Below are 53978 nucleotides of genomic sequence, written 5' to 3'. Positions count from 1 at the left end.
ATGGGGACGCCGCGGGCTTTGAAGTCCTTGACCATGTTGTAGACGCCGCGGGTCTTGTTGGCGTTGGCGTCGTCGATGTTGTAGTCGTTGTAGCAGAGTTTGGCGCTGGGGTCGGCGGCGCGTGCGGCGCGGAAGGCCTCCTCGATGAATCCGTTGCCGAGTTTCTGGGTCCACACTGAGCTGCGCAGCGCCCCGACCGAGCCGCCGTCGGCGAAGGCCTCGTTGACCACGTCCCAGTAGGCGATTTTGCCTTTGTAGTGGCCCATGACGCCGTTGATGTGGTTGGTGAGTGCGGTGCGAAGGTCGGAGGCGGACAGGCCGCCGACCCAGTCGGGGAGTTGGGCGTGCCAGACCAGTGTGTGGCCGCGGATCTTCATGCCCTTGCTCTGGGCGTGGCTGACGATCTGGTCGGCGCCGGTGAAGCGGAAGGAGTTGCGCGAGGGCTCGGTGGCGTCCCACTTCATCTCGTTTTCGGGGGTGACGCCGGAGAACTCGCGGTCCCAGGTGGCCACGTAGGTGGAGTCGTTGAGGTGCGAGGCGGAGATCGCCGCGCCGAAGTAGCGGCCGCTTTGCGCCGCCGCGGCGCCCAGCGTGCTCGCCGCCGCGCCCGCCGGAGTGCTCGCCGCCAACGCCGAGACCACCCCGAGCACACCCACGACACCGGCCACCGCCAATCGGCGGGAACCGCCGAGACGTCGCCGCGCTCCCGCGGCGGATGACAGCTTCTCGCCCATGCCTGAGCCTCCAGTACTGAAAATGGATGAAATCAACACGGGAACGTCCCGAAACGAACGCCCGAGCCTGATCGGTCTTCGCGCGAGAACAGTGGCGCCGGCGCTCGGCGATCGATCGCGTCAGCGCGTCAAGCCACCATCGGACCGCACCATGAACCGCGACCTCTGCCGCTCACCACCGAACCGGCAGGAGGCCATATCGGGACTCAGTTTGGAAATCTCCACGAAACGTGTCAAGGCCATGCGCCGATCGTTTCGGTCGTTCGGGCGCGCCCGCACCCGGCTTCGCCTGGGAGAACCGCCGATGCCGGCCGTCGAAGTTTCCGCCGTTCCGCGTCGAGCCGCCTTCGCCGTCGAAACCTCCTTGTCAGAGGGCAGATCACCTTCGGCGGGGACCTGAAAGTTTCATCTCGCCAACCTCGGAGGGAATCGGCTCCGCGCCTGGTAGACGCGGTCGGGGAACGCCGGGCGATGGGAGGCCGGCGCGCGGTGGAGTCCTCACCTTGACGGGACTCCGCCGCGTCGTATTTGCTCCGCCGCACCACCACCAATCGGAAACAAGCCCGGCGAGCCCCGCATGTTGCCGACAACCAGTACGCGCCTACCGGCGGCCGGTCGACCCGCCGCCATCCCACCTGGCGAAAGGGCCGACCCGACGCGATGTTAGCGCTAACAAGACCCTTGGACGGGGAGTGCGATGTCAAGACATAGATCGTTCTTAGGGGCCATCGCGGTCGCGGCGCTTCTCGTGCTGGCCACCGGTCGCGCGGCGCTGAGCGAAGGCCTCGACGGAGCGACGAAGGCGGCGGGCGCGAGCGTCGCCGCGGCGACCGCCGGATGCGGCAAGGCCCCGACGCTGACCAGCGGTACGAGGTCGATCACGACCAGTGGCAAGAACCGCAGCTACATTCTGCGGATTCCCGACAACTACGACAGGAACCACCCCTACCGGCTGATCTTCGGCCTGCACTGGCTGGGTGGCACCGCCACCGACGTCGCCACGGGCCAGACCGTGCAGAGGGACGTCTGGTCCTACTACGGCCTGCAGCGCCTGTCGAACAACAGCACCATCTTCGTCGCGCCCCAGGGCTTCAACAACGGCTGGGCCAACTCCGGCGGCGAGGACGTCACCTTCATCGACGACATCGTCCGGCAGATCGAGACAGACCTCTGCGTCGACACCACACAGCTCTTCGCCACGGGGTGGAGCTATGGCGGCGCCATGTCGTTCTCGCTCGCGTGCAGCCGTCCGACGGTCTTCCGTGCGGTGGCGGTCCTGTCCGGCGCCCAGCTCAGCGGATGCAGCGGAGGCACGCAGCCCGTCGCCTACTACGGCATCCACGGCATCAGGGACAGCGTCCTCAACATCTCCAACGGACGGACGCTGCGCGACAAGTTCGTCAAGAACAACGGCTGCACCGCGCAGAACCCGCCCGAGCCGACGCAGGGCAGCCTGACCCACCGGATCACCGCCTACTCCGGATGCCGGGCCGGATATCCGGTCGTGTGGGCGGCGTTCGACGACGACCACAACCCCGCTCCGCATGACGGTGGCACCGGCACCAGCGGATCCAGTTGGGTGCCGGGAGAGGTGTAGAAGTTCTTCACCCAGTTCGCGGGCACCGACCCGAACCCCACCCCGACCCCCACCCCGACCCCCACCCCGACGCCGACGCCGACGCCGACGCCGACCGTGACGCCGACCCCCACCCCGACCCCCACCCCGGGCACCGGAGCCTGCCGGGTCACCGACACCCTCAACGCGTGGAACTCCGGTCTGACCTCGGACATCTCCATCACCAACACCGGCACCGCCGCGATCGACGGCTGGTCGCTGGTCTTCACCCTGCCCGGCGGCCAGACCATCACCTCCGGCTGGAACGCCACCTACAGCCCCACCAGCGGCCAGGTGACCGCGAAGAACGTCTCCTACAACGGCGCCATCGCGCCCAACGCCTCGGTCAGCATCGGCTTCCAGGCCACCCACACCGGCAACACCGGTAAACCCACGTCGTTCACCCTCAACGGCGCGGCGTGCACCATCGCCTGACCCAGGACCAACCGTCAGGGGTGGAGCCCGGCCGGGCTCCACCCCTGAGTTCTGACGGGCCCCTCACGGGAGCGGTCGAGTCGATGCCGCCCGCGCCGTTCGCCCCGCGCCGGTGCGCGAGGGCCCTCTTTCCGTAAGTGCTCTTCGTAGGTCCGCAGGAGGAACAGTGCGCAAAGTGAGAACTCGGCTCGGCTCGGCGGCGCTCGCCACCGGGGTGCTCCTGGGCGGCCTGGTCGCCGTCCAAGGGGAGGCCGGCGCCCTGGAGAACGGCGTGGCGCGCACGCCGCCCATGGGATGGAACAGCTGGAACACCTTCGGGTGCAACATCAGCGAGTCGCTGATCAAGCAGATGGCCGACGCGATCGTCAACTCCGGGCTGCGCGACCTCGGCTACCAGTACGTGGTGGTCGACGACTGCTGGTTCAACTCCAACCGCGACTCCTCGGGAAACCTGCAGGGCAATCCGTCGCGGTTCCCCAGCGGGATGAAGGCGCTCGGGGACTACCTGCACGGCAAGGGGCTGAAGTTCGGCATCTACCAGGTCCCGGTGGACAAGACCTGCGCGCAGTACTTCGGCAGCTACCCTGGGGCGACCGGAAGCCAGGGACACGAGGCCCAGGACGCTCGGCAGTTCGCCGCCTGGGGGGTGGACTACCTGAAGTACGACTGGTGCTCGCCCAACGGCACCATCAACGACCAGATCACCACGTTCGCCAAGATGCGTGACGCGCTCGCCGCGACGGGGCGGCCGATCCTCTACAGCATCAACTCCAACAGCATCCACGACAAGACCGGGCCACGCCGCAACTGGGGCGACATCGCCAACATCTGGCGGACCACCGAGGACATCACCAACAAGTGGGACACCGGCCAGACCAACGGGTACCCCATGGGCATCCAGAACATCGTCAACGTCACCATCCCGCTCGCCTCCTACGCCAAGCCCGGGCAGTTCAACGACCCCGACATGATGGAGGTCGGCCGGGGCGGCATGACCGACACCGAGATGCGCAGCCACTTCGCCCTCTGGGCGATGATGGCCTCGCCGCTCATCGCCGGGAACGACCTGCGCAGCATGGACTCGGCGACCTCGACGATCCTGAAGAACCCCCGCCTCATCGCGATCAACCAGGACACCCTCGGCCTGCAGGCGACCCAGATCAGCAACGACGGCACCCGCCGCGTGCTGGCCAAGAAGCTCAGCAACGGCGACGTCGCGGTCGCCCTGTTCAACCAGGGCGGCAGCACCACCACGATCAGCACCACCGCCTCGGCGATCGGCAAGTCGGGCAGCTCGTTCACCCTGCGCGACGCCTGGACCAACGCCACCACCACCAGCACCGGGACGATCTCGGCCAGCGTGCCCTCGCACGGCACCGTCGTCTACCGGGTCAGCGGCGACACCTCGCCGACGCCCACCCCGACCCCGACGCCCACTCCCACTCCCACTCCGACCCCGACGCCCAGTCCCACCCCGACGCCCAGCCCGACGCCGACGCCCACTCCCGTTCCGGGCGGTTGCACGGCGACCTACCGGCTGGTCAACGACTGGGGCGGCGGCTTCCAGGGTGAGGTGACCGTCGGCAACGGCGGAACCTCCGCGCTCAACGGCTGGACCGTCAGCATGACGCTGGCCGGCGGGCAGACCGTTTCGAGCATGTGGAACGGCGTGAACACCGGCACCTCCGGCGCGATCACCGTCAAGAACGCCGCCTACAACGGCACCGTTCCCGGCAACGGGTCGACGACGTTCGGATTCACCGCCAACGGAAACGGTTCGACGGCGCCCACCGGGCTGAGCTGCACCAGCCCATGACGACCCGGTAGCACCGTCTCCTGACCGCGCCCTCCCGCCGCCGGCCCTGACGGCGGCGGCGGGAGGGCACGTCCGGTCGATGCGACAGGGCCGCCGGTCTACGGTTCCCGGCAGGGAAAGGCCGGGTGAGAGTCCTTTCCTGCCCGGCCGGCGGACGGACGACGGCGAGCCGCCCCTGGATGTCCCAGGGGCGGCTCGGCGGTCCGGTGCGGCCCGCGGTCGCTCGCCTACCGGTAGCCGGCGGCGGTGATGTTGGCCTGGACGGCGTTCTCGGTGGCGTCGGAGGGATAGCCGGAGGTCATCACGCCCTCGTAGAAGGTGCCCACGGCGCCGTGGCTGTTGTCGCCGCCGATGCCGAGGATGATGGCCCCTTCCTTCTTCATCGGGTTGTAGCCCGACACGTTGGGCCGCTTGCCGTCGTAGAAGGTGCCAAGACCGCCGGACTGGGCGTTGCCGCCGCGGATGGCCCAGTGGTTGGGCTCGCCCTTGATGATGGCGGTCAGGTACCGGTGGGTGATGGTCGGGTCGCCAGCGTTGTTCTTCTGGTTGACGCCGGAGAACAGGCCGTTCTCCAGGTCGGCCATGATCCAGGGGCCGTTGCCCGCGCCGGTGCCCCACACCTTGATGTTGCCGAAGTAGATGGCCTCCATCGTGCCGTTGCCGTTGTCGCGGCTGTTGGTCTCGGCGTTGCCGTAGTCGAAGCAGCAACCACCGTTGTAGTGCGTCCCGTCGAAGATGGCGTACATGCCCTCGGGCTGGTCGCCCTTGGCGATGCCGTTGGTGGCGTTGTTGCGGTAGCCGACACCGGCGTCCACGTAGACCCCGTAGGCCTTGTGGCCGCCCACCGTGGTCGGCGCCTTGGTCGCGGTCGCGAGGTTGTCGTACCCGCCCGCCGCCGGGCCGGAGAACCCGCCGGGAGGCGCCTGGGTCAGCCGGTTGTTCCGACCCGACTGGTCGTAGATGACACTGATCAGACAGGTCGTGTTCGCGCAGAAGGAGTCCTGGGTCGCGGCATTGGCCACCCCGCCCGGGCTCAGCACGCCGACGTCCCGCGTGGTGTTGTCCGAGGCGCGCCGCACCTGGTACAGCGGGCCGTTGTAGGAGGCGTACAGCGCGCGCGTGGTGCTGTGCGCCGCCACGCACGGCGTGCCGCCGTCGGCGTAGATGTCACACGGCTGCTTGCCCGACGGCGTGGGCGTGATCGTCGGCGTCGGGGTCGGCGTAGGCGTGGGCGTCGGCGTGACGGTCGGGGTGACGGTGGGAGTGGGCGAGGGGGAAGAGACGCCGCCGGTGCAGGTCGTGCCGTTGAGGGCGAAGCTCGACGGCACCGGGTTGGAGCCGCTCCAGCTTCCGTTGAACCCGAAACTGGTGCTTCCCCCCGTGGGGATGGCGCCGTTGTAGGAGGCGTTGGTCACCGTCACCGACGACCCCGACTGGGTGTAGGACCCGTTCCACAACTGCGTGATGGACTGCCCGGCCGGGAACGACCAGGTCAGCCTCCAGCCGTCGACCGGGTCGCCGAGGTTGTCGACGATGACGTTGGCGCCGAAGCCGTCCTGCCACTGGGCGCTGACGGTGTAGGTGACCCGGCATCCCGCCGCGGCCGCCGAGGCGAGATGGGTCCCAGCCACGCCGACCATGGCCGTCAGGAGGGCCAGGACGCCGGCGATCAGCGTCCACCTCCCACGATGTGCGGTGCTCTGTCGCATGGGTGCTCTTCCGTTCTCTGTAACCGGTGTTCCACTGTCACGACCCGAATTGTTAGCGCTAACAACGACGCGCGCGGGTATGTCGACGTGTCAGCGACAGCAGAACCGGGTTGCGTCACCGGGGTCGGTGACGTCGGACTTCGTGGCGGACGCCACGGTGGAGCGGCCTCTCTCCGGCGGGCTCCACGGTGACGAGTTCCGCCGCACACCACCTGACGTCCGAGGAGAGCAGGCCGCTCGGGGAGTCAGTGTGGAAACCGGTACGGAACCTGTCAAGACCATGAGCCGGCCGCGCGGATCCCTCCCACCGGAGCGCGGCGGCCCGGCACGGAGGCCAGGACCTGGCACGGCGAGCGGTTACGGCGATTCCCCGGCGCTCGCGCGACCGCCTTCCACGAGGGGCGCACACCACTGAAACTTTCAGTCGGCGCGGCCGAACGATGTCACCGCGGCCGGGGCGGGATCGCGGAGCCCCATACGGCGGCCGGACGCGGGCGAGCGGGCTCGGCGACGGCTCGGCGCGTCGTCTTCACCCCGCCGCGCCACTCTCGCGTCAGAACAGTGTCACCCCGCTGAGCAGGCATTATCGCGAACGCTGTCGGCGCGGCACGTGCCTCGCGGTGTCCGGCGAGCCCACCGCCGGCGCCGCCGAGCCGTCATCCGGCCCGGCGCTGGCGTCGCCTGACGCCGTCGCCGAAAGCAGGCTCGCCACCGTCCGCAGCGTTGACTTCGGCGTACCGATCGCTCACGATCGGCCGTAACTTAACCCCCCGAGGGCGGAAACTTAACCCCTGATGGAGCGCCGCCCGTCCGCACGAGGATGACCCGGCCGCGCGCCGACCGGCCGCCGCCGGATCGGCGCCGGACGGGGCCACGCCGCGGGCGGTCGGCGCCGATCACCACCCAAGCGGAGGCGAGCTGAGATGTTATCGCTAACAACACGTCCTGGCCCTTCGGCGCTCCGACCGTGCGAATAGGGCTCACCCCGGCGACGACGAAGCGGGTCAGACCCGACGCCGTTCGTGGTCGCCGGCGAGGATGAGGTAGGCGCCGGCCGTCCAGGTGTAGGCACGGTCGCGCAGCCCCTCACCGGTCCGTGCGTCGAAGTTCTCCGCGAAGCCGGATTTCTCGCACAACGTACGGAACCGTGCGCTGATCTCGTCGGCCAGCTCGACGTGGCCGGCCCGCCGCAGGCCGTCCTCGATGAGGACGGTCGAGGGCGCCCAGATGGGTCCGCGCCAGTAGCCGTCGTCCCGGTAGTGCGGCGATGTGGGCAGCTCGGTCGCCGGGCCGAAGGCGGTGAGGTGGTCCTCGATGCGGGCGGCGAGCGCGTCACGCACCGGTTCGGGCAGTTCTTCCCCGAGGACGATCGGCATGAGGTCGAGCAGGCTGGAGCTGGACCAAGTCCGGCCGGAGTGCGCGCCGCGCGCGAGGAACCTCGACCCGTCCCACAGCTCGGTGAGCAGTGCCTCGCGCGTCCGGTCCGCGGCGCTGGACCAGCGCTCGGCCGCGTCCGGTTCGCCGAGTCCCGTGGCCAGACGGGCGAGTTCGCGCATCTGGAGCACCAGGAAGGCGGCCAGGTCGGCGCTCTCGATGACGCGTTCGGGGTCGAAGGTGGTGGCGTTGTCCCAGCCGCTGTCGTTGCCGTGCTGGTAGTGCGGCAGTTCCCTGCCGGGAGCGCGCCGGGCGTCCAGCCAGAAGCGGGTCCAGCGTTCCAGCAGCCGGTAGGTCTCGGACGGCTCGAGGTCGCAGGACGGGCGCAGCCGCCGCAGGGCCCAGCCGTGGATGGGCGGTTTGACGAAGTTGTAGAGGATCTCCGAGTGGGTGACGGAGTCGGGCAGCGCACCCGAGGCGTCCTGGTGGTCGAAGGGCAGCCGGAACTGGTCCTCCGCGAGATCGGGCAGCCCGCCCGCCAGGGCGATGGCGTTGAAGCAGTGGTCCCAGCTCCAGACCTTGTCCATCCAGTGCTTGGACATCAGCACCGCGGGGCGGGTGACGAACCCCGCGGGGCGCACGGTGGCCGACCACAGCACGTAGGCGGCCAGCTCGGCGGCGGGCGTCCGGTCGCTGCGCCAGGGCGCGACGGCCGCGGTGAAGGCGTCGAACTCGGCGCGCGCCGTCTTGGCCACCTGCTCGAAGGAGGTGTCACTGGCGAACGGGGCGCGGGCGGTCTCGTACTCCTCCAGGGCGATCTCCCATGGCTCGTCCGCCGGGAGCAGGACGCCGCGTTCGGCCGTGCCGAGCGCCTGGGCGCCGACGGACTCGGCCCGCCCGTCCAGCAGGGTGACGCGGTAGCGGCGCCCGGTCTGGTAGACGGTGAAGACGTAGGAGCCGTCCGCGGGGTCCTGGTAGAAGTACGGGCCGCTGAACGGGGTCAGGACGGGGTCGGCGGCCAGCAGGCGGAGCCCGAGGCCGCGGCCGCGCACCCGGACGGTGTCGGTGGTCTCGTAGGCCAGCTCGATCCGGCCGTCGTCGCCCCTCCAGGTGAGCTGGTGCGGAGCGGCGTCGATCGCGGTCTCGGCCGTGGGCACCAGCCGCAGGATCGGGTGCATGCCGGTCTGGTGCGAGACCAGGTGCACGTCCTCGGCGTAGACCTTCTCGGCCACCACCGGTGAGAAGGCGAACCACGATCCGCTGAAGCTGAACGGGATTTCCCGCAGGGAGAACACCGGGCCCGAGGCGGCGGTCATGAAATGAGAATCCCTTCTCCGAAGGTCAGTCTTTGACGGCGCCGGCGGTGACGCCGGCGGCGACGTAACGCTGGGCGATGATGAGCAGCACCGTGGCGGGGATGGAGGCGATCACGGCGGTGGCCATGATGGCGTTCCATTCCTGGTTGTTGTTGCCGATGTAGTGGTAGATGCCGAGGGTGATGGGCTGGTGGTCGCCGCCCTGGTCCAGGGTGCTGGCGAAGATGAAGTCCGACCACGCCCACAGGAAGGTGAACAGCGACACCGTGATGAGGGAGTTGCGGCTGACGGGCAGCACGATGGACCAGAACGTGCGCATCACCCCGGCCCCGTCGACGCGGGCGGCCTGCAGCAGCTCCTCGGGGATGCCCGACATGAACGCGGTCAGGATCAGGGCCGCGAACGGCACCGCGAGGGTGGAGTCGGCCACGATCAGCCCTGAGACGGTGTTGAGCATGCCGGTGTTGAGGAAGATGGCGTAGAAGCCCATCGCCATGATGATGCCCGGGATCATCTGGGCGACCAGCAGCACGAAACTCAGCGCTCCGCCGCCGCGGGGCCGCAGCTTGGCCAGCGAGTAGCCCGCCGGGGCCGCGACGAGCAGGGTCAGGGCGACGGTGCCGAGCCCGACGACCAGGCTGATGCCGAGGTAAGGGAGCTGCTGGTCCAGCACCGCGCGGTACCCGTCCAGCGTGCCGTTGATGGGCAGCCAGTTCGGCGGGCTCTTGCGCATGTCCTGTTCCCTGGTGAAGGACACATTGATCATCCAGTAGACGGGGAACAGCATCACCGCGGTGAGCAGGAGACCGGCACCGGTCCTCCAGTGCCTCATGTGAGGTCCTGCTTGCGTTGCGCGCGGATGTAGACCAGCCCGAAGACGAGGGCCATCACGATCAGCAGGTTGCCCACGGCCGCCCCGGGGCCGAAGGAGGGCACCAGGTTGCCGAACCCGAGCCGGTAGGACCAGGTGGCGAAGGTGGTGGAGGAGCCGCTGGGCCCGCCCTTGGTCATGATCCAGATGATGTCGAACACCTTCAGCGTGTACACCAGTCCGAGGAGCAGCGTGACCGCCGACACCGGGCGCAGCAGGGGGAAGGTGACCCTCCAGAACCGCTGCCGGCCGTTCGCCCCGTCCAGCGCGGCGGCCTCGTACACGGTGGGGTTGATGGCCTGCAGGCCGGAGTACAGCACCACGAGGTTGAACGGGACGCCGATCCAGATGTTGGCGATGGTCACCGACCACAGGGACCAGTCGGGGGAGGTCAGCCAGTTCACCGGTCCGAGGCCGACCGTCCTCAGCACGGCGTTGACGACGCCGGAGTCGCTGTTGAGCATCCACGACCAGGTGGAGGCCGACACGATCAGCGGGAGCAGCCACGGGACCAGGAACAGCGCCCGCAAGGTGGCCGACAGGCGGAAGTGCCTGGCGAAGAACACCGCCAGGGCCAGCCCGATCGCGAACTGGAAGGCCAGCGACACCACGGTGAACACCGCCGTGTGCCACAGCGTCGGCCCGAAGGCCGGGTCGCCGACGACCTTGGCGTAGTTGGTCAGGCCGGTGAAGGGGGCATCGCCCTGCACGAAGGAGCGCACGGTGTAGTTGCGCAGGCTCAACTCGACGTTGCGGAACAGCGGGTAGGCGTAGAAGACCGTCAGGTAGACCACGATCGGGGCGAGGAACGCCCACGCCGCCCACTGCCCTGACGCCAGGCGTGCCGCCCGGCGCCCCCTCCTCGCCGAGGGAAGGGGGTCACGGGCGGCACGCGCCGGCTTCTCTATGACTCGGCTCATGTCTTACTGGGTGGCGCTCGCCGCGGCCGTCTGCGCGTCCGCCATCGCCTGCTGGGGGTTCTTCGACCCGCTCAGCGCCGCCTGCACCGCGCCCCACATCGGCTCGGAGATCTTCGGATACTTGGTGCCCAGGTCGTCGCTGGTGCGGCCCTTCGCGGCCTTGACGGCCTCCACCCAGACCTCGAGCTTCGGGTTCTGCTCGACCTGCTTGGCCTGCACCGCTTCGGTGGGGGCGACGTAGGACAGGGTGGTGGTCGTGGTGAGGGAGTTGGCGGTGTCGGTCAGGCACGCCACGAGCTTCTGGGAGGTGGCGTAGCGGGCGGTGTCCTTCTGCACGGGAATGCTCACGAACTCGCCGCCGGTCGGCGCCGGCGCGGTCCCGCCGGCCTTGGCCGGGATCGGGATGATGCCGTAGTCGAAGCCGGCCTTCTCGGCGTTGGCGAGCTGCCAGGTGCCGTTCTCGGCGAAGGCGTAGTCGCCGGTGGCGAACTCCTGCCAGCTGGTGGTCTGGGTGTTGTTGATGACGGAGTTCGGGGCGTACCCCTTCTTCAGCCAGTCGGTCCACAGCGCCGCCGCCGAGACCCCCTCGGGGGAGTCGAGCTTGGTCAGCTGGGCCCCGGACCCCCAGTACCAGGGCAGGAACTGGAAGCTGCCCTCCTCGGTGCCGATGGCGGAGAAGGTGATGCCCTTCTTGCCCGCCGCCTTCACCTTCGCGAGCGCCGCGGTGAGCGAGGCCCAGTCCTTGACCGAGGCGACGTCCACCCCGGCCTTCTTGAGCACCGCCTTGTTGTAGTACAGGGCGAGGGTGTTGGCGCCGATCGGGACGCCGTAGGTCTTGCCGCCGCTCTGCCCGGCGGCCAGCAGGTTCGGCGCGATGGCGGAGGTGTCGAGCTTGTTCTCCTCCGTGGTCGTCAGGACCCCGGCCTCGGCCATCGTGGAGACCACCGGGTTGTCCACGATCAGCACGTCCGGCGCGTTGCCCTGCTGGGCGGCCAGCAGCGCCTTGTTGGTCAGGTCACTGGTGTCGTAGCCGGTGCGCTCGATCTTCACCCCGGCCTGGGTGCCGCACGTCTCGAGCAGCTTCACCCACTCGGAGCTCTTGTCGTACTGGGGGTAGGGATCCCAGATGGTGTAGGTGCCGCCGCCGGCGGCCGGGCTCGCGCTGGCCGCGTCGCCGCCACCGGACGACGACGAGCACGCGACCGTACCGCCGGCGACCAGCAGGACCGTGAGACCCAGGCCGGCCGCGTGGCGGCTCGTTGCTGCTGACCCCATGATTATGACCTCCGCTGACAGGCGTTGAGCGGCTATTTTCGATGGCCGGTCGAACCGGTTCGCCGAACCGGTTCGATGAACATAAGCGCGCCCACAAGAGGAGTCAATGGGAGAGACCCAATGTATGCCGTCCTGTTGCACGGCGCCGCGCCCGTGCCTCGCCGCCGGATGGCCGCCGCGTCACCGGCGGATGTCGCGGGTGTTCCGCCGGCGATCGACCCGAGACGTCTGCCGTGCCGCACATCGAATCGATTCGAGCGACGGCCGGACACGGCCCCCTGAGACGCGGCCCTCGTGGCCGCGTCCCTGGGCGGGCGACGCGGCCACGAGGCCGTCCATGCGTCCGGTCAGCGGGCGGACGGCACGACGGTGGTCGTCAACCCGTCCACGGTGAGCCTCAGCGCCGGAGCGATGGTGCCGCCGAAAGCGGCCCGTGCCCGCTCGGCCTCCGCGAACCGGAGGTCCATGCCCGGCTCGGACCCGTAGTTGGCGAAGCCGACCACCTGGAGGTCGGGCAGCACCAGCCAGGCGTAGGTCTGGTCGGGCCGGGCGGAGGGATTGCCGAGCACGAGCCCGGACCCGTTGAGCGGCTCGTACGGTCCGGTCAGGCTGGGCGCGGCGAAGCCGTACAACCCGGTGGGCGCGCTGCCGGCCGGGTGGAAGCCGTGGCGCTGGGTGGAGAAGAACAGGTAGTAGCGCGACTCGTGCACGATGACGTGCGGTCGTTCGAGCTCGTGGTTGACGCCTTCGGCGACGAGCAGGGGCGGCTGCAGGACCCAGGCGCCGGCCCGCCGCCCGGCCAGGGCGATCGCGCCGGTGAAGCCGTCCTCCCAGGCGGTGGACGCGGCGACGAGCAGGTGGTCGCGCCCGTCGGCCGGGTCGCGGAACCAGCCGGGATCGCGGAAGGCCCTGATGCGGCCCGGCGCTCCCTCGGACTCGTCGGCCGGCAGGTACATCCGGCCGTCGGAGCGCAGCACCTCGCGGTGGTCGGCGTCCCGTCCGAGCGCGATCCGGCCGCCGTCGGCGATGAGGGCGGGACGGGTCTCGATGACGCTCTGCGCGAAGGTCGGGCGTGCCTCGCCTCGCCGTCCGGCGGCCGTGTAGAACACCGAGACGGTGCCGTCGGGCCGGCGGACCGCCGACCCCGACCATTCGCGGCTGCCGGGCGAGGCGCCGTCGGCGAAGGCGTTCCCGAGGTCGGTCCACTCCTCGCCGTACCTGGCGAGCAGGCGGATGCGCGCCTGGTCGTGGCGCTCCTCCGGATGGCCGAGGGCGGGAGCCGACAGGGCCATCCACAGCTCACGCCCGCCGATCACGCTCGTCGAGCCGTCCTCCTCCTGGATCGGCCACAGGTCCCACAGATAGTGGCCGGGCAGGATGCGCGGCAGGGACGGCGGATCGATGACGGGCACGGTGACCGCGCCGGTCTCGGCGAGCAGGTCGAGATGCCGGCGGGTCCAGCGCGCCGGCCGGCCGTCGCTCACGCGGCGCCCTGCCGGCGGCGGTGACCACCGATGCGTCCGTGGAGCGCGCCGGGTCCGTCCGCCGTTCCCCGTGCGGCCCGTGACCGTCCTTGGCGGAGCATGGTGAACCTCTTCTCTGAGAGTGATGGATGTGATCTCGCCTGACCGGCGGGCCCGCCGGTCAGGCCAGGGCGCTCATGGCGAGCTCGACGGCGCCGGCGATTCCGGAGTGGTCGCCGAGCGAAGGGCCGGCCACGTACTCCTCCATGGCGGACCGGTCGGTCAGCGCCGGTATCGCCGGATAGCCGGCGGCCAGGTCGAACGCGCGCGCCCGGATCCGGGACAGCAGCCCCGGACGCTTCGCGACGCCGCCGCCGATGACGATCCGCTCGGGAGACAGCGCGTAGGTGAGGGTGGTGACGGCGTAAGCGAGGTACTCGGCCTCGAGCTCCCACGCCGCCGGGTCGTCCAGGTCCTCCGCACGCCGTCCCCAGCGCCGGCGCATCGCCTCCCCGGAGGCGAGCCCTTCCAGGCAGTCGCCGTGAAAGGGGCAACTGCCCGCGAACGGGTCTCGGGCGCGGTCGTGCGGGATGCGGATGTGGCCGAACTCCGGGTGCAGGAGACCGTGCGCCGGGCGGCCGTTCAGCACGGCTCCCACGCCGATGCCCGTGCCCACGGTCATGTAGGCGAGCGTCTCCAGCCCTCGCCCGGCGCCGCGCCGCCACTCCCCCAGCGCGGCGGCGTTCACGTCGGTGTCCAGGCCGACGGGAACGCGCAGCGCGGCGCGCAACGGGGAGACGACGTCGGTGTGGGTCCAGCCGGGCTTGGGCGTGACCGTGATGTGGCCGTACGTCGGTGAGCCCGGCCGCAGGTCGACCGGGCCGAAGGTGCCCACGCCGATCGCGGCGAGCGTCCGGTGCTCCTGGAAGAACCGCACGGCGCCGGTGATGGTCTCCTCCGGCGTGGTGGTCGCCAGCACGTGCGTCGCGAGGATCTCCCCGCCGGCGTCGGCGACCGCGCACACCCACTTCGTGCCGCCCGCCTCGATCCCGCCGAAGAGCGGCGGCGGTGCGCTCATCGCCGTCATCCCTTCAGCGAGCCCTGGAGCAGGGCCTTGACGAAGTGACGCTGGAAGATCAGGAAGATCGCGAGCGTGGGGGCCAGGATCAGCAGCGACCCGGCGCACAGCAGCGGGATGTCAGTGCCCCACTGGCCCTGGAAGGCGCCCAGCGCGCCGGACATCGTGCGCTTGGCGGGGTCGTCGACCAGGACGATGGCCAGCAGGAACTGGTTCCAGGTCCACAGGAACAGCAGGATGCCCAGCGAGGAGATCGCCGGCATGGCCAGGGGGAGGTGGATGCGGCGGAACAGCTGCCATAGGTTGGCGCCGTCCATCCGCGCGCTCTCGGACAGCTCCCCGGGCATGTTGACGAAGTGGGCGCGCATCCAGAAGACGCTGAACGGCATGAACAGGCCGATGAGCGGCAGGATGATCGCCCACCGGGTGTTCAGGAGCCCCATGTCGCGGATCTGGTAGTACAGCGGCGTGATGATGCCCTCGAACGGCAGGGTCAGGCCGAGCACGAACAGCAGGAAGACCACCCGTCCGCCGATCACCCGCAGGTGGCCGATGGCGAAGCCGGCCATCGTGCCCAGCAGGATCGACAGCGGGACCACGCCCAGCACGATGAGGACGCTCGACTTCAGCAGCTCCAGCATGTTCGCGGCCTGGAAGGCCCGCGGGAAGTTGCCCCACTGCGGGTGCTCCGGCCAGGCCAGCCCGGCCGGGTAGGTGCCCGAGGGGTGCAGGGCGGTGACGAACAGGCTGATGAACGGCAGGAGCGTGACCGCCATCATCAGGAAGAGCAGCAGCCGGCCGGTCCAGGCCTCCCCCCGTGCGGTGATCATCGGTTGCCGTCCTTCGCGAACCACTGGATGGGAAGGGCGCAGGCCATCACCAGGACCATGAGCACCACGGCGAGGGCCGAGGCCATGCCCACCTCGCGTTCGGAGAAGGCCAGGTAGAAGATCTGCAGGCCGGGCACCATGGTCGTGTTGCCGGGGCCGCCCTGGGTGGAGATGTAAATGATGTCGAAGCTCGCCAGCGCCGCGATCACGGTCACGGTGACGCAGACCGCGATCTCCTGGCGCAGGCTGGGGACGGTGATCGAGATGAACTCCCGCCACGGCCCGGCGCCGTCGAGCCGGGCGGCCTCGTACAGCGCCGGGTCGATCTTGCTCATGCCCGCCAGGAGCAGCAGCGTGCACAGGCCGAGCAGCACCCACGCGCCGATCATGCCGACCGCCGGCAGGGCGGTGCCGAAGTCGCCCAGCCAGGCCCGGGTCACCCCGCCCAGGCCGACCAGCGTGAGCAACTGGTTGACCACTCCGGTGGAGGCCAGCAGCCAGCTCCACGCGATGCCGGCGGCCACCAGCGGGATGACCTGCGGCAGGAAGATCACGGTGCGCGCCACCAGGGCGAGCCTGGTCGCGGCGATGCGCCTGATCGTCGCGGCGATCGCCAGCCCCAGCACGACCGGGATCGCGCTGAAGAACACGATCAGCTTGACGGCGTTGACCAGCGACTCGAACAGGTCGGGGTCGGTGAAGACCTTGCCGTAGTTGGCCGGCCCCACCCAGGTGGAGGCGCCGATGCCGTCCCAGTCGTACAGCGAGTACTGGAACGTCACGGCGATCGGGCGCAGGACGAACACCGCGTAGAAGGCGAGCGCCGGGGCGACGAACAGCCAGCCGGCCAAGCCGCGCGAGCCGCGCAGCTTGGCCGTGACCGGCCGCCGGGACGCCGATCGGGCGCCGGCGGGGCGGGGCACCACCTGTCTCAGTTCCCTTCGAGCTGGCCGGTGTAGTCGGCCTGGACGCTCTTCAGCAGCTCCTGCGGCGTCTGCTGCCCGGCCACCAGCTTCTGCAACTGAGGCGTCCAGCTCTTGGCGTAGATGGCGCCGGTGGCGTTGGCGATGAAGTCCATCGCGCCGTTGTCCTTGGCGATGTCGGCGCCGGCGGACAGCGTGCTCGCGGTGACCTTGTCGGCGGGCACCTCGGGCATGTACGCGTCGGCCGGTCCCATCGGGTGCGACCCGCCGACCTCGACGCCGATCTCGCGGGCCCGCTTGTCGGTGGCCACCCAGTTGAGGAAGAAGGCGGCGCAGTCGGCGTTCTTGGCGCGGGCGGCGATGCCGAAGGTCAGGGGGGCCGACATCGCGGCGCGCTTGCCGCCCTGCTGCGCGGGCGGCATCAGGGTGAAGCCGGCGTTGCCCGGCATCTGCTTGTCGAGGTTGCCCGACTCCCAGTCTCCGTTGAACATGAACAGGCCCTTGCCGCCGATGAAGCGGCTCATCATCGTGGCGTAGTCGACCGCGTTGACGTCCTTCTGGAAGTATCCTGCCTTGACCCATCGCTCCAGGTGCTGGGCGGCCTGCAGGTTCGACGGGGTGTCGATGGTCGCGCCTGGCTTCTGGAAGATCCAGTCGTTGATGGGCCCGGGCGGCCCGTAGGAGGCCATGAGGTTTTGCAGCGGGAACGCCAGGCCGCCGGTGGCGCCGCCGTTGAACTGCAGGATGGGGGTGAGGCCCGCCTTCTTGGCCTTGTCCAGCGCCTGGTCCAGCTCCGCCAGCGTGGTGGGCGGCGCCGACATCCCGATCTGGGCGGCCAGCTTCTTGTTGTAGAACAGACCGGTCAGGCTGAAGTTGAGTCCCAGGGCGTACAGCGAGCCCTCGCCGCGCGGGCGCCCGCCCGGGCCCATGCGCAGCTGCTCGAGCTGCGAGGCCGGCCACCGGTCCCAGCCGAACGCCTTGGCGTAGCCGTCCAGGTTCTTCAGCAGGTTGTCCTTGACCAGCTCCGACACCTGGGGAAGGCGCATCAGGTCGGGCGGGTTGTCCGCCAGCACGCGCGGGGCGTTCTGCGTGATCACCGCGAACTGGTCCTCACGGATGTCCCAGGTGACGTTCGGGTGCTGCTTGGTGAACTCGGTGGTCAGCTCCTTGGGCAGCGGGAACCCGGTCTCGAAGTAGCCGCTGAGCTTGACCGGAGCCGTGCCGCAGGTGGGCGCCGCGGACGTCGACGACGTGCTGGTGGCCTGGGGTGGCGGGTTGTCGCTGCCGGGAGCCGCGCAGGCGGCGGCCAGCGTTCCCATGGCGATCACAAGCGCGGCCCCGGACCTGCCGGGGCGACCTCGACGAGCCATGCGCATCTCCTCTGCTGCCTGGGACCATCCGCACCGGGCTGACGTCCCGTCTTCGTTGCTAAATCGGGTTAGCGCCCGTTAGTCTCACCGTGCACGTCGCACGATGTCAACCCTCCGTAACACACTCTTGACGATCGGAGGCTCCGGGTGAGCCCACGCCGGGTCACGCTGGCCGATGTCGCCAAGGCCGCGGGCGTCTCCCGCCCGACCGCCTCGCTGGTGCTGTCCGGCCGCGGCCGTGAGCTGCGCATCTCTCAGGACGTCGAGCAGCGGGTGCTGAAAGCGGCCGACGAGCTGCAGTACCGGCCCAACATCGTCTCGGTGGGCCTGCGCACGGGCACCTCCCGGACGATCGGCTTCGTCTCCGACACCGTCGCCACCTCGCGGCTGGCCGGCGACATGATCAAGGGAGCGCTCGAGGCCGCCCGCGACCGCGGCTTCATGCTGTTCATCGGTGAGACCGAAGGCGACGCCGAGCTCGAACGCCTGCTCCTGCAGGCCATGCACGACCGTCAGGTGGACGGGCTCATCCTGGCCTCGATGTTCACCAGGACCATCAAGGTGCCCAAAGGCATCACGGCCTCACCCGTCGTGCTGCTCAACGCGGTGCCCAAGGGGCCGGCCGTCCTGCCCGCCGTCCTCCCCCACGAGGTCGAGGCCGGTCGTCTCGCCGCCCGCGTCCTGCTGGACGCCGGCCACCGCGACGGCATCTACCTGATCGGAGTCGGTCCGGGCCTGCGCAACGTGCCCTCCGAGAGCGTCGCGGCGCTGGAACGGCTCGTCGGCATCCGCGAGGCCCTCGGCGAGGCGGGGGTGAAGGTGGCGGGCGCGCGCACGTGTTTCGACTGGCAGCCGGAGTACGGCCTCGCCGCGACGCGCGACCTGCTGGAGACGGTCAGGCCGCGCGCGCTGATCTGCTTCAACGACCGCATCGCCATGGGCGCCTACCAGGCGCTCGACGACTTCGGGCTCAAGGTGCCCGCGGACGTCTCCGTCGTCTCCTTCGACGACCATCCCATCGCCTCGTGGATGCGGCCCGGCCTGACCACCGTCGCGCTGCCCCACTACGAGCTGGGCCGCAAGGCCGTCGACGTGCTGTTCACCGAGATGGACCGCGACCCCGCAGAGCTCGGCGCGGCGGCCGAGGTGCACCGTGTGCCGATGCCGGTCCGCTCCCGCGATTCCGTCGCGCCGCCTTCTGGCGCGCACTCCCCCGGCTGAGCGCCGCCCGCCGGCACGCGGGGTGAGGTGGTGAGGAGGGCGCGCATGGCCGCGGCGGCCGCGTCTCGGCGCGACCGCCGCAGCACGCCGCCGGGGCGGGTGAGAGGGGTGGTGGTACCGCTCAGAGCGCGGTGATGGTCCACTGGTTGTTGGTGCTGGTGTTCGGGGCCCACATCTGCACGGCCGAGCCGGCCGTGGTGAGGCCCGCGCCGTCCAGCGCGGTTCCGGTGCCCCGGTTGATGATCTGGTAGCGGCCGTTGCCGACGTTGTTGAGCCGCCACTGCTGGTTGTTGCCGCCGTTCCAGGCCGACTGCAGGCAGTTGGCGCCGTTGGCGGTGTTGCCCCAGCTGTCGGCGACCATGCCGTTGGTGCGGTTGACGATGCGGTACCAGCCGCTGCCGAGGTCGACGAGCTGCCACTGCAGGTTGTTGCTGCCGTCGTAGTTCCACTGCTTGAGCGCCGAGCCGGAGGCGACGCTGCCGCCGCTGTCCAGGGCGAGGTTGGTGCTCACGTTGTTGATCCGCACCCAGCCGGTCGGGGTGGGGCCCGAGCCCGGGGCGGGGATGGAGCCGTTGAAGGTCAGCTTGACCACGTAGGCGGGGGCGCTGAACGGGGCGCTGGAGGAGGGCATGGTGATGTGCAGGCCCGAACCGTCCTGCGTGCGCGTGGGCAGGTTGGTGTACTGGCCGGCCGTGGAGCCCAGCAGCTGCACCGACGCCAGGGTGCTCAGGTTGATCCGGTTGGAGCCCAGCGTGCCGATGTTCAGCGTGCCGCCCGGCCAGCCCAGCACCGTGGCGTACAGCACGGTGTTGTCCTTGCTGCGGGTGAAGCGGATGTCGGTGTTGGTGCCGGCCCGCGGCGTGGTGAAGGACCCTCCGCCCATCTGCGTCGGCCCCTCGCCGTAGACCGACCAGGCCCGGGTGGCGTAGATGGACTCGCCGAAGCGCTTGAGGTAGTCGCCGATGCCGAGCAGGACCGACCGCTGCCCGGAGGGGATGGTGCCGTCGGCCATCGGCGCGATGTTGAGCAGCATGTTCCCGTTCTTGCTGACCCGGTCGATCAGCGAGTGGAGCATGGCGTTCAGCGAGTAGTAGCCGATGCCGACGGTGTAGCACCAGCTGGAGCTGGAGATGCTGTCGTCGGTCAGCCAGTAGGGGGTCTGGATGCCGGCCGGGCCGCCGCGCTCGTAGTCGAACACCTCGCCCCGGTTGTTGAACCCGTCCTTGTAGGTGGCGACGACGTCCTTGTTCCAGGAGACAGCCCGGTTGTAGTAGTACGACAGGAAGTCCAGCCGCCGGGACTCGGGGAGCTGGGTGAGGTTGAAGTCCTGCCAGATGACGTCGGGCTGGTAGCCGTCGATCACCTCGCGCAGCTTGTCGTACCACAGTTGCTGGTGGGTGGACGCGCCGAGCTGGCCGTACAGCTTCTTCAGCGAGTTGGTCGACTGCGTCGGCACCCACTGGTAAAAGCCGGTGAAGTTGTAGGCGTGGTGCAGCGACACGATCAGCTTGATGCCCTTGGCGCGGATGGCGTCGGCGTGCAGGCGCAGCAGGTCCAGCCGGGGCCCGGTGGCCACGGAGTTCCACTCGTTGACCTGGCTGTTCCACATGGAGTAGCCGTCGTGGTGCTCGGCCACCGGCCCGGCGAACCTGGCCCCGGCGTCGGCGAACAACTGCGCCCACTCGTTGGGGTCGAAGCTGCCGCCCGCGGACTTCAGCTTGGGCGCGAACTGCACGAAGTTCCCGGCCTTGTCCCGGGCACCGTTGATGAAGTTGTGGTACGGCCACGCGGAGGGATCGCCGTAGACGCTCTTGTGGTGGTTGTTCTCGTTCGACCCGTTGTTGTACATGTTGCGCGGGTACCACTCGTTGGCGAAGGCGGGGACGCTGAACACGCCCCAGTGGTAGTAGATGCCGAACTTGGCGTCCTGGAACCACTCGGGGGCCGGCGGGTGCTGGTCGACCGAGGACCACGACGCGGTGTAGCTCTGCGGGCCGTCGGTCGCGAACGCCGGGCGGAACCCCAGCAGGCCCGAGGCCGCGACACCCCCGGCCCCGGCGAGGAGCGCGCGACGACTGAACTGGTACGAGGACGAAGACGAGGACATGAGCGGGGACCTCTCAGGACCAAGGAGCTCTACTGGGTCACGTGCGTTGTTTCGCCGAGATGACTGGAGTGTCACACCTGAGACATTGGATGTCTTTGTAGACCTCCCAGGGGCATCTGTCCAGCCCCTCGCCGATTTCCGGAGACGCCGGCCGGGACGGGGCCTGGCACGGAACATCGCGGGACCACGAGGTCGCACGGATGGACGGCGGTTCCGGAGCGGGTGCCCGCGATGCCGCTGACGGGTGCGCATGCCGCGGACGCGAGTCTCCCCCGCCACGGTCTTCCGTCCGCAGACAACCCATGTCTGACACCGCCCGCAGATGATCGCCGAGGTCCGGGGCGACTGTAACTTTCAGCGCGCGACGGCGCGCCGGTCTCCGGGACGGCCGGCCCTCAGGATGATCGCCGCAGTGGCGCGAGGGCGGGCTCCGGCAGCGACGGGCCGAGGTTCTTCCGCAACCAGGTCTCGGTGGTGTTCACATGCATGAGCGCGGCCGCCTGGGCCAGGGGCGCGTCGCCGTCGGCGAGCGCGCGGTAGATGGCGGCGTGCTCGGCGATGGTGCGGTCGGCCGCGTTCCCCTCCACCAGGCCCCGCCAGACACGGGCGCGCAACGTCCGGCCGGCGATGCCGGCGAGCAGTGCGCACAGGGACCTGTTGCCCGTCGCCTCGAACACCGCCCGGTGGAAGGCGTCGTCGTGGTGGTTGAGCATCTCCACGTCATCGTGCGCGGCGATCATGGCATCGAGATGGCGTGCGACCTCCGCGAGCTGGTCCGCGGTGATGCGCAGCGCGGCCACGCCCGTGGCCACCGGCTCGAACAGGCGCCGCACCTCGGTGATCTCCAGCAGGTCGTCGCCCCGCATCATCTCGACGGCGAGGCCGACCCCTTCGAGCAGCAGCTCCGGCTTCAAACTCGTGACGAAGGTGCCGTCTCCCCTGCGCACCTCCAGCACGCGGGTCGTGACCAGGGAGCGGACGGCCTCTCTGAGCAGGTTGCGGGAAAGGCCCAGCTCGGCGGCCAGGTCCTGCTCGGGAGGCAGCCGCGCACCGGGGTGGAGGGTCCCGTCCTTGATGAGTTGCCTGATGCGTTCGATCGCCTGCTCGGTCAACGACATAGACGAATCTTCGTACCTCAGGACGGAGGAGAGCCACCCCACCCCCGTCCGAGAACGCCATCGAGGGCCACAGACATGTGATGAATCGGCTGATTCGGCACGACTCATCGATCATCGGACGCGTCCGGCCGTCCGCCCGGGATGATGCCATCTCCGACCCTCGTGGGGTCCCGGCGAATCCGTCCCATGAGGTCTGGACACCGGCCAGGTTTGGCCATAGAAAGACATCCCATGTTCTTGTCGATGATGAGCGCTTGTGCGGCTCCTCGCCGGAGTCCCGCGTCCCGCGGCGCGGACCCCGCCCGAGCCCGCGGCGCGGCCCGCCACGGCGATCCCCCATCGTGGTGATTCTTGAGGAGAGACGATGAAACACAGAAGGTTCGCGCTGGCCGCGGCCCTCGCCATGTCGGGGTGCCTCGCCGCGGCATGCGGCGGCGGTGGCACCGGCGGTGGCGGCGGCGGTGAGAAGGGCGCGCCGGCGAAACCGCTCATCGGCGTCGACTACCCGCGGTCGGACACCGACTTCTGGAACTCCTACATCAGGTACGTGCCCCAGTTCGGCGGCGAGCTCGGAGCCGATCTGAAGACCACCAACTCCCAGAACGACATCTCCACGCTCACCGCCAACGTGCAGAGCCTGGTCGGCCAGGGCGTGCGCGGCATCGTCATGGCCCCCCAGGACACCGCCGCGGTGGCGCCCACGCTGCAGCAGCTCGAGACCAAGAAGATCCCCGCCGTTCTCGTGGACACCCGGCCCGACCAGGGGAACGCCTTCATGGTCGTGCGCGCCGACAACCGCGCCTACGGCGAGAAGGCCTGCCGGTTCCTGGGCGAGAAGCTCAAGGGCAACGGCAAGGTCGTCATGCTCCAGGGCGACCTGGCGTCCATCAACGGCAGAGACCGCACCGAGGCCTTCAACGAGTGCATGAAGCAGAACTACCCGCAGATCAAGGTGTTCGGCGAGGCCGCGAACTGGGACGGCGCGGTGGCCGCGCAGAAGCTCTCCACGGTCCTCACCGCCAACCCGGACGTCAAGGGCGTCTACATGCAGTCGAGCTTCGCCCTGGCCGGCACGCTGCAGGTGCTCAAGCAGCGCGGCCTGCTGGTCAAGCCGGAGGACCCCAAGCACGTCTTCGTCGTCTCCAACGACGGCATTCCCCAGGAGCTCAAGGACATCGCCTCCGGCGACATCGACGCGACCGTCTCCCAGCCGGCCGACCTGTACGCCAAGTGGGCCCTGTCGTACGCCAAGGCCGCGATCGACGGCAAGACCTTCCAGCCGGGCAAGACCGACCACGACAGCACGATCGTGCAGGTCCGCGCGGGACTGCTCGAAGACCAGCTGTCCGCGCCCCTGGTCACCGCCGACGGCGGCACCTACGGAGGCGTCCCCAGCGTCAAACACGACGACAAGTCGCTATGGGGCAACAACCTGAACTGAGAGGGCAAGGGTCATGGGCGACCACGCGGGAGCGACCGCGAAACCCGCGCCCGCACGCGACGGCGAGCCGGCCCCCGCCGACGGGCCGGTCGCCGAGGCGGAGCGCGTCACCAAGAGATACGGCGAGACCGTCGCGCTGGACGGCGCGCACATCACGATCATGCCGGGACGGACGCACGCTCTGGTCGGACGCAACGGCGCGGGCAAGTCGACCCTGGTCTCCATCCTGACCGGGCTGCAGCCGCCGGACGAGGGGGAGATCCGCTTCGCCGGGGCCCCCGCTCCGCGGCTCGCCGACCGGGACGCCTGGCGTGAGCGGGTCGCCTGCGTCTACCAGAAGTCCACCATCATCCCCGAGCTGACCGTGGCCGAGAACCTCTACCTGAACCGGCACAAGCGCAACCGGCTCGGGCTGGTCGACTGGAAAAGCGTCTGGCGCAAGGCGTCGGAGCTGCTGGAGACGTGGTCGGTGGACGTCGACGTCCGGCGGCCGGCGCGGGAGCTCGGGGTGGAGCAGCGGCAGTTCGTGGAGATCGCCCGGGCGCTGTCGTTCGGCGCGCGGTTCATCATCCTGGACGAGCCCACCGCCCAGCTCGACGGCGCGGCGATCTCCCGGCTGTTCGAACGCATGCGCGCCATGCGCGAGCAGGGCGTCACGTTCCTGTTCATCAGCCACCACCTGCAGGAGATCTATGAGATCTGCGACACCGTCACGGTGTTCCGCGACGCCCGGCACATCCTCACCGCGCCGGTGGCCGAGGTTCCGCAGGGCGACCTGGTGGGGGCGATGACCGGCGAGGCCGCCGGCCTGCGGGAGCGGCGGATCCGTCCGGCCGTGCCCTCGGACGCGCCCGTCGTCCTGGACGCCAAAGGACTGGGCGACGGCGAGCTCTACCACGACGTGGACCTGCGGGTCCGCGCCGGGGAGATCGTCGGGCTGGCCGGGCTGGGCGGCAGCGGGAAGACCGAGCTCGCCGAGGCCGTCGTGGGGCTGCGGGCGCCCCGGTCGGGGACGGTGGAGGTGGCCGGGAGCCGCCCGCGGCCCGGCAGCGTCCCGGCGTCGCTGACCATGGGCGTGGGGTTCGTCCCCCGGGACCGCCATCACCAGGGCCTGGTCCCGCTGATGTCGATCGCCGACAACACCACGCTGACCATCCCCGAGCGGCTCGGTCCTGCGGGCTTCGTCAGCGGCCGGCGCAAGGACCGGCTGGCCCGCGAGATGATCGACAATCTGGCGATCAAGACCCCTGGGCCCGAACTGCCCGTCACAGGGCTGTCCGGGGGGAACCAGCAGAAGGTCGTGATGGCCCGCGCGCTGGCGAACGGCCCCCGCCTGCTCGTGCTCATCACCCCGACCGCCGGGGTCGACGTCCGCTCCAAGGAGTTCCTGCTCGGCAAGGTCGAGGAGATCGCCGGGACCGGGACCGGCATCGTGATCGCGTCGGACGAACTCGACGACCTGCGGCTGTGCGACCGGGTGCTGGTGATGTTCCATGGCCGCGCCGTCGCGGAACTGCCCGCCGGCTGGCACGACCACGAGATGGTGGCCGCCATGGAAGGAGTCGACCTCGATGCCTGAGACCACCACCGCGCCGTCCGGCACCGGACGCCCGCCGGGCTCCCCGTCCTCGGAGGGCACCGGACCTGGAAGGCGGCGCGCCGGGCCGCGCCTGGCGCGGCTGCGCGACCTGGCCCTGGTCCCCGCGATCATCGTGATCGCAATCGTCGGGCAGGTCGTCCACCCGATCTTCCTGCAGGCCGACAACCTGATCAACATCCTGCAGACCATGTCGGAGATCTCGCTGCTGGTGCTCGCGCAGACGCTCGTCCTGGTCGCCGGCAGGATGGACCTGTCGCTGGAGTCGACGTTCGGGCTGGCGCCCGGCGTGGCCGCCTGGGTGACGGTCGCGGCGGGGACGGGACACGGGCTCGGCCTGCTGTCGGGCGCCTGGGCCATCCCGGTCACCCTCGCGGTCGGGGTGCTGGCGGGGGTGGTGAACGCGCTGTTCATCGTCCGCTTCGGCCTGAACGGGTTCATCGTCACCCTCGGCATGCTGATCGTGCTGCGCGGCCTTCTCACCGGCATCTCGGGCGGGCAGACCTTCTTCAACCTCCCCTCGTCCATGACCTACCTGGGCTCGGCGTTGTGGCTCGGCATCCCCGCGTCCATCTGGGTCTGCCTGCTGCTGTTCGCGGCCGGCGTGGTGCTGCTGGGGTTCACCGGCTTCGGCCGCTCGCTGTACGCGATCGGCGGCAACGTCGACGCGGCCAAGGCCGCGGGAATCCGCACCGACCGGGTGCTGTGGATCACGCTGATCACCGCGAGCGTGCTCGCGGCGCTCGGCGGCCTGATGCTCGCGGGCCGGCTCGCCTCCGTCGCCGCCGGCCAGGGAAACGGGGCGATCTTCACCGTGTTCGCCGCCGCCGTCATCGGCGGGGTCAGCCTCAACGGCGGCAAGGGGACGGTGTTCGGCGCGTTCACCGGCATCCTGCTGCTCTACATGATCCAGAACGTGCTGACCCTCGCGGGCGTCCCGGCCCAGTGGATCGGCGCGCTCAACGGGGCGATCATCCTCACCGCGCTGGGGATCTCGCGGCTCACCGGCGGCAGGACACAGGAGTGAACCAGGGACGGCGGTGGCCGGGCTCGGGCCGACCAGATGGTCCGCCCGGCCCCCGCCGGCTCTGACCCGGACGCCTGAGGCCGTGACGGCGGAGCCCGTCCGCCGCGCGCCCCGGCGTCCATGGTCAGCTGCTCGATCGGATCGATCGCGGTCTCGGCGACGCCCGCGTCAGCCTCCCCAGCGGTGCCCGTCGGGATAGCGGTAGGCGGCGACGGAGCCGGGGTGCATGCGGGCGCTGTAGCCGGGGGCCTCGGGCAGCCGGTAGCGGCCGCCCTCGACCCGCACCGGGTCGGTGAAGTGCTCGTGCAGATGGTCGACGTACTCCAGCACCCGCCCTTCGAGACGGCCGCTCACGCAGACGTAGTCGATCACGGAGATGTGCTGGACCAGCTCGCACAGGCCGACGCCGCCGGCGTGCGGGCAGACGGGCACGCCGAACTTGGCGGCCATCAGCAGCACAGGGACGATCTCGTTGACCGAGGCCAGGCGGCAGGAGTCGATCTGGCAGAAGTCGATCGCCCCGGCCTGGAGGAGCTGCTTGAACATGACGCGGTTGTGGCAGTGCTCCCCGGTGGCCACTCCCACGGGGGCGACCGCCTTGCGGATGGCGGCGTGGCCGAGGATGTCGTCGGGGCTGGTCGGCTCCTCGATCCACATCGGCTCGTACGACGCCAGCCGGTTCACCCACTCGATGGCCTGCGGCACGTCCCACACCTGGTTGGCGTCGATGAGCAGCGTGCGGCCGCCGAGCTCCTCCCGGGCGATCGACAGGCGGCGCACGTCGTCCTCGACGTCCGCGCCCACCTTGAGCTTGACGTGGGTCCAGCCCTCGGCGACGGCCTCACGGCACAGGCCGCGCAGCTTGTCGTCGTGGTAACCCAGCCATCCTGGGGAGCTGGTGTAGGCCGGGTATCCCCGCTCGGCGAGCTCGGCGACGCGCTGCTCGCGCGTGGGAACGAGCGCGGCCAGCATCTCGACGGCCTCGGCGGCCGTGAGCACGTCGGACAGATAGCGCAGGTCGCAGGCCGCGACCAGCTCTTCGGGCGGCATGTCCGCGACCAGCCGCCACAGCGGCTTCCCGGCCCGCCGGGCGGCCAGGTCCCACGCGGCGTTCAGCACGGCCGCCGCCGACAGGTGCACCACGCCCTTCTCCGGGCCGAGCCAGCGCATCTGGCTGTCGCCCATGATCTCCCGGTAGAGGCCGCCGAGGTCGCGGGCCAGCTCGTCCACGTCGCGGCCGGTCAGCCGTGCCCCGATCTGCCGGGCCGCCGCCACGCACAGGTCGTTGCCGCGCCCGATGGTGAACGTCAGACCGTAGCCCGCCAGCTCGGCGTCGTCGGTCACGAGGACGACGTAGGCGGCCGAGTAGTCGCCGTCGGGGTTCATCGCATCGGACCCGTCGAGGGTGGCCGAGGTGGGGAACCGGACGTCGATCACGTTCACCGAGGTGATTGTCGGCATGAACCAGCTCCCATTGATCCGATGAATACGCCCTGGACAGTAGAATCGCATCCGGCTCGGGACAAGTAAATCCACGTTGCGCGACTCCCCCGTCTTCCCGCAAACCCGATGAATCCCCTACCCGCGCCCCGCGACGTCCACCTCGCCGTCACAGAGCGGGACCGAGCGGCGAGCGGTCACCGGGTGGGCCTGGCGGGCGAGAACGACCTCGCGTACCCGGAGCCCAGAACGATGGGGAAGAGGCGACCGGGTGGCGGGGACGACCTCGGCATGCTCCGCGAGCTGCGGGCGGCGTGGCGCGCGCCCGGCGCATGACGAAGACAGGCGGCGACGGCGTCGGGGGTGGAGCACGACCTCGCGTCTCCGGGGCCGGGACGAGCGGCCGGCGGCGTCCCGGGAGGCTAACGTGGTCCGCGTGCCCGACCTCGCCGCAGCTCCTCCTCGCACCCCGGCGGACCGGTGGGGAAGCCGGCGGGACACGGCCACGCTGGTGGGTTTCGCGCTGGCCTTCGGCCTGCTCGACGTCGTGATCTGCCTCAGCAGCCGGCCCACCACGGGGTGGGCGGGCCCGCGCGCCGATCTGCTGCTGCAGCTGGCGGTGGACGCCTCGCTGGTGTTCCTCGGCCGGTTCCCGCGCCAGGTCAGCGGGGTGGTGCTGGTGGTCGTAGCGCTCACGCTGCTCTCGGACACCTTCTCCCCCGGCCTGTTCTCCCCCGTCGAGCCGGCCAGCCCGCTCGCGTTGCCCCGGGCCACCCCGGTGGTGGTCATCTACCTGGTCAGGCGGCAGCCGCAGCGGGTCGCGCTGCCGCTCGTCGCGCTGTTCGCGCTGGCCGGCAGCCGGCTGTGGGAACCGAGCTGGACCGTCACTCCGGTCGGGCTGCTCAGCACGACCGGCCCGGCCGTGGTCGTGCTCTACCTCGACGCGCGCAGGCAGCTGCTGCGGTCGCTGCGCGACCGCGCCGAGCGGGCCGAGCGCGAGAAGCACCTGCTGGCCGCGCAGGCACGATCCGAGGAGCGCCGCCGGCTCGCCGCGGAGATGCACGATGTGCTCAGCCACGGCGTGAGCCTCATGGTGCTGCACGCCGGGTCCTTGGGCGTGACCTCCTCCGACCCCGCGGTACGCGAGGCCGCCGAGGAGATCAGGGCGGCCGGCGCGATGGCCCTCGACGAGCTGCGCGACCTCATCGGCGTGCTCAACGGCGAACCGGACGATACCCGCGTCCGCTCGGCGGACGGCGAACCGGACGATACCCGCGTCCGCCGGGCGGACGGCGAACCGGGCGCGACCCTCGGCCGCCGGGCGGACAGCGAACCGGACGAGGCCGGCGCCCACCCGCCGGGCCCGAGCCGCCGCCCCGCCGGCGCGCGGCGGCAGGCGCCCCCGGTGCCCGACCCGGCCGCCCTGGCCGAGGAGTCGGCGGCCGCCGGCTTCCCGGTCGAGCTGGACGTCGAGGGCGAGCGGTCGCTGATGTCGCCCACGATCGCGCGCACGGTGCACCGCATCGTGCGGGAGGCGCTGACCAACACCCGCAAGCACGCGCCGGGCGCCCACGTTCGGGTCCGGCTGCGCTACCGGCCGGACGGCGTCACCGTCCGCGTGGTCAACGGCGCCGCCGCGCGTCCGGCCGACGAGGTGCTGGCCGGCAGCGGGTCCGGGCTCGGCCTGGCCGCCCTGGAGCACCGGGTCGACGTGGTCGGCGGCACTCTGCGCGCGGGCCCCACCGGCGACGGCGGCTTCCTGGTCGCCGCGGAGCTGCCGGCGTACGTTTCGGCCTCGCAGACCGATGGCAGGCCCGCCACCGCCCACGGCTGACCCCGATGCCTCGCCGCTGACGCCGCTGATACGTGAATGACCCCGGCTGGGCGTGGCTCTCCACCCTGGCCACGTGCCGGAGATGATCGGCGCCGGGTCGGCGGGTCGTGGTACGGCGATCCCGGCGGCTGCTACGGCGCCCGAGCCGGTGATCGTGGATGGCCGGCGCATCGGCGACCGCGACCGGCAACTTTCGTTGTCGCCGGAGCCCACCTTGTGCCGTAGCCCCCGCCCCGCGTACCCGGGTTGCATGGAGGACGGAACCGCTGGGTCCGGTATCCGCCGGCGCGTTCCCGAGGGCCGATGGCCGAGCAGGGAGGTGGGCGGGCCGGTGGATGGACCCGCCGGGACGACCGGGGCGACGCCCGCCCATCCCCTTCGCGGCCTCCCGGCGGCGAGACACGGACGCACGATGTGGAGTGAACATCCATGAAGAACCGGCCTCGCGGCGAGCGCAACCGGCTCGCCGCGCTCACCCTGGTGGTCCTCGGGCCGTTGGTCGCCGAACTCGCCCTGGGCTCCACGCCGGTGCGGATGGCATGGCTGCTGTTGCTGTGGCTGCCGATCTACGGCGCTGGGGTCCTGCTCATCCGCGAGCTGGTACGCCGCTTCCGCGGCGGGTGGCTCAGCGTCATCCTGCTCGGGGTGGCCTATGAGCTGGTCGAGGACGGCATCGCCCTTCAGGCCCTGTCCAGCCCCCACCTGTACGGCGCGGCCGGCTGGGCTCCCCGGGTGCTCGGCCTCAACAGCGCCTATCTGGAGGCCAACCTGCCCTACCACGTGGTGTTCAGCGTCACCGTCCCGATCCTGCTGACCGATCTGCTCTTCCCGCGCCACCGCCACGTGCCCTACCTGGGCCGGACCGGGCTGGTCGTCACCGGCCTGTGCGCCCTGGCCGGGGTGGCCCTGCTGAGGGTCAGCGTGCCCCCGAACCAGGATCCGGGGTACATGGCGCCGCCCGGTGTGCTGCTGGGGTGCCTGGTGGCCGTCGCCGTTCTCGCCGTGATCGCCCTCGGTGTGCTGCCGAGGCGCGCCGCGCGTCCGCGCACCGACGCGCGGGTGCCCTCCGCCCGGGCGCTGGCGGGGGGCGGATTCCTCGCCACCCTCGCCTTCATGGGCCTGCTGTTCCCCTTCTGGGGGGCCGCACAGCCGGCCTTCACCCATGGCCTGTGGGTTCTGCTCCCGATGGCGGCCGCCGCCGTCGTCGCCGTGGGCACGGGACTGCTCGTCCACCACTGGTCGGCCTCCTCGCGATGGGACGATCGGCAGTGCCTGGCCCTGGCGGGCGGCGCGCTGATAGCGCACACGGTCTTCGGGGTCGTGGGCGTGGCCGACACGGCCCTGGACAGGGCGGGCCTGGTCGTCCTCGGCCTGCTCACCGCCTGGCTCCTGCTCGTGCTGGCCCGCCGTCCGCCGGCGGCGGCGACGGGCTGAGCCGGGCGGTCGCGCACGTGCCGGTGGCACCACCGCCGGCGTATCCAGGTGACCGGCGGGTCTCAGCCGGTGAGCCCGGCCTCGTGGGCCAGAAGGCCGGCCTGCGTACGGTTCGCGCAGCCCAGCTTCGTCAGCATGCGGGAGACATAGCTCTTCACCGTCGCCTCGGACAGGTGGAGCCTGGCCGCGATCGCGGCGTTCGACATCCCTTCGCCGAGGCAGGCCAGCAGGTCGATCTCGCGCTCGGTGAGCTCGTCCAAACGGGTCCTGGCCTGCTGGACGCGCTGGTGCCGGCCGGCCGAGGCGGCGACCACGCGGCGCGTGGCCTCCTTGGACATCACGGTGTGCCCCTCGGCCGCGACGCGGACCAGGCCGATCAGGTCCTCCGGCGGCGTCGTCTTCAGCAGGAACCCCGACGCGCCCGCGCTCAGGGCCTTCATCACATGAGCGTCGGTGTCGAACGTCGTTAGCGCCACCAGCGCCGGAGCGGCCGGCATCGCGGCGATCTTCTCGATGGCGGTCAGCCCGTCCACCTCGGGCATCCGCAGGTCCATCAGCATCACGTCGGGCCGGAAGCGCACGGCGGCCTCGATCGCCTCGGCCCCGTCCTGCGCCACGCCGACGACCTCGATGTCGCCGGCCGAGCTCAGCACGGTCCGCAGGTGTGCCAGCACCATGGGCTCGTCGTCGACGAGGACCACGCGGATCGCGGTGCGGGCGCTGTCGGCGGACACCCCTGCAGTATCGCATCACGACCGGCCGGATGAGGCTCCCCCGAGCACGGCGGTTCCACCACGCCTTTCGCCCGCACAACCGATTCGCGATCGCAAGCATGGAGCACGCGGCATATCAGGACTTCACGCGCCCGATGAGCCGCCTGGACACAACCACGGGTTGTGGCCATAGGGTACCCGGATGGACCTCGACACCGTCCGGACCTTCGTCGCCGCCGCGGACGCGGGACAGTTCCAGGAGGCCGCCGCCGAGCTGGCGGTCACCCAGCAGGCCGTCTCCAAGCGCATCGCCGCGCTGGAGCGCGACCTCGGCGTGCGGCTGTTCACCCGCACCGCGCGCGGCGCCGAGCTCACCATCGACGGGCAGGCGTTCCTGCCCCACGCGCGCGAGCTGCTGCGCGTCGCCGAGCGCGCGGTCGGGTCCGTGCGCCCCGGCAGCCGTCCCCTGCGCGTCGACGTGATCGCCTCGCGCGGCGCGGCGTCGGGCCTGATGCGCGGCTTCCACCGCGCGCACCCCGAGATCGAGCTCGACGTGGTGATGCTGCTCGAGATCGAGACGGCCGTCGCGGCCATCCGGTCCGGAGCGATCGACGCGTCCTTCCGCGCCGTCGCCGTGCCCGGCCGGCCTCTTCCCGAGGACTTCGCGTCGGTCCGGGTGCTGGACGAGCGGCTCCAACTCCTCACCGGCCCCGCCCACGCGCTGGCGGGCGCGCGGTCGGTGACCGTCGCCCAGCTCGCCGGGCACCGCATCTGGATGCCCGGCCTGGTCCCCGGAACCGAGTGGACCGCCTACTACGACGACCTGGTCGCCGGGTTCGGCCTCACAATCGAGGCGACCGGCCCCAATTTCGGCTCCGACGCGCTCCTGGACACCATCGCCGACACCCCGGCCCTGGCCACCTTCATGGGCGAGCGGACGCGCCTGGTCTGGCCCGCCGACTACGGCCTGCGCCGCATCCCGGTCACCGGCCCGACGCCCGTCTACCCGCATTCGCTCCTGTGGCACCGCGACAACCCGCACCCCGCGCTGGCCACGCTCCGCGCCTACCTCGCCGCCACGGCGGCCGGCCACGACGCCGCCGGCACCTGGGCCCCGGACTGGGTCATCCCACGGTGAACGCCGCGTCCGGACCTGAGGGCGGCGTCAGCGGACGGAGGACACCGCGATGCCCATTCCGTCGCGCAGGCCGGTGCCGCCGTCGGTGAAGGTACGCCGCGGCGGGGTGTTGCCGTCGGCCAGCCGGTCGAAGGCCAGGATGCTGCCGGGGCCGTCGAACGCGGCGGCTTTGGTGAGCACGTAGATGGTGCCGTCGACCTGGCTGCCGACGATGCCGGTGATCACCTTCCCGGCCAGGCCGGTCGCCGGGCCGGAGATCACGCGCACCGGGGCGGCGTCCCCGCTGGCGGTGCCGGCGTACACGTTGATGTGGGTCTGCTGGCCCTGGCTGACGGCGACGTAGAGCCGGCCGGTGAAGGGCGAGTAGGAGACGGCGAGCTGGTCGCAGGTGCTGGAACAGCTCCCCAGGCCGGTGTGCGGGCCGGCGATGACCCGTGCCGGCGTGGAGCCGCCAGTCGAGCCGCCGTTGAAGAACTCCACCGCGTTGCCGTTCGCGCGAACCACCGCGGCGATGACATGTCCGGACGTGTCGGTGGTCAGGACGCCCGGCCACGGGTGGAACGACTCGTCGATCGGGATCTGGCGTACCGCGGGCACCGTGTAGAGGTTCGCGGGGGTGCCGCTCGCATTCGGCGCGGCCACCGCGATCATCGCCTCGGCCTGCCCGGTCGCCACGTACGCGAACCCCGCGGCGTCCACCGCCACCGCCCGGGAGTCCGGCCCGGCGACGCGGAAGATCCGGCCCGGCGTCGTGGCCCCCGGCGGGTAGACGAAGGTGGTCGCGTCCGACAGGAAGCTCTGCGCGTAGGCGTTCCCCCGGGTGTCGAAGGCGATTCCCCACGGCCCCCAGTAGGTGTTGGGGTCGCCCGGGTCGGCCAGTTGCCGCACCGGCGACACCGCGCCCGAGCTCCCGGTGGGGTAAGCCGTCACCGGTCCGCGGGTGTTGGCGACGTACAGCAGCTCCGGGCCGGTGGGGAACGGCGTCGGACTGACGGAGGGCCCGCCGGAGGGCACGGCGGACGGCACGGCGGCCGTGGCCCTGGCCGTGGGGAAGCCGCCCAGCCACCCCGTGCCCGCTACGACCGCGAGCGCGGCCACGACACCTGCCACACCCAACCGCTCTGATACACCACGCCGCATGCGCACAACGTCGCACCGCACCGGCCGTAAGGCAACGGCCCGCGACACCGAGGAAGTCACCCCCCGCTGTGGAGGCACCGGCTTGGACCCACGATGGGTAATCGCCCACGGTAGCGGCTTGATCACCCGCCCCGGCCCACCTTGCCGCCGGCCGGCCCCGGATGAACCTTTCACGCCGGAGTCAGTGGACGGCCGGCGGGTCGTCCAGGGTGGCCAGGAACTCCTCCGCGCGCCGCGCGAACAGGTGGGTGCCGCGTTCGGCGGACACCGTCCGGGCCCGGTCGGCGACCGCCCTGACCTCGGCGACGGACTCCCCTCTGGCGTGCAGCAGCCGCGCCCGCAGCAGAAGGAGCAGGCCCTCTCCGTAGCGCTGGTCATAGAGGTCGAGACAGGCGTCGGCCTGGTCGAGGGCGGCCGCCGCCTTGTCGAGCGCCCCGGCGACCAGCCACATCTCACCGAGATGTCCGTAGAAGACCGAGACGCAGGATTGCGTCGGGTCGACGAGGTGCGTGGCGATGAGTCGCCGTGCCCGCTCCGCGGCGCCGGCTGGATCCCCGCCGGTCAGGGCCAGCGCCCAGCATCGGACCAACCGGAGGTAGACGCCGTGGTAGGCGAAGGAGAAATGGGGATCTGCGGCGATTCCCCGTTCCGCCACGCGCAGGGCTCGAACCGGGTCGCCGATCACCGCTTCCGCTTTCGCCGCGTGGGCGGCCCACACCGTGATCGTGAACGGGTCGTCGCCGGTGGCCTCCAGTGTGTCGAACAGCGACCGCGCGGCGTCGACGTCCCGGTGCATCGCGGTCGCCTCCGCGAGCTTCGCGAGCATCAGCAGTCGCAGGTCGTACCAGACGGGATCTTCCTCGCGCCGGGCGACGCGGGTCGTCAGGATCCGGCCCGCCTCGCTCAGGTGGCTGAACGCCTCGTCCATGTGTCCGTCGCTGAACCGCTGCAGGCCCCACGTCTGCCGGCCGTAGGCGCGTACGAGCGGGTCGGAGGAGGTCTCGCCCTGTTCGAGCAACCGGCGCGCCAGTACCCTGCTTCGGTCCGCCGCGAGGCTTCTGGAGTGCGCCGCCCAGCGGGAGTAGAGGTAGACGGTCGCTTCGAGTTCCCGTCCGAGGCTCCTGGCCAGATGCTCCGCTCGCTCCAGGAGATCCAGCGCCGAGGCGCCGTACATCGAACGCATACCCAGGACGGCGATCACCTGGGACAGGGCGGACAGCTCCAGTTCCGCCAGATTCGCCGTCCGGGCCACGTTGACGGCCGATCGCAGGTGTCGCTCGGCGGCCTCGAGCGCGGACTTGGCCGCCGCGTGACGGCCCGCGCGTACCAGCGCCGCCGCGGTGCGGCCGGATCGGCGAGCGGGCCCGCGGACCACAGGTGGTGAGCGACGCGTTCGGCGGCATGGTCGCCGGATGAGCCGGTACGCTCCAGCGCGTCGGCGACGCGCAGGTGAAGCGGGATGGCTCGTGCCGCAGGCATGGTCTCGGTGAGCGACTCGCGGACCAGGTCGTGCGAGAAGCGGAGGGAGAACGGGTCGCCGGGCGTGGGTTCGAGCAGGCCGAGCGCGGCGACGGGCCCCAGGTGGTCGAGGCAGGCCCCGACGTCGAGGCCGGCGACATCGGCGAGCAGGCTGAGCTCCACCTCTCGTCCGATCAGCGCGGAGATCTGAAGCAGATCTCCGGCGCGCTCGTCGAGTCCGCTCATCCGGTCACGGACGACGTCCCTCACGGTGGCGGGCACTCCCACGGCCATGGTGCGCACGTCGCCGTCGGCGAGGAGCCGGGCCAGTTCCCGGACGAAGAACGCGTTGCCGGCGGTACGCAGGTGGATACCGCGGACGACGCCCGGGTCCGGCTCCCGATCGCTCTCGCGGCGGACGAGTTCGGCGACGTCGGCCAAGCTGAGAGGTGCCACCTGGAGGCGACGGTGGCCGGGCACCCGGCTTGCCGCGGCCAGCGTCTTGGTCAGCGCCGATCCGGGGACGGGCGCGCGGTCGCGGAGCGCTCCGATGATCACGGTGCCGGCCGGAAGGTGGACCGCCAGGTGGCTGAACAGGTCCAATGACGCGGCGTCCGCCCACTGGAGGTCGTCGATCACCAGCACCAGTGGACGCCGCGCCGCGACCTGACCGACAGCGGCGGCGACCGCCTCGAACAGGCGGAACCGGGCCGTACCGCCGGGTGCCGCCGATCCGCCGGGACCATCGCCGCCTGGTCCGAGAAGGTGGCCGAGTTCGCCGGCGAGCCATTGCGCGCGCGCCGAGCCGGGCATCTCGTCCAGGACCCTGCCCACCACTTGTATCCACGGCCACATGGACGGCGTTCCTTCGCCGTGCAGGCAATGACCCCAGACGACGCCGGCGTCGCGCCGGACCGCCTCGGCGGCGATCTCCCGCAACAGGTGTGTCTTGCCTATCCCCGGCTCGCCTACCAGAACGACGAGCCCCGTTCCTCCGGCGAAGGCCGGATCGATCGCCTGCCGCAGCACCGTCAGTTCATCGCTCCGGCCCACCAGACCGGATCCGGACGGTGCCTGAGATTCCGCGGCAGCGCGCGAAGAGGCGGGCGCGTGCGGGGCCGCCGGCTGGAGGGTCACCGCCCCGGCGGCCTGCAGGTCCTGGTCCAGTACCCGCCAGTACGCGGCCTCCAGGGCCTGGCAGGGGCTGATCCCCAGGTCGGCGGCCAGGCGGGTACGGACCGCCTCGAACACCGACAACGCCTCCGCCTGCCGGCCGGCGGCACCCAGTGTGGAGATCAGGCTCGCCTGCACCGGCTCGTGCAGCGGCGCCATCGCCGCGGCCCGATACAGGCCCGGCAGCACCCCCTGCGGCCGGCCCAGCGAGACCGCGAGCTCGGCCGCCGCCGTGCACGCGTCGAAGAACTCGCCGTCCAGCCTGGCGAAGATCGACGACGCTGTCGGCCCCTCGCGCAGCCCCTCGCCCGCCGGGCCCTGCCACAGACCCAGCGCCTTCACATAGGTGTCGAGAGCATCCTCGTGGCGCTCCTTCGCCAGCGCGGTCCCGGCGGCCGTGGCGAGGTCGCGGAACTCGACGAGGTCCAGCACCCCTGCGCCTGCCGTGAACAGGTACGCGTCGCCGCGCCGCCGCACGTAGGAGCCGGAGGTCCGCGCCGAGCGCGCGGGCTCGAGCAGCCGACGCACCCCGCCGACGTACTTCTGGATGAGGTTGCGGGCGCCGTCAGGCGGATCGTCGTCCCAGATGAGATCGATCAGCTCGTCGGTGCCGGTCGGCCGTCCCACCCGGGCAAGGAGCACGGCCAGCAGGAAGGCCCGCTGGCGCGGTCCCGCGTCCAGTTCGGCGCCGTCCCGCCACAGCCGCAACGGACCGAGGATCCGCAGGAGCAAGGAGCCGCCGCCGGGCGATCGATCCTGGCCACCGCCACCATCGGCAGCACGACCTTGCATGTACCGCCCTCATCATGAGACACCCGACCTGCCCCGTAGGGCGCTGGTCCATCGGCACCAATTGTGCAGCGTGTCGCATCCAACCCCAAAATGCCGCGCGATGCGACGGAGGTCCCGAAGCCGGGCGATCCTGGCGGATCACCCGGCCCGTGGGACCTCCGTCTCGTCACCGCCGCCCGGTGTCCGCTCAGCCGGCGGTGGCCGCCTGCCTGATCAGGTCGGCGACGGCCTGCGGCTGGGAGATGTAGATGGCGTGGCTGCCGGAGGCCTCCACCACCGTGGCGCCCGCGCGCTCGGCCATCTTGCGCTGGAGGGCCGGCGGGATCGTCCGGTCACCGGTGGAGAGCAGGTACCAGGTGGGCTTGGTGCGCCAGGCCGGCTCGGTGACCATGCCACCGGCCGCGCCGAGGCCCCAGGGCACCTGGGAGTCGGCCATGAACGCGGCCAGCTCCGCGGGCAGGTCACCGGCGAAGGCGCCGTGGAACTCGTCCCGGTCCAGGACCAGGAACCCCTCGCCCACGGGCACGATCGGCGGTGCCGGGGTGCCGGGCGGGGAGTCGGCGAGCAGCGTCTGCACCGACTCGCCCTTGTCGGGCGCGAACGCGGCGACGTACACCAGCGCCGACACCCGCGGATGGGTGCCGGCCTCACTGATGATCGAGCCGCCGTAGGAATGCCCGACCAGCACGGTGGGACCATCCTGAAGATCCAGCACCTGCCGGACCGCCTCGACGTCCCCCTCCAGCGTCAGCCCGGGGTTCTGGGTGACGCTGACCCGGTAGCCGTCCTGCTGGAGCAGGTGGTAGACGCCCTGCCATCCTGACCCGTCGACGAAGGCGCCGTGCACGAGCACGACGTTGACCGCGGTGGAACTCATGACGCTTCCTCTTCCTCCTGTACGAAGTGCTATGGGTCGACCGGGTGCGGTGGCCATCGACGACCACCCACGCGCACCGGCGCCGGTTTCCGATGTCCGGTGCCTCCCGGCGCATCGCCTAACCGGCTTGTGTCCGAAGCGTATGGAAGCGCGCTTCCTGAGAAGTGATCGAAAAGTGACCGTAGGCGGCTCCTCTGCCCGTCTGGCTCCATACTGCGCGAGCGCGCCTGTAACGACCAGGCGGACGCGATCTCGGCTCCCTCCGCCGGGCGGCCCGGTATGTCGTCCGAGCGCCGGCTCGCGGTGGCGCGTGGCCCGGGACACCGGGCGGCGCCGGGGGTCAGTGCCTGGTCAGTGCCAGGGCAGTGGGCACTCATACGCTGCGGCCACGAGTGATGAGGCGATGCGGGCGAGCGGCGCACCGACGTCGACGCGCGCGGGGACCTGTCGTCCCCTGTTCGCTCCGTGTCACCCGACCCGCACTCTTTTCTCAGAGCACGTCCAGGGAGGTCGGCGGTCATGGCGGTGCCGGTAGGTGCCGCGGGCAGCGGCGGCGAGGCCGGATCGGCCTCCGGTGGCTCCCTGCGCCTGCAGCTTCTGGGGCCGCTGCGGATGTGGCGTGGCGACGTCGAGCTGGACGCGGGTCCCCCGCAGCAGGCTCTTCTGCTGGCGTTGCTGCTGGCCCGTGCGGGCCGGCCGATCAGTACCAGCCGGCTGGTCGAGCTGATCTGGGAAGACGCCCCTGCCAGCGCCGTCAATCTCATCCACAAGTACATCGGCACACTGCGGCGCTTGCTGGAGCCCACGGTCCCGATCCGCGGGACCGGTTCCCATCTGCAACGCCGGGGGAACGGTTACCTGTTCGTGGCCGGGAACGCCATGCTCGATCTGGCCGTCTTCCGCGAGCTCGTCCAGGACGCCGAGACAGCGCTCACCCAGCACAGACCCGAGGCGCCCGACCGCTACGTGGAGGCACTGGGGCTCTGGCAGGGCTCCGCGGGCGACGGCCTGACCCACGGGCCGGCCGCGATATCGATCTTCGCGGGCCTGCACGATGAGTTCTACGCCGCGTGCGTGGCGGCCGCCGACCTCGCGGAGTCGCTGGGCCGGCCGGAGCGGGTGTTGCCGTCGTTGCGACTGGCCGCCTCGATGGCGCCGTTGCACGAACTGGTACATGCCCGCCTCGTCTCCACGCTGCGGGCCGCCGGGCAGCAGGCGCAGGCACTGGATGTGTTCCGGACGGCACGGACCTGCCTCGCCGACGAACTCGGCATCGATCCCGGGCCGGCTCTGCGGGCCGCGCACCAGCGGGTCCTGGTCGGCGGAACCGCGCCGGCGGCCGGCGCTCGGCCCCTCGTGCGGCCGCGGGCACCGTGGCAGGCGGCCGCACCGTCGGGGAGGCGGCCTGCCGGTGGCCTGGTCGGACGGGCCGAGGAGCTCGCGGTGCTGCGGCAGGCGGTCCGATCGGCGCTGGACGGCGGCAGGGGTTTCGTCATCGTCGACGGCGAGCCGGGGGTGGGAAAGACCCGGCTGCTGGAGGAGATCGCCGCCGAGGCCGGTCAGCGGGGTGCGTTCGTCGTGTGGGGCCGCTGCCTCGAAGGAGCGGGCACGCCGTCGATGTGGCCGTGGGTGAAGGCGATCGGCACGGTGCTGGACGCACTGCCCGCCGAGACGCGGGACAGATGGCAGGCCGGCGTCATCGGCGGCCTCCTCCGCCGACGCGATGACGACCTGGTCGCGCCGGCGATGCTGGACGGCGGCCGGTTCCGCCTGTTCGAAGAGGTCGTGGCCGTCTTCCGCGAGGCTTCGGCGCTGTGGCGGACGCTGCTGGTCATCGACGACCTGCAGTGGGCCGATGACGCCTCATTGCACCTGTTCAGCCATCTGGCGGATCAGCTGCCCGAGGGCACCATGATCGTCGGTGCGCTCCGCGACCGCGCGCCCGCGCCGGGCACGGATCTGTCGCGGATGCTCGCCGCGGCGAGCCGGGTCTCCGGTCACCGTCGCGTCCACCTCGGGCCGCTCAGCCCGCCGGAGGTGGCCGAGCTCGTCCGGGGCGAGACCGGCCGGCTCCCCGGCCCCGGCGCCGCCCGCGGCATCCATGCCCGCACCGCCGGCAACCCCTTCTTCGTCCGCGAACTGTCCCGGCTGCCGGCCTGCCAGGGCCCGCTCACCGAGGACGCGGTGGCCCTGACCGAAGTGCCGTCCACCGTGCACGACGTCGTGCGCGACCGGATGACCGGCCTCGGCGCCGACACCCGCGACCTGCTCCGGATCGCCGCGCTCATCGGCCGCGAGGTCCACCTGAACCTGCTCGCCCGCGCCGCCGGCCTCGACGTCCGGGCCTGCCTGGACCATCTCGAACCGCTGGAAGCGCTCGGCCTGATGGAATCGGCCCTCGAAGACCCTTGCGCCTACCGCTTCGCCCACGACCTGGTCCGCCAGTCGGTCGCCGAGACCATCCCGCGGCGGCGTGCCGCCCAACTGCACCTGGACGTCGCCGAGGCGCTGGAGCGAGCCGAGCCGGGGGACGATTCCGTTGCCGAGCGCCTGGCCTACCACCTGTGGGCGGCCGGTCCGCTGGCCGACCCCGCCCGGACCGTGCGCGCCCAGGTGCTCGCCGGCCGCCGCGCCGCGGCCAAGTCCGCCTTCGACGCCGCCGAGCGAGATCTGCGGATGGCCGCGCGGAACCCGGCGAACAGCCGGTCGACCACTGACCACCGCGCCTGACGAGAACCTCCGCACAGACTCGTCACTTTTTCTCCAGTCGACCGCGCTGTAATGGCCGCTACGTGTCTTGAGGAGAAAGGTCAGCTTATGAGCCGGTTCGACAGCGGGTGGGGCGCGGACGGATGGGCCGTGCCACCCGGCGGGGGGAACCTGGTCGAGCTGCGTGGTCCACACCGGCCGGAGATCCTGGTGCGCGGCGCCGAGGTGGGAGGCGAGTTGGGCGCCTTCGTGTTCCACCATGACGTCATCGAGGAGAATCCGCCCCACGCCCACCACGACTTCATGAAGATGGCCTACGTGCTGGAGGGCGAGTACGCGTTCCGCGTCGGCGACGCCGAGTTCGAGGGCGGCCCGGGCCCCACCGTGGTCGTGCCCCGCGGCTCGTACCACACGTTCGTGACGCCGACCGGCGGCAAGCTGCTCTTCGTCAGCGCCCCCTCCGGCAACGAGGAGCTCTTCCTGGAGATGGGACGCCTCGGAGCGGACCCGTCGCCAGGGCAACTGCTCGCCCTCGACGAGCGCTTCGGGACCACCCGCCTGCCGGGCGACGAGGGCCGCCCGTGGCGACAGCCGCGCTGACCCCGTCGTCGGACGGAAAGCCGGCGAATATCGACATTTCCATTCGCCGGGCCCCTCGCGAACACCGGCATGCGGGCTTCCCCGGGAGACGAACGACGTCGGCGAGCTGAATGCCCGCATCGGCCTCGGGACCGCATCCCATCGTGCGTCACCGTCGCGCATCCGCCCGCGGGCATCCGCTCCTCGGCACCCCCTCATATCGATACGGAGATCTCATGAACCCGCGCCTCAGACGCCGGCTCACGCTTGCCGTGCCGGTCGCGCTGTCGCTCACCGCCTCGTCCGGCCTCCTCCCCACGGCCGCTACGGCGGTGACCACGGCGGTCCGTGCCACCGACGCCCCCGCCTTCGTCTACGCCGTCAACACCAGGACCGACGGTCGCACGATCGAATCGGTACGGCGGGCGATCGGGGCCAACGGCGGCACCGTCGTGACGGGCTACGACCGGATCGGAGTGATCATCGCGCGCTCGTCGAACCCGGACTTCGGCCGGCGGATGCGCGCGGTGCGGGGGGTCGACTCGGCGGGCGCGACGCACACCGCGCCGCTCGGCGAGGCGGGGACGAACGATGAAGGCCCGGCGCAGGTCCTGACGAAGGCGCAGGCGGCGAAGGCCGCCGGCCGTGCGACGGCCGGTCAGGAGCCCCTCGAGGCCGACCAGTGGGATCTGCGGGCCATCGGCGCCGACAAGGCGGCCGAGGTCGACCCGGGAAGCAGGAACGTGACCGTCGGTGTGATCGACGGGGGTGTCGACGACACCCATCCCGACATCGCCCCGAACTTCTCCCCCGCGCAGAGCGCCAACTGCGTGAGCGGCAAGGCGGACACGACCTACGGCGCCTGGCGCCCGATGGACGCCGCCCACTACCACGGCACCCATGTGGCCGGTGAGATAGCCGCGGCCCGCAACGGCATAGGCGTGGCGGGCGTGGCTCCCGGGGTCAAGGTCGCGGGCATCACCGCGGGCGACGTCAACAAGCTGTACTTCGCGGAAAGCGTGGTCTGCGCCTTCGTGTTCGCGGGGGACCACGGCGTCGAGATCACCAACAACAGCTACTACGTCGACCCGTGGCTGTACAACTGCATGGACGACCCCGACCAGCGTGCCATCGTCGACGCGGTCAACAGGGCCCAGCTCTACGCGCGGCGCAAGGGCACGCTCAATGTGGCCGCGGCCGGCAACGCCGGCGCCGACCTCGGCGCGGACGCGATCGTGGACGACAGAAGCCCGAGCGACACGACGCCCGGGCCGCGCACGGTCGACCCGCACAAGTGCCTGGACGTACCGGCCCGCCTGCCGGGGGTGGTCAACGTCAGCGCGGTGGGCGTCAAGGGCGCCAAGGCCTACTACTCCAGCTACGGCCTGGGGGCCGTCGATGTGGCGGCCCCGGGCGGCGACAAGTATCAGATCCCGGACACCCCGGCGAAGGACGGCCGCATCCTGTCCACCTTGCCGAACGGCCAGTACGGCTACCTTCAGGGCACCTCGATGGCGTCCCCGCACGTGGCCGCCGTGGCCGCGCTGCTGAAGTCGGCGCACCCGCAGGCCACCCCCGCCCAGCTCCAGGCCCTGCTGAAAGCGCACGCCGACAACCCGGGGTGCCCGAGCGGCCCCTACGACGGCAACGGCGACGGAGTCGTGGACGCGACCTGCTCCGGAGACGAGCACGTCAACGGCTTCTACGGCCACGGCGTCGTCAACGCGCTGCGCGCGGTCAAGTAGGCCCTGCCCTGGCCGATGGTGCGACTTCGAGCGTGAGGTGACACCGCGCCGCCCGAGAGGTGTCCCTTCCTCGGGCGGCGCGGTGGTCAACGGCGCTCAGCCTCGGTGTCCTGCGAGCGGCGCTGCCACGGCCGGCGGCCCTCCAGTTCCACCTCCAGGGAGATGCTGAGGAAGGTCCGGACGAAGACGATCAGCACCAGGACACCGACGCCGGTGAAGGTGGGTGAGACGGCCACGCTGCGGATGATGTCCCCGGCGACGAGGAACTCGAGGCCGAGCAGGATCGCACGCCCGAGTCCCTGACGATAGCGCCGGTAGACCTCCGGGAAGGGCGCGCGCCGCAGCAGCAGACGGTAGGCGAACAGCGCGCTCGTCAGCAGGGCGCCGACGGCGATGCCGGCCACCCCGGCCAGGTCGATGAACTCGCCGAGGGTCTGGATGAGCGACTGAAATCGCACCGCTCCCCTCCCCTCCGCCGGACTCCCGGCCTGCTCGGACGACCTCTTCGGAGATACCCCCTTACGAGCACCCAGGTCCGCTTACCGTCACGCGGGCTGCCGGTCGAGGCGGCCAGAGCGGCGAACCCTGACGAACGGTTGGTCCGCGAGTCGCTCGGCCGACCGTGGTCGATGGTGAGGCACGAGAGCCGCCCGCGGTCCGGGGCGCGAGCCCCTGGGTCCTCAACCCACGCGGCCCTGGGGTTGCCAATTACGGCCGAAAGTATCGGAATTCCGCTAAAACTTCTGGAGGGGGCCCAATAGCACTTGACGACGGCATCCCATGATCATTTCGGGAGGCCGCCCGCCCTCCACCCGGCACGTGATCGACCTGTTCACTACGAAAGTTTCATCCTGTGCGCCAGGCGCGGGCGCGAACAATCCCTGGTCAGCACGCGTGGAGGAGCACCCCGCGGGACCGGCGCCCCGCACCGGAAGTCAAGCTACTTGACATCCGTGATCAGGTCGTATTTGCTCCCTCGCACCACGCCTTTTCAGCACGTGTGCGGCGCACTGATAACCCGCCGCCGAACCTTGGCGCTGATATCCCGGTTCCCGTTTCACAGCACCCGGCATTCGATGCCGCTGATGGAAAGGAACGCAGAAATGTTATCGACATCGGCCCGGTCCGCACGGCCAGAGGGAATCGCAAATGTTGAAGCATAGGTCAATCCTCGGGGCCGTGGCGCTCGCGGCGGCCGTCGTCCTCGCGACGGGGCACGCGGCGATGAGCAGCGGCAGCAGCACAGGAAACTCGGCGTCCGCCGCCGCCGCGCTCGCGGGCACCGCGGGATGCGGAAAGAGCCCGACGCTGACCAGCGGAACGCGGAGCATCACGACCAGCGGCAAGAACCGCCAGTACATTCTGCGAATTCCTTCGAACTACAACAACAACACCCCCTACCGCCTGATCTTCGGCCTCCACTGGCTGAACGGCACCATGAACGCCGTCGACTCGGGCGAAAGCGCCGGGGCCTCCTGGTCCTACTACGGGCAGCGGCAGCTGTCCAACAACACCGCGATCTTCGTCGCGCCGCAGGGCTTCAACAACGGGTGGGCCAACAACGGCGGCGAGGACGTCACCTTCATCGACGACATCATGCGGCAGGTCGAGTCGGACCTGTGCGTCGACACCTCGCTGCGTTTCGCCATGGGGTGGAGCTACGGCGGCGCCATGAGCTTCTCCCTCGCGTGCAGCCGCGCGACGGTCTTCCGCGCGGTCGTGGTGTACTCCGGCGCGCAGCTCAGCGGATGCAGCGGCGGCACCCAGCCCATCGCCTACATGGGACTGCACGGCATCACCGACAACGTGCTCAACATCTCCCAGGGACGGGCGCTGCGCGACAAGTTCGTCGCCAACAACGGCTGCACCGCGCAGAACCCGCCCGAGCCGGGTTCCGGCAGCCGGTCGCACATCATCACCGCCTACTCCGGATGCCGCGCCGGATACCCGGTCGTCTGGGCCGCCTTCGACAACGGCCACACGCCCGCCCCGGTGGACGGGACCTACACCGCGGACGGCGCCCAGACCTGGACCAAGGGCGAGGTGTGGAAGTTCATCTCCCAGTTCACCAGCACCACCAACCCCAATCCCACTCCCACCCCCACGCCGACCGTGACCCCGACCGTCACCCCGACGCCGACCGTCACCCCGTCCCCCACGACGGACTTCCGTCTGCGCAACGAGGGCGCCGGCCGCTGCGTCGACTCGCCCAACAGCGCCACCGCCAACGGCACCCAGCTCCAGGTCTACGACTGCCACACCAACGCCAACCAGCGCTTCACCTACAACTCCGGCCGGCTGGAGATCCTCGGCAAGTGCCTGGACTCCCCGACCAACGCCGACTCCGGCACCCGCGTCCAGCTGTGGGACTGCCACACCAACAGCAACCAGCAGTGGACCTTCACCTCCAGCGGCACCATCACCAACGGCGCCAACAACCTCTGCCTCAACGCCGCCGGCACCGGCAACACCTCCGGCGTGACCATCGCCACCTGCAACGGCCAGGCCACCCAGAGATGGACCAGGGCTTAATCACCCACTAGCCGATGACGAACGTCGGGTCCAGACGACTCCGCCTGGACCCGACGTGACATTTCCGCTTCGCCGGAGACCTTCGAAAATATTCGCGTGCGCCAAAGCGTGGTTCACCTCACCCGCGGCCGGCGGGGACTGCTGCACCCCGGCGCTCCCCTGGGGCGACCTTCGCCCCAGAGAGTTCCTCGACCACGCGGTCGCCCCGGGCGGCCTGGAAGTCCACTACGTCTGCCGAGAAGACCTGATCCGGACGCGCCGCGCCATAGGCCGCCCCAAGGACCTGCGCCGAGCAGCCGAACTGTGCGACGTCGTCGGACCGGGGCTCACAACAGTCCTCTCTTCACGAGGTTCGCCATGAGGTCGCGGACTCCGAAGTCCCACGGTGCGCAGTCCTCGGCGTGCTGGACGCGGTTGACCAGGGTGCCGAGGGCGGGGGAACCGATCCGCACCACGTCGCCGGTCTTGTGCGTGAACCCCTCGCCCGGGTGGTCGCGGTCCTGGATGGGCGCGAACATCGTGCCGAGCATCAGGACCGCGCCGTCGGGATACTGATGGTGCGGGCCGATCAGTTGCCGCACCAGCGCCTCCGGATCGCGTGACATCCGCGCCATCTCCGAGACCGCCTCGAGGCGGAAGCCGTCCTCGCCTTCGATGTCCAGCCGCACCACCAGGCCGCGTACCTGTTCCAGGTCGAACCGCTCGTCGAAGAGCCGGATCAGGGGGCCGAGCGCGCACGAGGCGTTGTTGTCCTTCGCCATCGGCAGCAGGAGCGCGGATCGGCCCTCGACATCCCGGAGGTTGACGTCGTTGGCGAGCGCCGCCCCCACGATCCGGCCACTCGACTGGACGACGAGAGCCACCTCGGGCTCGGGGTTGTTCCAGGTCGAGGCGGCGAGCACCCCGACGGGCACCGCGGTTCCCATGGCGGACAGGACCTGCCCCTTGGTGAAGATCTCGGCGTCCGGGCCGATCCCGACCTCCAGGTACTGGCTCCAGATGCCCTCGGCGACGAGCAGGGTCTTCAGCCGCGCCGCCTCCTCCGAACCTGGCGTCAGGTCGTGAAGGTCGGCGCCGACGCCGGCGAGCATCCGCCGGCGGATGTCCGCGGCGAGTGCCATGTCGCCGCCGGCCCGCTCCTCGATGACGCGCTCGATCATCGAGACGGGGAAGGTCACCCCGGCGGCCTTGAGCGCCTGGAGGTCGACCGGTGCGAGCAGCCAGGGCCGGGTGCGGTCCCGGTCCGCGGCCCCGGTGTTGGCGAGCACGTCCCCGAAGCCGCCGACATGCCGGCCATCGAGCGCGGAGACCACGGCGGCGGGGTCCGGCAGCTCGCAGATGTCGCGGACCGTCGGGAAGTCCGCGCTGATGTCGATGACCTCTCCGTCGCGGACGACCACGGGTGAGGGCCCTTCGACGAGGGGATCCCAGATCCGGCCGATCAGGACCCCGTCCGCGGCATCGTCCGGCAGCGCGTCCGCGGCCGTCCCGAACCAGGCGGCCTCGGCGGCGAGCTCATCGGGCGATGACTGGATCATTTGCCGTCTCCCAGGTTGAAGAAGGACCGCTCGTCCGCGGGCCGGATGTCGAAGACGGCGTCTTGGAACATCCGCAAGGGGTGGGGGGTGAAAGGATGCCGTGCGATCGCCTCGAGATCGAGCTCGATGCCGAGACCGGGCCCGGTCGGGATGAGGATGTCACCCTCCTGCGTCAGTACGAGTCTCTCATTGGTGATCTCCGGACGCCATGGGACGTCGGTCGCCATGATCTCCAGGTAGCGGAAGTTGGGCAAGGCGGCCCCGAGTTGCAGCGTCGCCGCGGTGCTCAGCGGTCCGCTGGGATTGTGCGGCGCGAAACCGACGTAGCCGGTCGCGGCGAGCGTCGAGATGAAGGCCAGCTCGGCGATGCCGCCGGCGTGCGTCACATCGGGCTGGACGAAGTCGACCGCCTGGCGGGCGAGCGCCGGCGCGAACCCCTGCCGTCCGAACCATCGCTCCCCCGCGGCGATGGGCACCGGCGAGGACCGGCGGACCTCGACGAGGGCGTCGAGGTTGTCCGGGGGGCAGGGTTCCTCGAACCACACCGGTTCGAACTGCGCGATCTGCCGCGCGACCTTGACGGCGTGATTGACGTCGAAGCGGCCGTGGCCCTCGATGAACAGCTCCACGTCGCGCCCGACCGCGGAGCGGACGGCGTCGATCTGTGCGAGCACGCGGTCCAGTTGCCGGGAGGTGATCGTGAGGTCGTGGTTCTCGAAGGGATCCCACTTGAGACCGCGAAAACCACTGTCGACGGTCCTCCTCGCGGCGGCCGCGTAGTCCTCGGGCGTGACGGCTCCGGAGAACCAGCCGTTGGCATAGGCGCGCACCCGGTCGCGGGTGGCGCCGCCGAGCAGCCGGGAGACCGGGACGCCGAGCTCTCGGGCCGAGATGTCCCACAGCGCCATCTCCAGCGAGCTCAGCGCGGTCATGATGACCGGGCCGCCTCGCCAGTACCAGTCCCTCGCCAGCTCGTACAGGATGCCGGATATGCGGGTGGGGTCCATCCCGGTCACGGCTTCGGCCACTTCGGCGATGGCGCCTTGGACGGCGCGTTCCTTACCCTCCAGGGTCGCTTCGCCCAGTCCGACGATTCCCTCGTCCGTCGAGACGCGGACGATCACCAGGTTGGTGCGGTAGAAGTCGACGACCACGGTGTCGACCGAGGTGATCTTCATGTCCGGCTCAGCCCTTCACCGCGCCGGCGGTCATGCCGGCCACCACATATTTCTGCACGAACAGGTAGAAGACGACGGCGGGCGCCGTGAACATGAAGGCGACCGCCATGACGGTCTGGATCGGGGTGCCGAGTTCGCCGATGAAGTTCGCGATGCCGACCGACGCCGGCTGCATTCCGGGGGTGAAGATGAACGTCACGGCGAACACGTACTCGTTCCAGGCGTGGAAGAACGCGATGACCGCGGTGGCGGCGAGCGACGGAGCGATCAGCGGCACGTTGATGCGGGTGAGCACGGTGAGCGGTCGTGCTCCGTCGACCCGCGCGGACTCCTCCAGTTCGCGAGGCAGGCCGTCGATCGCACCCTTGAGGATGAGGGCGACGATCGGCAGGACGAAGGCGGAGTTGACCAGGATGAGGCCGCCGAGGGAGTCGAGGAGGTCGAATCGCCGGAAGAGCGCGAACAGCGGCACGACCATGAGGGCCTCGGGAAGCATCTGCGTGAACAGCAGCGCGACGGTCACCAGGACCTTGCCCCGGAACGTGAACCGCGAGAGCGCGTAGCCGAGCGGGATGCCGAGGCCGATCGAGAGGACCGTCGTGCCCGCGGCGATCACCAGGCTGTTGCGCAGCCAGGTCGTCGCCTTGCCTTCGGCCAGCGCGTCGATGAAGACCCCGAACTGCGAGAAGTCGGGGACGAGCCGGGCCTTGTGGGCGAAGAGCTCAGAGTTTCCCGACAGTGCGGTGACGAACATCCAGTACAGCGGGAAGACGGCGATCCCGAGCACGACGAGAACGGCGATGATCCGCAGGGTCAGGCCGACGTGGGGCGGTCTCATCAGCGGGCCTCCCTCTCGGCGGCACGGGCGACGAACCGGCTGCCGGCGATGACGATGAGCGAGATGACGACGCCGACCATGCCGATCGCCGCCGCCGAGCCGAGTTGCTTGGAGTCGAAGGCCTGGGAGTAGAGGTCGATGACCAGCGTCCTGGTCGCGCCGACCGGTCCCCCCTTCGTCATGAGCCAGATGAGCTCGAATCGCCGCAGCGACCAGATGGTCATGAGGAGGGCGAGCAGGCCGACGGTCGGCTTGATGGCCTGCCAGGTGACGGCGCGGAAGGTCCACCACCTCCCCGCACCGTCCATCGTCGCGGCCTCGGTGAGGTGCGGGGGGACGGACTGCAGCGCGGACAGCAGCACCACCGAGGTGAAGGGGAACAGTTGCCAGATGGTCGTCGCGAGGACCGCCGGGAGGGCGTATCGCGGACTGTCGAGGATGGCGCCGCCCGGGACGCCGAGGCCGACCGCGTCCAGAAATCGGTTCACGATTCCGTAGTCCGGGTTGAGCATCCATATCGCGATGAGCGCGACGGCGATACCGGGCGCCGCCCACGGAATGGTCACCAGTGCGCGCGCCAGCCCTCGGCCGCGGAAGCCCTTGTTGAGGAGCAGGGCGACCGCGAGCCCGGTTCCGATGGCGACGACGACGCACACGACGACGTAGACGAGGGTGATGAGCAGGGTACGGCGGAAGTCCGCGTCGCCGAAGATGCGGGTGAAGTTGTCCAGTCCCACCCAGGTGCTGCGTGTGGGGTTCAGCAGCGAGGTTCGCGTGAAGCTCAGAAAGACTTCCTGCGCCAGCGGGACGACCTGGAACACCAGGATGAAGAGGGCTGCGGGGGCCAGGAAGAAGTAGGGCGTCCACCTGCTCCCCAGCGGGCTGCCTCGACGCCGGGCCCCGGATCGAGGCCCTGTGATCTGCTGCTGTTCCAGCACGGTCATCGAGTTCGGTCCTTCGAAAGTAGGACGCCGCCGGCGGGAGAGTCTCGCCGGCGGCGTCGTCCGGTCAGCCAACCAGTTGGGACGCCTGCTGCTGGGCGCGGTCCAGTGCGGTCTTGAGGTCGACCGTGCCCTGGAGGGCCGCGACGACGTTCTGCACGACGATCTTGCGGATGTCCGGCGTCTTCGCCTCGAACCCCTGGACGATCTGCGGCAGGCTCGAGTCGGTGAGGTCGTCGAAGACGGTCAGGAACGGCGTCTTCTGGAGCTGCTCAGGGCTTCGCTTGGTGACCGTCGCCACACTGCTGGCGCCGAGGATCTCCTGCAGCTTGACCTGGTTGTTCGGCTCGAGCGCCCACTTGATGAAGGTGGCCGCGGCCTCCTTCGCCGGGCTCGCCTCGTTGATGACGATGGGTGCGAGGATCGCGCCCTGCTTGCGGACGGGGAACGGGATGGGTGCGACGTTGAAGTTCAGGTCGGCGTTCTGGCCGCGAGTCGCGGTCACATAGCCGCCGTTGTTGAGCTCCATGCCGACCTTGCCCTCGGCGAACATGCGGCGGAACGTCGCCGCGTCCGCGCCACGCGGGATCACCTTGGCGTCGTACAGGTCCTTGAACGCCTGCAGGCCCTTGAGGTTCGCGGGCGAGTTGATCGTCAGCTTCTGGCCGTCCGACCACGCGCCGCCGAAGCCGTAGACGTAGTTGAAGATGTCCTGCCACACACCGGCTTCCTCGGCCTCGGTCTGGCGGAACGCCAGGCCGTAGGTGTCGCCCTTGGTCAGCGACTTCGCCGTGTCGACGAACTGCTCGTAGCTCGTCGGGGGCTTCGGGATCAGGTCGGCGTTGTAGAACATCGCGTAGTTCGACGCCTCGAAGATGATCCCGTGACGCTGGCCGTCGTGGACCATGAACTGGTCCGGCTGCTTGAGCAGGTCGTACTTGCTGACGTCGATCAGGTCGTTGAGCGGTGCGATGAGGCCGGCGTCCGAGGCCGACTCGAACTCCGGCATGTCGAAGCGGATCAGATCGGGCCCTTTTCCACTGCCCATCTGGGTCAGGATGGTCTGCCCGAAGGTCGGATACGGCACCGCCGCGGCGGAGACCTGCACCTCGCTCTGGCTCTTGTTGAACTCCTGGAGCCACTTCGTGAGCAGCGGTCCGCGGCCCGGATCGCCGAGGGTCGAGGCGGCGAACGTCAGCTTGGCCACGCCGCCCCCGGATCCACCGTCGGAGCCGCAGCCGGTCAAGAGGGCGACGGCCATAGATGTGACGCCGGCCGCCGCGACAATGCCGCGGCGAACGCGATGCAGCCTCATTTGTTACTCCACAGTAATAACTGGATACTTCCCCGAAACCGTGGTCGGAATTGCAACGATCGTAGCGACATGTGCAACGAAGTCAAGTGGCGGTTGCACATCTCATGAGCTACATTGCAAACTACGCAACGCAAGGAGGATGGTAAGTGGCGCAATCGATCCAGCGTGCGATCAACCTGATCCGCTTGGCGGCGGAACATCCGCTGACACTGTCGGAGGCCTCGGACGTGCTCGGCGTCCACAAATCCACGGCCCTGCGGATCCTCCAGACGCTGGAGGCCGCGCGGTTCGTGCGTAAGACGGGGGCGGGGACGTACGTGTTCGGCAGCGGGCTCATCGAGCTGTCGGAACTCGCGCTCGGCTCGATGGACCTCCGTCAGTTCGCCTCCGCGCACCTGCGCGTGCTTCAGCGGCGGACGGGTCATACCGTGCACCTGGCGCAGTTGACCGGCGACGAGATCGTCTACGTCGACAAGGTGGACAGCCCCGCGTTCGACGCGGTGAAGCTGCCGTCACGGGTCGGCCGGGCCGTCTCGATCTACGCGAGCGCCGTGGGCAAGGTGATCCTCGCCCACCTCTCCCAGGCGGAACGCGACCGCCTGCTCTCTCACGTCACCTTCGAGCGGTACACCGGCACGACCTTCGCCGACCGCGAAGCCCTCGACGCCGAACTCGCCCGCGTCGCCGAGCGCGGCTGGGCCATCGACGACGGCGAGCACGACGCCTACGTCATGTGCGTCGCCGCACCGATCAGGGATTCGCGTGGGCAGGTCATCGCGGCGGTCTCCCTTACCGCCATCGAGGTGATCGCGAACCTGGACCAGCTGAAGGAGAAGCTTCCGCTCCTACTGGAGACCTCGGCACTGATCTCCCAGGAACTCGGGTACACACCCGAGCCCTCGCCCGCTCCATAGGCGAGCAGAAACGCGTCCTTCGGGAACACCCCGCCGGTGTCCCTCCTCCGCGCCTGCCGGGCATGCCCTTCACGGCCCCCGGCGCGGATCGTCCGTCGCCTCGCCGTGGTTCCTCCGGGTGGGAGGTGCCACGGCGAAGGCTCGCCGGAAGCGCGTCACCTTCAGGTGACGGGTGTTAGCGCTAACATCCTGTACTGGCATTCCTCCTCTTCGCCTGGCGTATGTGGCGGTGGTGGTGCAGCGGAGCCAATACGATCAAGTGCGCTTTCGTCAAGAGCCCAGGACTCGCCGCTCGCCGCGCGTTCGCCGGCGACGACCGGTTTTCCGCCGCCACCGGCATGCGATCGCACGCGTCCGGAGCCCGGCACGATGGAACTTTCATCGGGTGGCGGTGCGGCATGGCCACGGCACTCTTCCTGGTGACGTGGGCACCGATCCGCGTCAGGTCGCCACGGAAGCCTCGCCGCCCTCGAACCGGATCGAACCGATTCGTCGATGGTCTTGACATGTTACAGAGAGGTTTCCACACTGAGTCCGCAAGGCGGCTTCCCCCTGTCGGGGTCGGTGGTGGTGACAGGGCCGCCAATTGGTGACGCGACGTCTGTGACGCCGGTGTGCCACGGTCCGGCGACGATCCGCCGCCCGTGCCCGGCCCGGTCTCGCGTCCCCTCAACCAACTCGGCAGTGGAGGCTCAGATATGGGCGAGAACGGTATTTCCCCAGCTCAATCCCAGGGCGCATGGAAACCACGGCGCACAACGAGCGGTACTCGCCGATTGGCGATGGCCGGTGTGGTCGGTGTGCTCGGGGTGGTCTCGGCGTTGGCGGCGAGCACTCCGGCGGGCGCGGCGGCCAGCACGCTGGGCGCGGCGGCGGCGCAGAGCGGCCGGTACTTCGGCGCGGCCATCTCGGCCAGTCATCTGGGCGACTCCACCTATGTGGCGACCTGGGATCGGGAGTTCAGCGGGGTCACCCCCGAAAACGAGATGAAGTGGGACGCCACCGAGCCCTCGCGCAACTCCTTCCGCTTCACCGGCGCCGACCAGATCGTCAGCCACGCCCAGAGCAAGGGCATGAAGATCCGCGGCCACACACTGGTGTGGCACGCCCAGCTGCCCGGTTGGGTTTCCGGCCTTTCCGCCAGTGACCTTCGCACGGCGATGGTCAACCACATCAACGGCGTGATGGGCCACTACAAGGGCCAGATCACCTACTGGGACGTGGTCAACGAAGCCTTCGCCGACGGCGGCTCGGTCGGCGCACTACGCAGCTCGGTCTGGACCCAGAAACTCGGCAACGGGTTCATCGAGGAGGCCTTCCGCGCCGCACGCGCCGCCGACCCCAGCGCCAAGCTGTGCTACAACGACTACAACATCGACGACGCCAACGCCAACAAGACCCGCGGCGTCTACAACATGGTCAAGGACTTCAAAGCCCGCGGCGTCCCCAT

Annotated in this window: 42 protein-coding genes; 17 read left to right on the top strand and 25 right to left on the bottom strand. The window is 70.4% G+C overall.

All coding sequences use genetic code 11. The annotated features are described in order from the left end of the window. Window positions 1–734: endo-1,4-beta-xylanase (locus ABZU32_RS35555; protein WP_354929661.1), on the bottom strand; the 734-nt coding region annotated here is incomplete at its 3' end. A 22-nt stretch (window positions 735–756) separates the two neighbouring features. On the opposite strand from ABZU32_RS35555, the gene ABZU32_RS35550 reads away from it, so the two are divergent. The 4 genes from ABZU32_RS35550 (at window position 757) to ABZU32_RS35535 (ending at window position 4600) form a co-directional block, all read left to right on the top strand. Next, a complete protein-coding gene (locus ABZU32_RS35550) occupies window positions 757–1134 on the top strand; it encodes a hypothetical protein (protein ID WP_354929658.1) in 378 nt (125 codons plus the stop codon). Window positions 1135–1431: 297 nt separating this feature from the next. Then, window positions 1432–2331 carry a PHB depolymerase family esterase gene (locus ABZU32_RS35545; protein ID WP_354929655.1) on the top strand — a complete coding sequence of 300 codons (900 nt, stop codon included), beginning with the start codon at window positions 1432–1434 and terminating at the stop codon, window positions 2329–2331. Between the two features lie 96 nt (window positions 2332–2427). Further along, window positions 2428–2784 carry a cellulose binding domain-containing protein gene (locus ABZU32_RS35540; protein ID WP_354929652.1) on the top strand — a complete coding sequence of 119 codons (357 nt, stop codon included), beginning with the start codon at window positions 2428–2430 and terminating at the stop codon, window positions 2782–2784. 175 nt (window positions 2785–2959) lie between these two features. After that, the gene (locus ABZU32_RS35535; protein ID WP_354929649.1) at window positions 2960–4600 is read left to right on the top strand and encodes a cellulose binding domain-containing protein; all 1641 of its coding nucleotides are present in this window, start codon (window positions 2960–2962) and stop codon (window positions 4598–4600) included. 227 nt (window positions 4601–4827) lie between these two features. Here the strand turns inward: ABZU32_RS35535 and ABZU32_RS35530 are convergent, their stop codons facing one another. From ABZU32_RS35530 to ABZU32_RS35485, 10 genes are all read right to left on the bottom strand, one after another. Then, on the bottom strand, window positions 4828–6309 hold the full coding sequence (locus ABZU32_RS35530; protein WP_354929646.1) for an arabinofuranosidase catalytic domain-containing protein: 1482 nt from the start codon (window positions 6307–6309) through the stop codon (window positions 4828–4830). A gap of 1004 nt (window positions 6310–7313) precedes the next feature. After that, window positions 7314–8999 (bottom strand): trehalase family glycosidase, encoded by a 1686-nt coding sequence (locus ABZU32_RS35525; RefSeq protein ID WP_354929643.1) that lies wholly within the window; start codon window positions 8997–8999, stop codon window positions 7314–7316. Window positions 9000–9024: 25 nt separating this feature from the next. After that, window positions 9025–9831 (bottom strand): carbohydrate ABC transporter permease, encoded by an 807-nt coding sequence (locus ABZU32_RS35520; RefSeq protein WP_354929640.1) that lies wholly within the window; start codon window positions 9829–9831, stop codon window positions 9025–9027. After that, entirely contained in the window at window positions 9828–10790 is a 963-nt protein-coding gene (locus ABZU32_RS35515) for a sugar ABC transporter permease (RefSeq protein WP_354929637.1), read from the bottom strand. Before ABZU32_RS35515 ends, ABZU32_RS35520 begins: the two co-directional genes overlap by 4 nt. A 3-nt stretch (window positions 10791–10793) precedes the next feature. Beyond that, window positions 10794–12065, bottom strand: coding sequence for an extracellular solute-binding protein (locus ABZU32_RS35510; protein ID WP_354929634.1), 1272 nt, complete (start codon window positions 12063–12065; stop codon window positions 10794–10796). A gap of 347 nt (window positions 12066–12412) precedes the next feature. Then, on the bottom strand, window positions 12413–13549 hold the full coding sequence (locus tag ABZU32_RS35505) for a glycoside hydrolase family 68 protein (protein WP_354929631.1): 1137 nt from the start codon (window positions 13547–13549) through the stop codon (window positions 12413–12415). A 160-nt stretch (window positions 13550–13709) separates the two neighbouring features. Continuing rightward, on the bottom strand, window positions 13710–14606 hold the full coding sequence (locus tag ABZU32_RS35500; protein WP_354929628.1) for an ROK family protein: 897 nt from the start codon (window positions 14604–14606) through the stop codon (window positions 13710–13712). Between the two features lie 5 nt (window positions 14607–14611). Further along, a complete protein-coding gene (locus ABZU32_RS35495) occupies window positions 14612–15436 on the bottom strand; it encodes a carbohydrate ABC transporter permease (RefSeq protein ID WP_354929625.1) in 825 nt (274 codons plus the stop codon). Further along, window positions 15433–16362 (bottom strand): sugar ABC transporter permease, encoded by a 930-nt coding sequence (locus ABZU32_RS35490; protein WP_354929622.1) that lies wholly within the window; start codon window positions 16360–16362, stop codon window positions 15433–15435. The genes ABZU32_RS35495 and ABZU32_RS35490 overlap by 4 nt, the downstream gene beginning before the upstream one ends. Before the next feature lie 5 nt (window positions 16363–16367). Further along, window positions 16368–17729 carry a hypothetical protein gene (locus ABZU32_RS35485; RefSeq protein ID WP_354929619.1) on the bottom strand — a complete coding sequence of 454 codons (1362 nt, stop codon included), beginning with the start codon at window positions 17727–17729 and terminating at the stop codon, window positions 16368–16370. Between the two features lie 147 nt (window positions 17730–17876). Between ABZU32_RS35485 and ABZU32_RS35480 the strand changes: the two genes are divergently transcribed. Next, entirely contained in the window at window positions 17877–18950 is a 1074-nt protein-coding gene (locus tag ABZU32_RS35480) for a LacI family DNA-binding transcriptional regulator (RefSeq protein WP_354929616.1), read from the top strand. Between the two features lie 121 nt (window positions 18951–19071). Here the strand turns inward: ABZU32_RS35480 and ABZU32_RS35475 are convergent, their stop codons facing one another. Together ABZU32_RS35475 and ABZU32_RS35470 are read right to left on the bottom strand one after the other, a co-directional pair. Further along, window positions 19072–21057, bottom strand: coding sequence for an alpha-L-fucosidase (locus ABZU32_RS35475; protein WP_354929613.1), 1986 nt, complete (start codon window positions 21055–21057; stop codon window positions 19072–19074). Between the two features lie 395 nt (window positions 21058–21452). Continuing rightward, the gene (locus tag ABZU32_RS35470) at window positions 21453–22175 is read right to left on the bottom strand and encodes a FadR/GntR family transcriptional regulator (protein WP_354929610.1); all 723 of its coding nucleotides are present in this window, start codon (window positions 22173–22175) and stop codon (window positions 21453–21455) included. Window positions 22176–22539: 364 nt separating this feature from the next. On the opposite strand from ABZU32_RS35470, the gene ABZU32_RS35465 reads away from it, so the two are divergent. From ABZU32_RS35465 to ABZU32_RS35455, 3 genes are read left to right on the top strand one after another with little or no spacing between them, the layout of a single operon-like run. After that, entirely contained in the window at window positions 22540–23616 is a 1077-nt protein-coding gene (locus ABZU32_RS35465; protein ID WP_354929607.1) for a sugar ABC transporter substrate-binding protein, read from the top strand. A gap of 13 nt (window positions 23617–23629) precedes the next feature. Further along, on the top strand, window positions 23630–25195 hold the full coding sequence (locus ABZU32_RS35460; protein ID WP_354929604.1) for a sugar ABC transporter ATP-binding protein: 1566 nt from the start codon (window positions 23630–23632) through the stop codon (window positions 25193–25195). After that, window positions 25188–26240: an ABC transporter permease gene (locus ABZU32_RS35455; protein WP_354929601.1), complete on the top strand. Its 1053-nt coding sequence runs from the start codon at window positions 25188–25190 to the stop codon at window positions 26238–26240. The genes ABZU32_RS35460 and ABZU32_RS35455 overlap by 8 nt, the downstream gene beginning before the upstream one ends. Before the next feature lie 168 nt (window positions 26241–26408). On the opposite strand, the gene ABZU32_RS35450 is transcribed toward ABZU32_RS35455, so the two are convergent. Next, window positions 26409–27701, bottom strand: coding sequence for an L-fuconate dehydratase (locus ABZU32_RS35450; RefSeq protein WP_354929598.1), 1293 nt, complete (start codon window positions 27699–27701; stop codon window positions 26409–26411). A 415-nt stretch (window positions 27702–28116) separates the two neighbouring features. On the opposite strand from ABZU32_RS35450, the gene ABZU32_RS35445 reads away from it, so the two are divergent. Both ABZU32_RS35445 and ABZU32_RS35440 read left to right on the top strand, forming a co-directional pair. Further along, window positions 28117–29514, top strand: coding sequence for a histidine kinase (locus tag ABZU32_RS35445; RefSeq protein ID WP_354929595.1), 1398 nt, complete (start codon window positions 28117–28119; stop codon window positions 29512–29514). 429 nt (window positions 29515–29943) lie between these two features. Continuing rightward, window positions 29944–30948 carry a hypothetical protein gene (locus tag ABZU32_RS35440; protein ID WP_354929592.1) on the top strand — a complete coding sequence of 335 codons (1005 nt, stop codon included), beginning with the start codon at window positions 29944–29946 and terminating at the stop codon, window positions 30946–30948. A gap of 62 nt (window positions 30949–31010) precedes the next feature. Here ABZU32_RS35440 and ABZU32_RS35435 read toward each other — a convergent pair whose 3' ends face one another. Further along, window positions 31011–31682, bottom strand: a complete 672-nt coding sequence (locus tag ABZU32_RS35435; RefSeq protein WP_354929589.1) for a response regulator transcription factor — start codon at window positions 31680–31682, stop codon at window positions 31011–31013. A gap of 181 nt (window positions 31683–31863) precedes the next feature. Between ABZU32_RS35435 and ABZU32_RS35430 the strand changes: the two genes are divergently transcribed. Beyond that, the gene (locus ABZU32_RS35430) at window positions 31864–32799 is read left to right on the top strand and encodes a LysR family transcriptional regulator (protein WP_354929586.1); all 936 of its coding nucleotides are present in this window, start codon (window positions 31864–31866) and stop codon (window positions 32797–32799) included. A 27-nt stretch (window positions 32800–32826) separates the two neighbouring features. Here ABZU32_RS35430 and ABZU32_RS35425 read toward each other — a convergent pair whose 3' ends face one another. From ABZU32_RS35425 to ABZU32_RS35410, 4 genes are all read right to left on the bottom strand, one after another. Then, a complete protein-coding gene (locus ABZU32_RS35425; protein ID WP_354929583.1) occupies window positions 32827–33909 on the bottom strand; it encodes a hypothetical protein in 1083 nt (360 codons plus the stop codon). A 211-nt stretch (window positions 33910–34120) separates the two neighbouring features. Beyond that, window positions 34121–35191, bottom strand: coding sequence for a hypothetical protein (locus ABZU32_RS35420; RefSeq protein WP_354929581.1), 1071 nt, complete (start codon window positions 35189–35191; stop codon window positions 34121–34123). Continuing rightward, on the bottom strand, window positions 35137–37362 hold the full coding sequence (locus ABZU32_RS35415) for an AAA family ATPase (RefSeq protein ID WP_354929578.1): 2226 nt from the start codon (window positions 37360–37362) through the stop codon (window positions 35137–35139). Before ABZU32_RS35415 ends, ABZU32_RS35420 begins: the two co-directional genes overlap by 55 nt. 187 nt (window positions 37363–37549) lie before the next feature. Next, window positions 37550–38239, bottom strand: coding sequence for an alpha/beta hydrolase (locus ABZU32_RS35410; RefSeq protein WP_354929575.1), 690 nt, complete (start codon window positions 38237–38239; stop codon window positions 37550–37552). Between the two features lie 519 nt (window positions 38240–38758). Between ABZU32_RS35410 and ABZU32_RS35405 the strand changes: the two genes are divergently transcribed. The 3 genes from ABZU32_RS35405 (at window position 38759) to ABZU32_RS35395 (ending at window position 43272) form a co-directional block, all read left to right on the top strand. Further along, complete coding sequence (locus ABZU32_RS35405; protein ID WP_354929572.1) at window positions 38759–40969, top strand: BTAD domain-containing putative transcriptional regulator; 2211 nt, start codon at window positions 38759–38761, stop codon at window positions 40967–40969. An 87-nt stretch (window positions 40970–41056) separates the two neighbouring features. After that, the gene (locus ABZU32_RS35400) at window positions 41057–41548 is read left to right on the top strand and encodes a cupin domain-containing protein (RefSeq protein ID WP_354929569.1); all 492 of its coding nucleotides are present in this window, start codon (window positions 41057–41059) and stop codon (window positions 41546–41548) included. Between the two features lie 215 nt (window positions 41549–41763). Further along, window positions 41764–43272, top strand: coding sequence for a S8 family serine peptidase (locus ABZU32_RS35395; RefSeq protein ID WP_354929566.1), 1509 nt, complete (start codon window positions 41764–41766; stop codon window positions 43270–43272). A gap of 86 nt (window positions 43273–43358) precedes the next feature. Here ABZU32_RS35395 and ABZU32_RS35390 read toward each other — a convergent pair whose 3' ends face one another. Next, window positions 43359–43730, bottom strand: coding sequence for a DUF1622 domain-containing protein (locus ABZU32_RS35390; RefSeq protein ID WP_354929563.1), 372 nt, complete (start codon window positions 43728–43730; stop codon window positions 43359–43361). Between the two features lie 691 nt (window positions 43731–44421). On the opposite strand from ABZU32_RS35390, the gene ABZU32_RS35385 reads away from it, so the two are divergent. Beyond that, on the top strand, window positions 44422–45804 hold the full coding sequence (locus ABZU32_RS35385; protein WP_354929561.1) for a ricin-type beta-trefoil lectin domain protein: 1383 nt from the start codon (window positions 44422–44424) through the stop codon (window positions 45802–45804). Between the two features lie 326 nt (window positions 45805–46130). On the opposite strand, the gene ABZU32_RS35380 is transcribed toward ABZU32_RS35385, so the two are convergent. From ABZU32_RS35380 to ABZU32_RS35360, 5 genes are all read right to left on the bottom strand, one after another. Beyond that, complete coding sequence (locus tag ABZU32_RS35380) at window positions 46131–47342, bottom strand: fumarylacetoacetate hydrolase family protein (protein WP_354929559.1); 1212 nt, start codon at window positions 47340–47342, stop codon at window positions 46131–46133. Continuing rightward, the gene (locus ABZU32_RS35375; RefSeq protein WP_354853227.1) at window positions 47339–48520 is read right to left on the bottom strand and encodes a mandelate racemase/muconate lactonizing enzyme family protein; all 1182 of its coding nucleotides are present in this window, start codon (window positions 48518–48520) and stop codon (window positions 47339–47341) included. The genes ABZU32_RS35380 and ABZU32_RS35375 overlap by 4 nt, the downstream gene beginning before the upstream one ends. A 7-nt stretch (window positions 48521–48527) precedes the next feature. Then, complete coding sequence (locus ABZU32_RS35370; RefSeq protein WP_354853225.1) at window positions 48528–49358, bottom strand: carbohydrate ABC transporter permease; 831 nt, start codon at window positions 49356–49358, stop codon at window positions 48528–48530. Continuing rightward, window positions 49358–50302 carry a sugar ABC transporter permease gene (locus tag ABZU32_RS35365; protein ID WP_354929556.1) on the bottom strand — a complete coding sequence of 315 codons (945 nt, stop codon included), beginning with the start codon at window positions 50300–50302 and terminating at the stop codon, window positions 49358–49360. Before ABZU32_RS35365 ends, ABZU32_RS35370 begins: the two co-directional genes overlap by 1 nt. Before the next feature lie 64 nt (window positions 50303–50366). Further along, entirely contained in the window at window positions 50367–51506 is a 1140-nt protein-coding gene (locus tag ABZU32_RS35360) for a sugar ABC transporter substrate-binding protein (RefSeq protein ID WP_354929553.1), read from the bottom strand. Window positions 51507–51760: 254 nt separating this feature from the next. Between ABZU32_RS35360 and ABZU32_RS35355 the strand changes: the two genes are divergently transcribed. Next, window positions 51761–52528 carry an IclR family transcriptional regulator gene (locus ABZU32_RS35355; protein WP_354853219.1) on the top strand — a complete coding sequence of 256 codons (768 nt, stop codon included), beginning with the start codon at window positions 51761–51763 and terminating at the stop codon, window positions 52526–52528. Between the two features lie 782 nt (window positions 52529–53310). Next, window positions 53311–53978, top strand: a 668-nt coding sequence (locus tag ABZU32_RS35350) for an endo-1,4-beta-xylanase (protein ID WP_354929550.1), incomplete at its 3' end; no start/stop codon positions are given.

This window comes from Sphaerisporangium sp. NPDC005288 (assembly GCF_040607475.1).
Taxonomy (GTDB): Bacteria; Actinomycetota; Actinomycetes; order Streptosporangiales; family Streptosporangiaceae; genus Sphaerisporangium; species Sphaerisporangium rhizosphaerae.
This window is presented reverse-complemented; position numbering and strand designations above follow the sequence as displayed.

Bases quoted from the DNA above. Each gene is read 5' to 3' on its own strand.
- ABZU32_RS35550 (WP_354929658.1), top strand. From the start codon at position 757: ATGGATGAAATCAACACGGGAACGTCCCGAAACGAACGCCCGAGCCTG.
- ABZU32_RS35545 (WP_354929655.1), top strand. From the start codon at position 1,432: ATGTCAAGACATAGATCGTTCTTAGGGGCCATCGCGGTCGCGGCGCTT.
- ABZU32_RS35530 (WP_354929646.1), bottom strand. From the start codon at position 6,309: ATGCGACAGAGCACCGCACATCGTGGGAGGTGGACGCTGATCGCCGGC.
- ABZU32_RS35525 (WP_354929643.1), bottom strand. From the start codon at position 8,999: ATGACCGCCGCCTCGGGCCCGGTGTTCTCCCTGCGGGAAATCCCGTTC.
- ABZU32_RS35520 (WP_354929640.1), bottom strand. From the start codon at position 9,831: ATGAGGCACTGGAGGACCGGTGCCGGTCTCCTGCTCACCGCGGTGATG.
- ABZU32_RS35515 (WP_354929637.1), bottom strand. From the start codon at position 10,790: ATGAGCCGAGTCATAGAGAAGCCGGCGCGTGCCGCCCGTGACCCCCTT.
- ABZU32_RS35510 (WP_354929634.1), bottom strand. From the start codon at position 12,065: ATGGGGTCAGCAGCAACGAGCCGCCACGCGGCCGGCCTGGGTCTCACG.
- ABZU32_RS35500 (WP_354929628.1), bottom strand. From the start codon at position 14,606: ATGAGCGCACCGCCGCCGCTCTTCGGCGGGATCGAGGCGGGCGGCACG.
- ABZU32_RS35495 (WP_354929625.1), bottom strand. From the start codon at position 15,436: ATGATCACCGCACGGGGGGAGGCCTGGACCGGCCGGCTGCTGCTCTTC.
- ABZU32_RS35485 (WP_354929619.1), bottom strand. From the start codon at position 17,729: ATGGCTCGTCGAGGTCGCCCCGGCAGGTCCGGGGCCGCGCTTGTGATC.
- ABZU32_RS35475 (WP_354929613.1), bottom strand. From the start codon at position 21,057: ATGTCCTCGTCTTCGTCCTCGTACCAGTTCAGTCGTCGCGCGCTCCTC.
- ABZU32_RS35470 (WP_354929610.1), bottom strand. From the start codon at position 22,175: ATGTCGTTGACCGAGCAGGCGATCGAACGCATCAGGCAACTCATCAAG.
- ABZU32_RS35465 (WP_354929607.1), top strand. From the start codon at position 22,540: ATGAAACACAGAAGGTTCGCGCTGGCCGCGGCCCTCGCCATGTCGGGG.
- ABZU32_RS35460 (WP_354929604.1), top strand. From the start codon at position 23,630: ATGGGCGACCACGCGGGAGCGACCGCGAAACCCGCGCCCGCACGCGAC.
- ABZU32_RS35455 (WP_354929601.1), top strand. From the start codon at position 25,188: ATGCCTGAGACCACCACCGCGCCGTCCGGCACCGGACGCCCGCCGGGC.
- ABZU32_RS35450 (WP_354929598.1), bottom strand. From the start codon at position 27,701: ATGCCGACAATCACCTCGGTGAACGTGATCGACGTCCGGTTCCCCACC.
- ABZU32_RS35440 (WP_354929592.1), top strand. From the start codon at position 29,944: ATGAAGAACCGGCCTCGCGGCGAGCGCAACCGGCTCGCCGCGCTCACC.
- ABZU32_RS35430 (WP_354929586.1), top strand. From the start codon at position 31,864: ATGGACCTCGACACCGTCCGGACCTTCGTCGCCGCCGCGGACGCGGGA.
- ABZU32_RS35415 (WP_354929578.1), bottom strand. From the start codon at position 37,362: ATGCAAGGTCGTGCTGCCGATGGTGGCGGTGGCCAGGATCGATCGCCC.
- ABZU32_RS35410 (WP_354929575.1), bottom strand. From the start codon at position 38,239: ATGAGTTCCACCGCGGTCAACGTCGTGCTCGTGCACGGCGCCTTCGTC.
- ABZU32_RS35405 (WP_354929572.1), top strand. From the start codon at position 38,759: ATGGCGGTGCCGGTAGGTGCCGCGGGCAGCGGCGGCGAGGCCGGATCG.
- ABZU32_RS35400 (WP_354929569.1), top strand. From the start codon at position 41,057: ATGAGCCGGTTCGACAGCGGGTGGGGCGCGGACGGATGGGCCGTGCCA.
- ABZU32_RS35395 (WP_354929566.1), top strand. From the start codon at position 41,764: ATGAACCCGCGCCTCAGACGCCGGCTCACGCTTGCCGTGCCGGTCGCG.
- ABZU32_RS35385 (WP_354929561.1), top strand. From the start codon at position 44,422: ATGTTGAAGCATAGGTCAATCCTCGGGGCCGTGGCGCTCGCGGCGGCC.
- ABZU32_RS35380 (WP_354929559.1), bottom strand. From the start codon at position 47,342: ATGATCCAGTCATCGCCCGATGAGCTCGCCGCCGAGGCCGCCTGGTTC.
- ABZU32_RS35375 (WP_354853227.1), bottom strand. From the start codon at position 48,520: ATGAAGATCACCTCGGTCGACACCGTGGTCGTCGACTTCTACCGCACC.
- ABZU32_RS35370 (WP_354853225.1), bottom strand. From the start codon at position 49,358: ATGAGACCGCCCCACGTCGGCCTGACCCTGCGGATCATCGCCGTTCTC.
- ABZU32_RS35365 (WP_354929556.1), bottom strand. From the start codon at position 50,302: ATGACCGTGCTGGAACAGCAGCAGATCACAGGGCCTCGATCCGGGGCC.